Source organism: Streptomyces sp. ASQP_92 (genome assembly GCF_025399895.1).
Lineage (GTDB): Bacteria > Actinomycetota > Actinomycetes > Streptomycetales > Streptomycetaceae > Streptomyces.
Map to the genome: position 1 here is coordinate 230,687 of NZ_JAODUA010000010.1, position 42,827 is coordinate 273,513.

Consider the following 42,827-nt stretch of genomic DNA (forward strand, 5'->3'; position numbering starts at 1 on the left):
GCCCTCGGGATGGTCCGCCAGTGGCAGACCCTGTTCTACAACCAGCGCTACTCCAACACGGTCCTGCACTCCGGCCCGGAGGACGGCATCGCCGAGCAGGGCAGGCCCAGCGGCGGCACCCGCGTCCCGGACTTCGTCAAGCTGTCCGAGGCGATGGGCTGTTACGCGATCCGCTGCGAGCGCCCCGAGGACCTGGACAAGGCCATCCAGGAGGCCAACTCGATCAACGACCGCCCCGTCGTGATCGACTTCATCGTCCACGAGGACGCCCAGGTGTGGCCGATGGTCGCCGCCGGCACCTCCAACGACGAGGTCATGGCCGCCCGCGGAGTCCGTCCCGACTTCGGCGACAACGAAGACGACTGAGAGCTGTAGGAAGAGGTAAGAGGCTCATGTCCACCAAGCACACGCTCTCGGTCCTGGTCGAGAACACCCCCGGCATCCTGGCCCGGATCGCCGCCCTTTTCTCCCGCCGCGGCTTCAACATCGACTCGCTCGCGGTCGGTGTCACCGAACACCCCGACATTTCCCGCATCACCATCGTGGTCAATGTCGAGGACCTGCCCCTGGAGCAGGTGACCAAGCAGCTCAACAAGCTCGTCAACGTCCTGAAGATCGTCGAACTCGAGCCCGGCGCTGCGATCCAGCGCGAGCTCGTCCTGGTGAAGGTGCGTGCCGACAACGAAACGCGCTCCCAGATCGTCGAGATCGTCCAGCTGTTCCGCGCCAAGACCGTGGACGTCTCGCCCGAGGCCGTGACCATCGAGGCCACCGGCGGGGCCGACAAGCTGGAGGCGATGCTGAAGATGCTGGAGCAGTTCGGCATCAAGGAGCTCGTCCAGTCCGGCACGATCGCCATAGGGCGCGGCTCCCGGTCCATCACGGACCGTTCGCTGCGCGCCCTGGACCGCAGCGCCTGAGCCCCGCCGACCGGGCCCGACCCGCCCGCATCGCGAGACTCACCCATTCCTCACTCATCCCCACCGATACGGTGGACGCAACACCAGCACACCAAGGAGATATCCCAGTGGCCGAGCTGTTCTACGACGACGATGCCGACCTGTCCATCATCCAGGGCCGCAAGGTCGCGGTGATCGGTTACGGCAGCCAGGGCCACGCCCACGCGCTGTCGCTCCGTGACTCGGGTGTCGACGTCCGTGTCGGTCTGCACGAGGGCTCCAAGTCCAAGGCGAAGGCCGAGGAGCAGGGCCTGCGCGTGGTGACGCCGTCCGAGGCGGCCGCCGAGGCCGACGTCATCATGATCCTGGTTCCGGACCCGCTCCAGGCCCAGGTCTACGAGGAGTCCATCAAGGACAACCTGAAGGACGGCGACGCGCTGTTCTTCGGCCACGGCCTCAACATCCGCTTCGGCTTCATCAAGCCCCCGGCCGATGTGACCGTCGCGATGGTCGCGCCCAAGGGCCCCGGTCACCTGGTGCGCCGCCAGTACGAGGAGGGCCGCGGCGTTCCGTGCATCGTGGCCGTCGAGCAGGACCCGCAGGGCAACGGCCTGGAGCTGGCGCTCTCGTACGCCAAGGGCATCGGCGGCACCCGGGCGGGCGTCATCAAGACGACCTTCACCGAGGAGACCGAGACCGACCTGTTCGGTGAGCAGGCCGTGCTCTGCGGCGGCACCGCCGCGCTGGTCAAGGCGGGCTTCGAGACGCTGACCGAGGCCGGCTACCAGCCGGAGATCGCCTACTTCGAGTGCCTCCACGAGCTGAAGCTGATCGTGGACCTCATGTACGAGGGCGGCCTGGAGAAGATGCGCTGGTCGATCTCCGAGACGGCCGAGTGGGGCGACTACGTCACCGGCCCGCGGATCATCACCGCCGACACCAAGGCGGAGATGAAGAAGGTCCTCGCCGAGATCCAGGACGGCACGTTCGCCAAGAACTGGATGGAGGAGTACCACGGCGGTCTGAAGAAGTACAACGAGTACAAGACCCAGGACTCCGAGCACCTCCTGGAGACCACCGGCAAGGAGCTGCGCAAGCTCATGAGCTGGGTGCAGAACGACGAGGCGTAAGCCTGCCGTCAGCGGGGTCGGGCACGGTATCCGTGTCCGACCCCGCTGGTATCGCACGACCCTGGACACCACGTCCAACCCCCATCGGGTGATCCTGCCTTCACGGCGGAGAACCCTCGGGGGAGCGGCACTACACTGCTCGACAACACATATACGCGTCAGGCCCACAGCGTCGTGCGTCTTCCACGCGGTACAAGCGACCCCGAGGAATTGCAGGCACGCCCCCACGCCGCCCGGCACGCGCCCTCGCCGCACCGGCCCAAGGCCCAAGTAGCTCCGCTACGAGGACCTTCGTCCGGCACACCGAGAGCACGCACCGAACGACGCGGGAACGCACCCGAAATTCCCCGGCGCCGCTTCCCCCTCCACCGCCTGCGGCCGTCGGGACGGCCGTCCGCAAAGGATTCAGTGAGGACCCACGTGAGCTCGAAACCTGTCGTACTCATCGCTGAAGAGCTGTCGCCCGCCACCGTCGACGCCCTCGGGCCGGACTTCGAGATCCGGCACTGCAACGGAGCCGACCGCGCGGAACTGCTGCCCGCCATCGCCGGTGTCGACGCGATCCTGATCCGCTCGGCCACCAAGGTCGACGCGGAGGCCATCGCCGCCGCGAAGAAGCTGAAGGTCGTCGCCCGCGCGGGAGTTGGCCTCGACAACGTCGACGTCTCCGCCGCCACCAAGGCCGGCGTGATGGTCGTGAACGCCCCGACCTCCAACATCGTCACCGCCGCAGAGCTCGCCTGCGGCCTCCTGGTCGCCACCGCGCGCAACATCCCGCAGGCCAACACCGCGCTCAAGAACGGCGAGTGGAAGCGCAACAAGTACACCGGCGTCGAGCTCAGCGAGAAGACCCTCGGTGTCGTCGGCCTCGGCCGCATCGGCGTCCTGGTCGCGCAGCGCATGTCGGCCTTCGGCATGAAGATCGTCGCGTACGACCCCTATGTGCAGCCGGCCCGCGCCGCCCAGATGGGCGTCAAGCTGCTCTCCCTCGACGAGCTGCTCGCCGTGGCCGACTTCATCACCGTGCACCTGCCCAAGACCCCCGAGACGCTCGGCCTGATCGGCGACGAGGCGCTGCACAAGGTGCAGCCGCACGTGCGGATCGTGAACGCGGCGCGCGGCGGCATCGTGGACGAGGCCGCCCTGTACTCCGCCCTCAAGGAGGGCCGGGTCGCGGGCGCGGGCCTCGACGTCTACGCCAAGGAGCCCTGCACGGACTCCCCGCTCTTCGAGCTCGACCAGGTGGTGTGCACCCCGCACCTGGGCGCCTCCACCGACGAGGCCCAGGAGAAGGCAGGCATCGCCGTCGCCAAGTCCGTACGCCTGGCCCTCGCGGGCGAGTTGGTGCCGGACGCCGTCAACGTCCAGGGCGGCGTGATCGCCGAGGACGTCAAGCCGGGTCTGCCGCTGGCCGAGCGTCTGGGCCGGATCTTCACCGCCCTCGCGGGCGAGGTCGCGGTGCGGCTCGATGTCGAGGTGTACGGCGAGATCACCCAGCACGACGTCAAGGTGCTCGAACTCAGCGCGCTCAAGGGGGTGTTCGAGGACGTCGTCGACGAGACGGTCTCCTACGTCAACGCGCCGCTGTTCGCGCAGGAGCGCGGCGTCGAGGTCCGCCTGACCACCTCCAGCGAGTCGCCCGACCACCGCAATGTGGTGACCGTGCGCGGCACCCTCTCGGACGGCGAGGAGGTCTCGGTCTCCGGCACCCTGGCCGGCCCCAAGCACCTCCAGAAGGTCGTCGCGATCGGCGAGTTCGACGTGGACCTGGCGCTCGCCGACCACATGCTCGTGCTGCGCTACGAGGACCGTCCCGGCATCGTCGGCACCGTCGGCCGCGTGCTCGGCGAGGCCGGGCTCAACATCGCCGGCATGCAGGTCGCCCGTGCGGAGGAGGGCGGCGAGGCGCTCGCCGTGCTCACCGTGGACGACACCATCCCGCCGAACGTGCTGGCAGAGGTCGCCGAGGAGATCGGTGCCAACTCGGCCCGCTCGGTGAACCTGACCGACTGATTCCCCCGCTCACGCGGCCCGTACCCGGCCCGCGGACCTCCGTAGACGCTTGTCTTAGACGGATGTCTGTATGCCGGGTACGCTGCTGTCATGGGACACCGTGAGGATCTGCTCGAAGGCGCCAAGCGCTGCCTGCTGGACAAGGGGTTCGTGCGCACCACGTCCCGCGACATCGTCAAGGAGTCGGGGACCAACCTCGCCTCCATCGGCTATCACTACGGGTCGAAGGACGGGCTCCTCGCGGAGGCGTACATCGCGCTGGTCGAGGGCGTCTCGGACGCGTTCGACGCCACGCCCGCCTCGACCGAGACGGCCCCCGGCTCGCTCGAACGGTTCCAGGAGGTCTGGACGAACATCATCGCCACCATGGCCCAGCCGGGTTCGCTGTGGCGGCTCAGCATGGAGATCGTCGTCATGGGTGACCAACTCCCGGGCGTACGCGACCACTTGGCGCAGGCGCAGCGCGAGGGCGCGCGCGGCATCATCCCGATGCTCATGGGCGGCGAGGAGTCCGAGGTCGAGGAGAAGAGCGTCGACACCCTCGGCAAGTTCTATATGACGCTGATGATGGGGCTCATCGCCCAGTGGACCTTCGACCCGGCGACGGCCACTCGTGCAGAGGAACTCACCGAGGGTCTGCGCCAGGTGATGGCCGCCGCGCGCGGCGAGTCCTGAGGCCCGCACGGCCTGCGGTCCCTACAACCGCGCTGCCTTCAGGGCCATGTGCAGCAGCAGCCGGTCCTCGCCCCGGTCGAGGTCGAGGCCGGTGAGGTGCTCGATGCGCGACAGGCGGTAGTAGAGCGTCTGGCGGTGGATGCCGAGCGCCGCGGCCGCGCGTGCAGCCTGGCCCGCGTTGTCGAGGAACACCTCGGCGGTGCGGGCGAGTTCGGTGTGGCCCGGGCTCAACAGGCCGCGGACCGCGGGGTCTTGGGGGGCGCTGGTCGCCAGCGCGGTCAGGATCCGGTAGGGGCCGATCTCCGACCACAGTGCGACCGGGCCGAGCCGGGGCTCGGCAAGTGCCGCCCGGACGGCGGACGTTGCCTCCCGGTGGGCGAGGGCGAGGTCGGCCAGACCCCGGCGGGGCATCGCCACCCCGGCCGCCGCCGCGCCGCCCGCCTCCCCGCGCAGCCGCTGCGCCGCGGTCCTGGCCGGCGCGAGCGCGTCCGCCGACCGCAGCCGCACCAGCGCCGCCAGGGCGTGCCCGGCGCCCGCGCCGCCGGCCGGCCACGGCACCGTGCACACCGCCGCCGCCCCCGCCACCGTACGGACCGAAGGCGTGTCCTCGCCGGGCCAGGGGGCCACGCAGACCAGCACGTGCAGGCCCTCCGCGTCCGGGCCGAGCGCGCTCTGGAGGGCGGCCGTCGCCGTGTCGCGCTGCCAGCCCCCGTCCGCCGTGAGGACCGCCCGGAACTCGCGCGTGAGGTCCGCCCCGGCCTGCGCCTCGTCCGCGAGCAGCGCCCCGATCCTGGCGGCCACCTCCATCGCGGCGGTGAGCTTGTCCCCGGCCGGCCCCGGCTCGGCGTCGAGCAGCCAGACGTAGCCCAGAGCGATGCCCCGGTGGCGTACCGGAAGGCAGATCCGGCCGCGCAGAACACCCGCGTCGGGCGCGGCCGGGATGCGGACGGGGCCGGTGGCGCGGGTGATGCCGAAGCCCTCGAACCAGGTGCGCACGGCGGGGGTCGACTTCCTGGTCAGGATCGAACGGGTGCGGACCGGGTCCATGTCCAGGTCGTCGTCGGAGTCGTGCGCGCCGAAGGCGATCAGCCCGAAATCCCGGTTCTCCAGCGTTGCCGGGGCGCCGAGCAGCGCCGAGATCTCATCGACCAGGTCCTGGTAGTCGCCCTTCACACCCGCCATTCTCGCTCATCGCCCGGGCCGCTTCAGACATGTGTATGAGATCCGGGCCACGGATGCGTGACAGCTGTCGATGGCAGAGGATCGTGGAGATCCTTAGGTTTCACGGTGGTTCTCCGTGCCGTCGCCGGAACGCCGGGAGGACGTGCCGCGTCCCTCCGGTCCCGTCGGCGGCCCCGTCTAGTTCTTTCCGTGGAGGTGCCCCGTGCTGGGTCCCGTGATCCTCGCCGCGTCGCGCAGCGACAAGATGCGCAAGCTCGTTTCGGCCGCCCCGGTGACCAAGCCCGTGGTGAATCGGTTCATCCCCGGCGAGACCGTCGACCAGGTCGTCACCATCGTCGAGGAGATGGTCGGCAAGGGCCTGGAGCTCACCCTGGACGTGGTGGGCGAGGACATCACGACTCCCGAGCAGGCCGCCCACGCGCGCGACGCCTATCTGGAGCTCATCGAGCGTCTCAAGGAGCTCGGTCACGGCACCAAGGCCGAGATGTCGGTGAAGCTCTCGATGTTCGGCCAGGCGCTGGAAGGCGGCCACGAGCTGGCCCTCGCCAATGTGCGGCCGGTCGTCGAGGCCGCCGCCGCGATCGGCACCACGGTCACCCTGGACGCCGAGGACCACACCACCCTCGACTCGATGTTCGCCATCCACGAGGAGCTGCGGAAGGACTTCCCCGAGACGGGCTGCGTCATCCAGGCCTACCTCTTCCGCACCGAGGCCGACGCCCGCCGGCTGGCCGCCGCCGGCAGCCGGGTGCGCATCGTGAAGGGCGCCTACAAGGAGCCCGCCGAGGTCGCCTACCAGGACAAGGGCGAGATCGACAAGGCGTACGTCCGCGTCCTGAAGATCCTGATGGAGGGCGAGGGCTACCCGATGATCGGGTCCCACGACCCGCGCCTGATCGCCATCGGACAGGAGCTCGCGCGGCGCGCCGGGCGCAAGCTGGACGAGTACGAGTTCCAGATGCTGTACGGGATCCGCGGCGAGGAGCACCTGCGGCTCGCCGCCGAGGGCCACCGGATGCGTGTCTACACCGCGTACGGCACCGACTGGTACGGCTACTTCATGCGGCGCCTCGCGGAGAAGCCGGCCAACCTGCTCTTCTTCGTCCGCTCGATGATCACCAAGAACTAGATTTTCTGGACAGGCCCCGAGCCTCCGTCCCCCGAACACCCCTCAGGCTTCACGCCCCACGCCCCACGCCTCACGAAGGAGTCAAGGAATCATGGACGCTGTGACCCAGGTCCCCACCCCGGTCAACGAGCCGGTGCACGGTTACGCCCCTGGTTCCCCGGAGCGCGCCCGTCTGGAGGCCAAGCTCAAGGAGCTGGCCGAGAACCCCGTCGACCTGCCGATGACCATCAACGGTGAGAAGCGGATGGGCGGCGGCGAGCGCTTCGACGTCGTGCAGCCGCACAACCACCGGGCCGTCATCGGCACCTACGCCAACGCCACCGAGCAGGACGCCCAGGACGCGATCGACGCCGCGCTCGCCGCCGCCCCGGCCTGGCGCGCGATGTCCTTCGACGACCGCGCCGCGATCATCCTGCGCGCCGCCGAACTGCTGTCCGGCCCCTGGCGCGAGACGCTGGCCGCCTCCACGATGCTCGGCCAGTCCAAGACGGCTCAGCAGGCCGAGATCGACACGCCCTGTGAGCTCGTCGACTTCTGGCGCTTCAACGTCCACTACGCCCGCAACCTGCTCGCCGAGCAGCCCCCGGCGAACTCCCCGGGCGTGTGGAACCGCATGGACCACCGCCCGCTCGAAGGCTTCGTCTACGCGATCACGCCGTTCAACTTCACGGCCATCGCGGGCAACCTGCCGACCGCTCCGGCCCTGATGGGCAACGTCGTCGTGTGGAAGCCGTCCCCGACGCAGACCCACGCCGCCGTGCTGCTCATGCAGCTCCTGGAGGAGGCCGGTCTGCCCAAGGGCGTCATCAACCTCGTCACCGGTGACGGCCTGGCCGTCTCCGAGGTCGCCCTCAACCACCGCGACCTGGCGGGCATCCACTTCACGGGTTCGACCAAGACCTTCCAGCACCTGTGGAAGACGGTCGGCACCAACATCGAGAAGTACCGCACCTACCCGCGCCTGGTCGGCGAGACCGGCGGCAAGGACTTCGTCGTCGCGCACCCCAGCGCCGACCGCGCCGTCCTGAAGACCGCGCTGACCCGCGGCTCCTTCGAGTACCAGGGCCAGAAGTGCTCGGCGTCCTCGCGCGCCTACGTCCCGGCCTCGATCTGGAACGACGGCTTCAAGGAGGAGTTCGCGGCCGAGGTCGACGGCATCTCCATGGGTGACGTCACCGACCTGTCGAACTTCATCGGCGCGGTCATCGACGAGCGCTCCTTCGCCAAGAACAAGGCCGCGATCGACCGCGCGAAGGCCGACGACTCCTGCACGATCGTCGCGGGCGGCACCTACGACGACTCGGTCGGCTACTTCGTCCGCCCGACCGTCATCGAGTGCACCGACCCGGCCAACGAGGTCTTCACGACCGAGTACTTCGGCCCGATCCTCGCGGTCCACGTCTACGACGACGAGAACTACGACGAGATGCTGGAGCAGATGGAGTCGGCCTCCGACTACGCCCTGACCGGCGCCGTCATCTCCAACGACCGCGCCGCCGCCGCGTACACGATGGACAAGCTGCGCTACGCGGCCGGCAACTTCTACATCAACGACAAGTCGACCGGCGCCGTCGTCGGCCAGCAGCCCTTCGGCGGCGGCCGCGCCTCCGGCACCAACGACAAGGCGGGCGCCCCGCAGAACCTGATGCGCTGGACGCTGACCCGCGCCATCAAGGAGACCCTGGTCCCGCCGACCGACTACACCTACCCGCACATGGGCTGACCCGTAGTCGCACCGAAACCCCGCCCCCGTCCTTGGTCCCCCAACCGAGGACGGGGGCGGTTTCCATGCCGGGCCCGGCGGGGCTCACACCTCGACGAGCACCTGGTCGAGCGATTTGCGGACCAGATCGGGGACTTCGCAGTCGTCGGCCGGATAACCGACCGGGATCACCGCGAACGCCTTCTCGTTGGCGGGCCGGTCGAGGACCTCGGACAGGAAGCGCATCGGGCTCGGCGTGTGCACGAGCGCGGCGAGGCCCGACTGGTGCAGCGCCGACAGCAGCAGGCCCACCGCTATGCCGACCGACTCGTCCACGTAGTAGTGCTTGTGCTTGGTGCCGTCCTCGGCGAGCCAGTAGCGCTGCTGGAAGACGACGAGCAGCACCGGGGCGTCGGTGAGATGGGTCTTCACCGCGTCCGTGCCGATCGGCCGCAGCGCCGCGAGCCACTCCTCGCCGAGCCGCCCGTCGTAGGAGATCCGCTCCTCCTCCTCGGCCGCCTCACGGATTCTGCGCCGTACCTCGGGGTCCTTGACCAGGACGAACGTCCACGGCTGCTGGTGGGCGCCGGACGGCGCGGTCGCCGCGCAGGCGACCGCGTCACGGACGGCCTGCTCGGGGACCGCGTCGGGCGAGAAACTGCGCACGGTGCGGCGCTCGTCCATGCGCTCACGCAGCTCGGCGGCGCGCGCCAGGCTCTCGGCGCTCGCCATCCGGGCCGGTCGGTAGGGGACGGGCCGGTACGGCTCGCCGTGGACAGGGGTCCAGTGCTGTTCCGTGGGAGTGGGCATGGAGGCAGTCTGGCGCCCGGACCTGGTCCAGTCCAAGCCCCTGGGGGTACGTGACTTGAAGGCGCCGGGCAGCCCGCCGCCGCGACCGGGCGGCCCGGAGCCGAAGCCCTCCTCAGCCGCTGACCGACGCCGCGCCGGTCTCGATGTGGCCCGTGTAGCGGCGCGACCACGTCGCGTCCGAGTCCGCGGTGATGGTGAAGTCGTACCAGCCGTTCTGGTACGCCACCGCGTTGAAGAAGTCCTCGGTGGAGCCGCCCGCCGGGACCGTGTAGGTCCAGGTGCCGGTGCGGTACTGGTTGGAAATGATGCTGAACTTCACGGCGGAGGAAGAGGAGTTGGTCATCTTGAACCACACCGCCTGCTTGCCGGTGCCGGGCTCCACCGCGTAGCGCGCCGCCACCTCGATGGCCTTGCCCGCCTTCGTCGCGTCGCCCACGAAGCGGCGCTGGAAGCGGTTCGGGCCGATCAGGGTGAAGTCGTACTTGCCCGCGCCGGCGCCGGTACCGATCTGGAAGAAGTCGGTGGCCGTGGCGCCCGCGTCGACCGTGTACTGCCAGGGCGTGGTGTCCCGGTAGGCGTTGGGGTGGAGGGAGAAGTGGGCGGCGCTGGTGGCGGGGGAGCCCTGGTTGGCCATGCCGAACCAGGCCAGGATCTGCCCGCCGGCCTTGAACTCGAACCGGTCGAGGTTGCCGTTGGGCTGGTACGGCAGCGGGCGGGCCGGACGGGTGCCGGACTCCTGGGCGGGCAGCGCGTTGGTGGTCGGCACGGGGTTGGGCAGCGGGCCGCAGGTGGCGATGCCGATGACCTTGGTGGCGGGGAGCCCGGACGGCATGCCGTACACCGGCGCGGTGAAGTCGAAGACGCCCGTCAGATCGCCGGTCACCCTGCGGCGCCAGGCGCTGATGTTGGGGCAGTTCGCCGGGGTGCCGAGCGCCGCCGTCCACTTCTCCATGAAGCGCAGCACCGAGGTGTGGTCGAAGACCTCGGAGGAGACCCAACCGCCGCGCGTCCAGGGCGAGATGGCGATCATCGGCACCCGGAAGCCCAGTCCGTACGGGACGCCGTTCAGGAACTCGCCGGCGGTGCCGGCGGGCGGCGAGGGGGGAGGCACGTGGTCGAAGAAGCCGTCGTTCTCGTCGTAGTTGAGGAACAGGACGGTCGAGTCGAAGACGTCGGGGGCGGCGGCCAGCGCCCGGTACACCAGGTCGACGAAGTGCGCCCCGTCGCCGGGCGGGGCGTACGGGTGCTCGGAGAAGGCCTGGTTGGCGACCACCCAGGACACCTGGGGAAGCGTCCCGGCCAGCGCGTCCGCCCTGATCGCGGCCGCGATGTCGTCCGGGGTGGAGCCGGTGGCCGCCGGAACGGAACCCATGCCGCGGTCGTGCAGCGGGTCGCCGGGTCTTGCGCCGGTGAACTTCGCGAAGTAGGCGAGGCCGTTGTCGCCGTAGTTGTCGTTCGCGTTCTGGTAGACCTTCCAGCTCACCCCGGCACGTTGCAGGGCCTCGGCGTAGGTCTCCCAGGTCAGGCCCGACTCGTCGCCGCCGTCATAGCTGGAGCCGTCGACCCTGCCGCTCCACAGATAGGTGCGGTTGGGCCCGGTGGCGCTGAGCGTGGCGCTGAAGTAGGCGTCACAGATGGTGTAGTTGTCCGCCAGCGCGTAGTGGAACGGGATGTCGCCGCGGTCGAGGTGGCCGAGCGAGCGCACATTGCCCACGCCCGTGACCCAGCTGTCCATGCGGCCCTTGTTCCAGGCCGCGTGCTGCGAGGTCCAGCTGTGCGGCAGATCGCCGTCGCACTGGGCGAGGGTCTCGCCGTCGGCGCCGCCCGAGGGCGGGGTCGAGCTGAGCTTCCACGGGTACTGGCGGCCCGCGCCGTTGGGCTGGTTGAAGACGGACTGGCCGCCCGGCAGGAGGATGCCGCTCCTGTCGCCGAAGCCCCGGACGCCCTTGAGGTGGCCGAAGTAGTGGTCGAAGCTGCGGTTCTCCTGCATCAGGATCACCACGTGCTTGACGTCCTTGATGGTGCCGGTCGCCGTCGCGGCCGCGGCGCTCGTGGCCGCCCGCCCCACGGCCCCGGCGGCCCCCGGTGACAGCACGGCGCCGGCTGCCATGCCCGCCCCGAGTGCCACGAACCCTCTTCGACTGATCGGAGTCATCCGCCCGCCTCTTCGGTCGCCTGTGCCCCGGTGGGGCATCGAGCGCAAGAGTGGCGCCGGGCAATGGTCTGAAGCTAGACCTCTACGGCGATGGATATGTGAACAGAGGGGCAACGGTAGGGTTTTTGATGGTTCGTCAGGGGAGTAAGTGACGGCAGGGGCCCCGGAGTCCCCTGAACTCCCGGGATCGTCAGGGCCGGGCGGCCCCCGCCTCGAACCCCGCCACGATGTCCGCGAGCGCGCCGCGCAGCCAGCGGTGGGCCGGGTCCGCGTCCACCCGGTTGTGCCAGGCCTGGGCGTAGGGGTCGGCCGGCAGATCCAGCGGGATGTCGAGGACCGCGAGCGGCATCGCCCGTGCCGCCTCGACCGCGAACTGCCTCGGCACCAGGGCCAGCGCGTCCGAGCGCAGCGCGAAGAAGCAGGCCGCCGTGTAGGTCGGCGCGGTGGCCAGCACATCGCGGACCAGGCCCAGTTCGGCGAGACGGTCGTCGACCACGCTGCGCACCCGGCCGCGCCGGGTCACCGTGATGTGGGGGAGCGCGGCGAAGCGCTCGGGGGTGAGCCGCTCGGTGGCGTACGGTCCGTCGGCGCGCGCCACGGCCGCATAGCCGTACACGCCGAGCGGCGCCGTGTGGACATCGTGCGGCAGCTCTCCCATCTGGCCCACCTCCAGATCGATCAGCTCCCTCAGGTCCGCCGGGTTCTCATCGCCCTCGGGCAGGATCCGCAGCCGCACCCGGGGTGCTTCGCGCGCGACCCGCGCGGTCAGCGCCGGGCCGAAGATGACGGCCACCGCGTCGTTGGCCCGGATGGTGAACTCCCTTTCCAGGGTGGCGAGTTCCAGCTCCTGCGGCGGTCGCAGCGCCGCCAGCGCGGCCGCGAGCGCCGCCTCCACGCGCGGCCGGAGCTCCCGTGCGCGCGGCGTCAGCGCCAGGCCCCGCCCGGAGGGAACGAGCAGTTCGTCGCCCACCACCCGGCGCAGCCGCCCCAGCGTCCTGCTCATCGCGGACGGTGAGATCCGCATCTCGGCGGCGGCCCCCGCCACGCTCCCGGCCCGCAGCAGGGCGTCGAGCGAGGGCAGCAGATTCATGTCCGGCAGAGGTGGCATGCCCCCGAGTGTGCCCGACTGATGCACCGCACGCATACCTCACCTGCGAAATCGGACCTTGTGTGCAGCAATGGCCGGCCTCAGGCTGAATCCCATGCTCGACACCCGACAGCGCGCCACCGCCCTGCTCGTCGCCGGCTGCTTCTTCATGGAGATGCTCGACGGCACCATCGTGGCCACCGCCGCCCCTCAGATGGCGGCCTCCCTCGACACCACCCCCGCCTCCGTGGGCCTGGTGATCACCGTCTATCTGCTGACCCTCGCCGTGCTCATACCGCTCAGCGGCTGGCTCACCGCCCGCTTCGGCGCCCGGCGGATCTTCCTCGCCGCCATCGCGGTGTTCACCCTCGCCTCGGCGGGCTGCGCGGCGAGCGACGGCCTCACCACGCTCGTCGTGATGCGCGTCCTGCAAGGAGCGGGCGGCGCCATGATGGTGCCGGTCGGCCGCCTCCTCGTCCTCGACGGGGCCGCCAGGACCGACATACCGAAGATCATGGCGTACATCGTGTGGCCGGGCCTGCTGGCCCCTGTGTTCGCCCCGCTGCTCGGCGGAGTGCTCACCACCTGGGCGAGCTGGCACTGGATGTTCCTGGTCAACATCCCGCTCGGGGCCCTCGCGTTCACCGTCGCCCGCCGACTGGTGGCGGCCGGGCCCACCGCGAGCCCGCCACCGCTCGACGTGCCCGGTGTACTGCTCGGCTGCACCGGACTCGGCGCCCTCACCTGGGCGGCCCACCTGGTCGCGGACACCGACACCGGCTGGGCTCCGGTCGCCGCCGTCGCCGTGCTCGCCGTCCTCGCGCTCGGCGCGGCCGGGCGTCATCTGCTGCGCACCGCACACCCGTTGGTGAATCTGCGCACCCTGGAGGTCGCGTCGTTCCGGGCCGCCGTGACGGGCGGCTCGCTGTTCTGGATCGTGGTCGGCGCCATGCCGTTCCTGCTGCCCCTGCTCTTCCAGGAGGTGTTCGGCTGGAGCGCGGTCGAGTCCGGCGCGGTGGTGCTCTTCGTCTTCGTCGGCAACATCGGGATCAAGCCCGCGACCACGAGCCTGCTCAACCGCTTCGGGTTCCGCCCGCTGCTGCTCGTCTCCACGGTCGGCCTCGCCCTCGCGGTCGCCGGCTGCGCCCTGCTCACGCCGTCCACGCCCGTGACCGTGACCGCAGCCCTGGTACTGCTCGGAGGCGCGGCCCGCTCGCTCGGCCTCACCTGCTACTCGACGATCGCGTTCAGCGAGGTGCCCGCCGACCGGCTGCGTGACGCCAACGCGCTGTCCGCCACCGCCAACCAGCTCGCGGCCGGGCTCGGGGTGGCCGTCGCCACGGTCGCGCTGCGCCTGGGCGGCGCCTTCACCGACACCGCGGCCGGTCCCTACGCGGTGGCGTTCTGCCTGCTCGGCGCGGTCTGCCTGGTGCCCGCGGCCGGTGCGCTACGGCTGCGCAGGGGAGTGGGTGACGCGGTGCGCACCGGCCGCGCGCGGCCCGCCGTCGCCCCCGCGCAGGGGCCCGCCGTCTCAGATAGTAGGAAGTCCGAGTAATTGTGGAGACAGACTCCAGTGGAGCGCTTAGCTTTGTAGGAGCCGAACGTCTCGCTGATCCAGCGAAGGGCGGTCGTGAGCGCAGTGCCCCTTGGCAGGCAACCCCTGCGGCAGCGCTCCCCGCCCCTTCCGGCACCTCACTGCATCCGCCGGGGCCCGCCCCCGGACCTCCCAGCAGAGGAGTCGAATCCCCATGGTCAAGCAGCCCGCCCGCCGAGTCCGTCACTCTTCGCGCAGCAGCGAGTCCGACCGCAAGAACGCCGCCGCCGCCCTCCAGCGCGCGCTGGACCGCAGGGACAACGGCGGCTCCACCGGGCACTGAGCCCGGCCGCCCCGGCTAACGCCCGCGCTGTATCTCGAAGTGGTCGATGCGCTCGCCGGTCTCGGCGAGCGCGCTGACCTTCATCTTCGGCCGGTGCCCTGCCTCGACCTCCACCGCGAGGAACGAGTAGTTGGTGTAGCGGACGCGTGACCACTCCACGGTCTCGGTGACCTTCGCGCCGCCCTTGGCCCAGTGGTAGGTGTTCACGCTGTCGCGGTCCGCCTCGTGGCCCTCGTAGGAGTCGGGCACCGGGAAGCTGTAGAGCGAGCGGCCCGCCGCGCCGGCCGTGACGTACACGATGCCGTCGCGCGTCGGATCGGTACGCTCGCCGATGGCGACCTTGCGGCCGACCCTGTTGCCCTTGATGGCGTCCGTGCGCTCGTACACGTGGTTGTGGCCGTTGATCACCAGGTCGACCTGGTGCTTCTCGAACAGGGGCACCCAGGCATCGCGCACGCCCCCCTCCGAGGCGTGCGAGCTCGTCGTCGAGAAGGCGCAGTGGTGGAAGAAGACCACGATGAAGTCGACCGCGCGGTCGGCGCGCAGCTCGGCGAGACGGTTGTCCAGCCAGGTGGTCTGCCGACCGCCGCTGATGCCGAAGTTGGCCGGGATCTCGTACGAGACGTCGTTGGCGTCCAGCGCCACGACGCCCACGTTGCCGTGCACGAAGGAGTAGACACCGGGCTGGTTCACCGGGTCGGGGCCGTTGGCCGGCAGCGACCAGCGGGCGTTCTGGCCGCCGTAGCCCTGCGGCGAGTACCAGGCCTCCATGTCGTGGTTGCCGGTGGTCACCATCCACGGCACCGTCTTGGCCACCGACTCGGTCTGCGCCAGGAACTGGTCCCAGGTGCGCGCGTCGTACTGGTCCGAGGACTGGCCCGAACCCGACGGGTCCGCGTAGCAGATGTCGCCCGCGTGCAGATGGAAGGCCGGGTTCTGGCCGAGGATCACCTGGTCGTTGCCGAGCGCGTGGTAGCTGACGCCCTGGTCGCCGAAGGCCGTGAAGGTGAAGTTCTCGGCGTGCCCGGGAGCCGTGGTGAAGGTGCCGAGCGTGCCCAGGTTGCGGCGGTCCGCCGGGTCGAAGCCGTCGTGGCCGACCCCGTAGTAGTACGTCTGGCCCGGCCGCAGCCGGTCCAGGCCCGCGTGCACATAGAACTGCTCGGCCGCCGCGATCTTGCCGCCGTTCAGGGCGGGCGTGGTCAGATGGCGCACCTCGGCGTCGATCTTCCGGCTCAGCGACCAGGGGCTCGTGCCGATGCGGATGTACGGCTTCCTGACCGCGAACGGGACCTGCCAGGAGACCCGCATCTGGGTCTTGGGATCGGCCCCGTACGCGAGGTGGCGGCCGAACGGCGCGGCCAGCGAACCGTCCACACCGTGCCGGGAGGTGGAGGTGAGCGCGGTGGGCGCGGCGTAGGCGGGCGAGGCCGCCCCGGTCGTCGCGAGGCCGGCCCCGGCGACGGCGGCCGTGGCGGCGCCGGTGCGCAGCAGGCCCCGCCGGCTCAGCCTGCTTCTCAGGTACTCGTGCTGCTCGGCCATGCTCATGCGCGCGGCGAGCCGGTCGGGGATGCCGAATCGGGGGATGTCCATGGCCGAAAACGTCCTCCTCCGAGGCGACGTGATCATCACCGCCCGGTGAACTCCGGGCGTACAAACGGCTACACGATGCGGCGCGAGACGGGTCGGCGCTGAGGCCTCGGGTGCCCTTTCAATCGCCGGACGGGCTGAGGATGCCGCTACGGGCCGGCACCAGTGCCGCTAGGGGCGCGGGGAACTGCGCGACCAGCCACGCACGGTCCGCAGCCGAAAGCGGGGTTTCCTGGGGCTCCGCCCCAGACCCCGTAGCGCGTTTTAAGGGCGCTTGTCCTCTATCTCCCCCAAGGCCTTAAGGGCCAGGGGGGACCCCCATGACGGGCTGAGGTCGCCCGCGTTGGCCCACCCTGCCAAGGGCAGCCCGCCCAGGGGCGCGGGGAACTGCGCGGGTGACCCGGCACGGTCTGCGGGCGAACGCGGCCGGGCGCGAGGTGTCCGCCCTGTCGGGCAGGGTTCGGGCCCCGGCTGTCCACAGTGTGGACATCGGGTGTCAGGGCTTGGGACGACCAGTAGGGTTCCCCCATGTCGGTAAGTTCTCGCAGCATCAATCTCGCAGTGATCCCCGGTGACGGCATCGGCCAGGAGGTCGTGGCCCAGGGCCTGAAGGTTCTCAGCGCCGTCCTTCCGCAGGATGTGAAGCTGGAGACCCGGGAGTTCGATTTCGGCGCGCGGCGCTACCACGCCACCGGTGAGACCCTCACCGACGCCGATGTCGCCGAGCTCAAGCAGCACGACGCGATCCTGCTCGGCGCGATCGGAGACCCCTCGGTCCCGTCCGGCGTCCTGGAGCGCGGCTTCCTGCTGAAGCTCCGCTTCCTCTTCGACCACTACGTCAACCTCCGCCCCAGCAGGCTGCTCCCCGGCGTCGCCACCCCGCTCGCCGGCCAGCCCGAGATCGACTTCATCGTCGTACGCGAAGGCACCGAGGGGCCGTACACCGGCAACGGCGGCTCCATCCGCACCGGTACGCCGCACGAGGTCGCCACCGAGGTCTCGGTCAACACCGCCTTCGGTGTGGAGCGCGTGGTCCGGGACGCCTTCGCCCGCGCCCAGGCCCGCCCGCGCAAGAAGCTGACGCTGGTCCACAAGAACAACGTCCTGGCCTACGCCGGACACCTGTGGACCAACATCTTCAACGCGGTGGCCGCGGAGTTCCCCGACGTCACCACCGACTATCTGCACGTGGACGCGGCGACGATCTTCCTCGTCACCGACCCGGCGCGCTTCGACGTGATCGTCACCGACAACCTCTTCGGCGACATCATCACCGACCTCGCCGCGGCCGTCTCCGGCGGCATCGGCGTTGCTGCCTCGGGCAACATCAACCCGAGCGGCACCTTCCCCTCGATGTTCGAGCCGGTCCACGGCTCCGCCCCGGACATCGCGGGCCAGGGCAAGGCCGACCCGTCGGCCACCGTCCTCTCCGTCGCGCTGCTCCTTCGCCACCTCGGCTACGAGCCCGAGGCGGCCCGCATCGAGAGCGCCGTCTCCGCCGATCTGGCGGCCCGCGGCGAGTCGGTCCGCACCACGGACGAGATCGGCGACGCGCTCGCCGCGCGAGTAGCGGGCTGACCCGCGCGCACCGTACGGAACAGCCGCCGGGTCGTCTTTCGCACCCGGCGGCTTTTCGCATGCGGCCACCGGGTGACACCATCAAACCCGGACCGCACATCACACCGTTATGTCCATGGCCCACCACGAGCGATAATCGAACGTGGGCCGCGGCAAGCGGAGCAGCTCGGACGTCCAGGCACAGGCAGCGGCGTGAGCGCGGTCCGTCACTATCCACCGGTGAAGGACACAGCACTCATGACGACGCCCACGATCGAGCTCAAGCCCACCTCGCACCCGCTGTCCGACGCGGAGCGCGAGGCGATTCTGGCCAGCCCCGGTTTCGGCCGCCACTTCACCGACAACATGGTGACGGTCCGCTGGACCGAAGGGCGCGGCTGGCACGACGCCCAGCTCGTGCCGTACGCGCCGCTGTCCATGGACCCGGCGAACATGACGCTGCACTACGCGCAGACCATCTTCGAGGGCCTCAAGGCCTACCGCCAGGCGGACGGCACGGTCGCCACGTTCCGGCCCGAGGCCAACGCCGAGCGCTTCCAGAACTCCGCCCGCCGCATCGCGATGCCCGAGGTCCCCGTCGACCTGTTCATCGCGGCGTGTGACGCGCTGGTCCAGCAGGACAAGGCGTGGGTCCCCTCCATCGGTGAGGCCTCCCTCTACCTGCGCCCCTTCATGATCGCGGCCGAGGTCGGCCTCGGCGTGAAGCCCGCCAACGAATACCTCTTCATCGTGATCGCCTCCCCGGCCGGCGCCTACTTCCCCGGCGGCGTCAAGCCCGTCTCGGTCTGGCTCTCCGAGGAGTACGTGCGCGCCGTCAAGGGCGGCACCGGCGCGGCCAAGACCGGCGGCAACTACGCGGCCTCCCTCGTCGCCCAGGCCGAGGCGGCCCAGCACGGCTGCGACCAGGTGGTCTGGCTGGACGCCGTCGAGCACCGCTGGATCGAGGAAATGGGCGGCATGAACCTGTACTTCGTGTACGGGCAGGAAGACGGCTCGCGGAAGATCGTCACGCCCGAGCTGACCGGCTCGCTGCTTCCCGGCATCACCCGCGACTCCCTCCTGAAGATCGCCCGCGACCTCGGGTACGAGGCCGTCGAGGGCCGGATCTCCACGGAGGACTGGAAGCGCGACAACGAGAACGGCACCCTGCTCGAGGTCTTCGCCTGCGGCACCGCGGCGGTCATCACCCCGGTCGGCTCGGTGAAGTCGGCCCGTCACAACTGGACCCAGGGCGACGGGCAGCCGGGCGAGGTCACGATGGAGCTCCGCAAGGCGCTGCTCGACCTTCAGACCGGGCACGCCCCGGACCCGCACGGCTGGATGCACCCGCTGGGCTAGGCGGTACCCGGGGGGCTCCGCCCCGGACCCCGCTCCTCGAACGCCGGAGGGGAGGGATGTGCTCCGGCCGCGGTCCGCCCCGGCGTTGCCGCGCGGTTCCCCGCGCCCCAGGGGGCGTTGGCGCCGCGCGGTGCTCAGCTCTCGGCCAGGGCCGCCTCGGACTCCAGGTCCGGGGCGGCCTTCTCGTTGGCCCGGAGGCGGGTGGACAGGGCCAGATACACCACGCCGCCCACCACCCCCGACAGCAGGAAGCTGCAATCCACCCCGCCGGTCCAACTCAGCAGCGGGCCCTGGTGGTTGGGGAGTGAGACCCCCAGCAGGCCGACGCCCGCGCCCAGCGCCCAGGAGATCACCGCACGCGGGTTCCAGCCCGCCCGGTACCAGTAGATCCCGCCCCGCGCACGGCGGTTGAAGACCTGGAGGGCGTCGGCGTCGTACACGCCGCGACAGCGGACGAAGCCGATCAGGGTGATCACCGCCCACGGGGTGCCGATCGCGGTGAGCAGCAGGACGAACGAGGTCATCGCGGCCTGTGCGTCCCAGGCGAAGTGACCCGCGAAGACGCACAGCGTGGCGACGCCCGCCACCGCGAACGTGGCCTGGGTGCGCGAGGCGCGCGGCAGGATCGCGTCGAGGTCCAGGCCCATCGAGTAGAGCATCAGACCCGCGTTGCCCACCGAGCCGGCGGAGGCCGAGAGCAGCAGCGGCACCAGGTACCAGCTGGGGGCGGCCGAGACCAGCGGGCCCGCGTAGTCGGTGGCCGCGCGGGCCGCGTACGCGGTGAACGTGCCGAAGAGCTGCGGAACGAGGAGGCCCGCCGTCAGGCCGAGCCAGGTCGCGTGCAGCACCCGGCGCGGGCGGTGGCGGGTCGGTGAGATGTAGCGGGTGTAGTCGCCGAGCAGGGTGATGAAGGCGATCGGCCCGCTGAGCCCGGCCGCCACCAGCGCGAGCAGCCAGGTCGGCCAGAACGAGCCGAGCAGATAGCCCCCGGCCTCCGGCAGCGCGGAGGTGGTGAAGTGCGGCGCGTAGGCGAAGACTCCGAGGAGCAGCAGCGCCGTCATGCCCACGGCGAGGATGCGTGAGAGGCGCAGCAGCACCCGGTAGCCGTAGACCGCGCCGACGACGGTGGCCGCGGCGAGCAGCGCGTACACGACCGCGTACGAGGCGCCCCCGGTCGGCAGCCCGAACAGGCGGTGCAGGACGCCCGTCATCGCGTCGCCGCCGATCCACACGGTCAGCGCGGTGTAGCCGAGCGAGAGCAGCAGACCCACCACCGAGCCCACCAGCCGTCCCCGTACGCCGAATTGGGCGCCCGAGGAGGTCGACAGATTGGTGGCGGTGCGCAGGGACACCAGGGCGAGCGGCGCGGTGAGCAGGGTGCCGACCACGGTTCCGGCGGTCACCGCGCCGACCGAGGCCCACCAGCCCAGGCCGAAGGAGACCGGCAGCCAGCCGAAGATGATCACTCCGAGGCAGAGGTTCGAGCCGAGCAGGATCGAGACGAGGTCGCGTGGCCCGCTGGTGCGTTCCGCCTCCGGGACCGTATCGACTCCGCGCTGTTCCATGAGCATGCCGGTGCCTCTCACTCTTCGGGGATTTGAGTGGCGCTCAATGTGACCCATGCCAAGCAGTGCCGTCAATGCTTCCCGTCTGAGAAATCTCTGGTTAGAGTGGCGTTCAAACAGGAGGTGTGGTGGCGTGCGACTGACCCCGACGGAGCGTGACCGGCTGCTTTTGTTCGGCGCGGCGGAACTGGCCAGGGCCCGCAGGGCCCGGGGGCTGCGGCTGAACGTGCCGGAGGCGACCGCGTTGATCGCGGACACCGTCTGCGAGGCGGCCCGGGACGGCAGGCGGCTGTCCGAGGCCATCGAGGCGGCCCGGTCCGTACTCGGCCCCGACGACGTGCTGCCCGGTGTGTCCGACGTCGTCACCGAGGTGCATGTGGAGGCCGTCTTCGACGACGGCTCGCGGCTCGCCGTGGTCTCCGACCCCATCGGCGGCACCGCGGGCAAGGACGCCCCCGGCGCGCTGCTGCCCGGCGACGGCTACCCGGAGGCCGACCCCGAGGTGCGGCTCACCGTGACCAACACCGCCACCGTGCCCATCTCGGTCACCTCCCACTTCCACTTCTTCGAGGCCAACCCCCGGCTCGCCTTCGACCGCGCGTCCGCCTACGGCATGCGGCTGTGCGTGCCCGCCGGGTCCTCGGTCAGATTCGGGCCCGGCGAGAGCGCCGAGGTCGGGCTCGTCCCCATCGGCGGTGATCGGATCGCGATCGGTTTCGCCGGCCTGGTGGACGGCCCCCTCGACGCGCCCGGCGCGAAGGACGAGGCCCTGCGCAGGGCCGCCGCCTGCGGCTATCTGGGAACGGGTGCGCCCGGCCCGCGAGAGGGAGAGCAGTGATGGACCCGTACGAGTACGCCTCCGTGCACGGCCCCCGCACCGGGGACCGGATCCGGCTCGGGGACTCGGGCCTGACCGTCCGGGTCGAGTCCGACTCCCAGCGGCCGGGCGAGGAGTTCCTGGCCGGCTTCGGCAAGACGGCCCGCGACGGGCTGCATCTGAGGGCCGCCGCCGTCCGCGACACCTGTGACGTCGTCATCAGCAACGTGGTCGTGATCGACGCCGTGCAGGGCATCCGCAAGGTGTCCATCGGCATCCGCGAGGGGCGGATCTGCGCCATCGGGCGGGCCGGCAACCCCGACACCCTGGACGGGGTCGACGTGGTCGTCGGCACCGGCACCTCGATCGTCTCCGGCGAGGGGCTCATCGCCACCGCCGGGGCCGTCGACACCCATGTCCATCTGCTGTCCCCGCGCATCATGGAGGCATCCCTCGCCTCCGGCGTCACCACGATCATCGGCCAGGAGTTCGGCCCGGTCTGGGGCGTCGGCGTCAACTCGCCCTGGGCGCTGCGGAACGCCTTCGCCGCCTTCGACGCGTGGCCCGTCAACATCGGCTTCCTCGGCCGGGGTTCGTCCTCCGACGGCGCCCCGCTGGTGGAGGCGCTCGCCGAGGGCGGGGCCTGCGGATTCAAGGTGCACGAGGACATGGGCGCACACACCCGCGCGCTCGACACCGCGCTGCGCGTAGCGGAGGACCACGACGTCCAAGTCGCCCTGCACAGTGACGGGTTGAACGAATGCCTCACCGTCGAGGACACCCTGAAGGTCCTCGAAGGCCGCACCATCCACGCCTTTCACATCGAGGGTTGCGGCGGCGGCCACGTTCCCAACGTCCTGAAGATGGCGGGCGTCCCGAACGTCATCGGCTCCTCCACCAACCCCACCTTGCCCTTCGGCCGGGACGCGGTCGCCGAGCACTACGGCATGATCGTCTCGGTCCACGACCTCAAGACCGACCTGCCGGGCGACGCGGCGATGGCCCGCGACCGCATCCGCGCCGGGACGATGGGCGCCGAGGACGTGCTCCACGACCTGGGCGCGATCGGCATCACCTCCTCCGACGCGCAGGGCATGGGCCGCGCCGGCGAGACCGTACGCCGCACCTTCGCGATGGCCGGGAAGATGAAGGCCGAGCTGGGCCCCCTGGAGGGCGACGGATCCGAGGACGACAACGCGCGCGTGCTGCGCTACATGGCCAAGCTCACCATCAACCCGGCCATCGCCCACGGGCTCTCGCACGAGATCGGCTCCATCGAGGTCGGCAAGATGGCCGACATCGTGCTGTGGCGCCCGGCCTACTTCGGCGCCAAGCCGCAGATGGTCCTCAAGTCCGGCTTCCCCGCCTGGGGCGTCACCGGCGACCCCAACGCGGCCACCGACACCTGCGAACCTCTCGTCCTCGGCCCGCTGTTCGGCGCGCACGGCGGTACGGCCGCCGAGCTGTCCGTCGCCTTCGTGGCGAAGGCCGCCCTCGACCAGGGCGGCGACCAGCTGCCCACCCGCCGCCGCCGGGTCGCGGTGCGCGGCACCCGCGGCATCGGCCCGGCCGACCTGCTGCTCAACTCCCGTACCGGAGCCGTCGGCGTGGACGACCGCACCGGGCTCGTCACCCTCGACGGCGACCCGCTGCGCTCCGAACCGGCCGACTCCGTCTCCCTCAACCGCCTCTACTTCCTGTAAGGACCCCTGATGTCTGCTGCCGCCGACGGCTTCCGCATGCCCGCCGAGTGGGCCCCGCACGAGCGGACCTGGATGGCGTGGCCGGGCCCCAACGTCACCTTCCCCAACGACGCCGAGCTCGCCGAGTCCCGCGCCGCCTGGGCGTCGGTGGCCCGCGCGGTACGCCGCTTCGAGCCGGTCACCATGGTCGTCGGGCCCGGCCAGGCGGAGGGCGCCCGCGCGCTGCTCGGCCCCGACATCGAGCTCGTCGAGCGCGAACTCGACGACGCCTGGATGCGGGACATCGGCCCCACCTTCCTCACCGACGGCAAGGGCCAACTGGCCGCCGTGGACTGGACGTTCAACGGCTGGGGCGCGCAGGACTGGGCGACCTGGGAGCACGACGCGAAGATCGGCGCGCACGTCTCCGACCTCGCGGGAGCCCGCACCTACACCTCGCGCCTGGTCAACGAGGGCGGCGCCATCCACGTCGACGGCGAGGGCACGGTGCTGCTCACCGAGACCGTCCAGCTCGGCCCCGAGCGCAACCCCGACTGGACCCGCGAGGAGGTCGAGACGGAGATCCACGCCATGCTCGGCACCCGCAAGGCGATCTGGCTGCGGCGCGGCCTGACCGCCGACTACCCCCCGCACGGCTACGGCACCCTCGGCCACGTCGACATCGTCGCCGCCTTCGCCCGCCCGGGCGTCGTGGTCGCCCACACCCAGCCGGACCCCACCCACCCCGACCACGAGCTGTGCAAGGAGAACGTGGCACTGCTCCGCGCCCAGAAGGACGCGCGGGGCCGCTCGCTGGAGGTCGTCGAAATCCCCGCCCCGACCGTCGTCCAGGACGACCACGGCTGGGTCGACTACTCCTACATCAACCACTACCTCTGCAACGGCGGCGTCGTCCTGTGCGCCTTCGACGACCCCCGCGACGAGAACGCGGCGGGCATCTTCCGCCGCCTGTTCCCCGAGCGCACGGTGACCCTCGTGGATGCCCGCACGATCTTCGCGGGTGGGGGCGGGATCCATTGCATTACGCAGCAGCAGCCGAGGGTGTGACCGCGCCCGGCGGAGCGGCGCTCGTCCACGCGTGGGGCGTGCGCCCGTGCCCGCCCGTGAACCGGTGTTCCGATCCGGGGCTCAGAACCCCCGGCGACCGTGGGGTCAACGGGCCCGGGGCCGACAGGCCGGGTCGCCTTTGACATGGCGCCAGTTGTCCGGGCGGGCCCCATTCGCCGAGGCGTGCGCCCCGGCCTGCCCGACCGGCAGGGCGACGCCTTCGATGGGCTTGTCGCAGTAGAGGCAGATCTTGACGCTGCTCAGGGCAGCCATGACTCTCCCGTCGTCCTGGGTCCGAGCTGGTGAGCAACAGCCCCAGCAAGGGCCGTGCGAAGTTGTTCGGTGCGCGTGATGATGCGGCTCTCTGCCGGAGATCGTTGCCAGTGCAGTTGCGGGTCGCGCCCGTCGAGCGGCGGCACGGTCACGTAGGTCGCCGTGCTGCCGGCGAAAGTCCTCGGCACCTGCCAGCCTGCGGTGCTGCAAGGGTCGACCAGGAAGTAGAGGGTGCGGGCCCACGGATCGCAGATCACGGCCCCGCAGTCTTCGCCCAGACGTTCCACCGCGACGAGGCCAAGGGTGAGCGGCGCACGGACGACGTCCCAGTGCACCCCTCCGGCGATGTGCCAGACGGTGCCTTCAGGCGGCAGCCACGAGGCGGTGCTTCTGGCGGCGGCCTTCATGATGACCCCCTGCCTCCGCACGTGGTGATCGGCCAGATCTTGCTGTTGCTGATGAGGATGATGTGGCCGTCGGCGTACACCGTTCTGGCGACGACTCCACGGTGGAAGCCCGCCTGTCCGTGTAGGCGGGCGGCGCCGAGGGCCCCGTCAACTGAGGCCAGCGCGACGTCTCTGTCAGTTATGACCGCTCCCATCTGCCTGTTCGGCGGAGACGGAGAGATCATGCGCTTCGGGAACGCCCGCAAGTGACACACCCTGTGTCACCCGGTGTAGCTCAGACGGCGCCGATCCACTCGGCGAAGTGGGTCAACGATGCGAAGTCCGCGCGCTTCAACCGGCGTAGGGTCGCGGTGTCTTGACGTGCCCAAGGGTGTTCGCGGGTGTGCTGGGGAGCGATGCGACGGGCGGTCTTCAGCGACTCGAAGGAGTCGTCCATCAGCCCGGCCCAGAGTTGGATCCGGGCCAGGTCGATGTAGAAGCCGGAGCGTCGCTCTGCCGGCATCGTGGCGGGCGGCATCCACGAGCGGCCCATGTCCAGAGCGCGGCCGACCCAGTCGCTGCCGAGGCTGACGGCCACGGCTACCGCATGGATGCGCACGCTGTCCGGTCCGAACGCGGTGCCGTGATAGACGGCTTCGGTCACGCTGTCGCCCAGGGCTCTGGCCTCAGCGAGATGCGTGTCGGCGGCGTCCAGGGCGCCGGCGCGGCCCGCGATGACGGCGGCCCTCATGTGGAGGGCGCCACGCGCTGCTGTCCGCTGAGCATCGGTGGCGGCTGGGGCGCGATCGATGGCCTTTTCAAGGTGGCGCAGGCCGCTGGTGTGGGCGCGGGCCGCGAAGAACGTCTCGGTGCGGACGTAGGCGACGGACGCGTGGACGAGGTCGTTCTCGGCGTGCGTGGCCGCCCAGCGCATGAGGTCGATCAGACGGGCGGAAAGGTCACGGGCGCCGTATTTGTAGGCGACTGCGTCGGCTGCGCGGTAGGCGGCGACGAGCAGTTCGGCAATCCGAGGACGCTCGGCCGCGGAAGCCTCCGACAAAGCGCGGGCGAGGTCATCCAGGAGTGAAGGGAGGTGTTGGACGATGCGCAGGTACTGGGCGCCGAGCCGCCACTGGGCGGCTGCCCTGACCTGTGTGGCCAACTCGTCGGTCGGGCGGACGGGGCCGTCGCTCGGCATGTCGTAGGTTGCGATGACCGCCGACAGGGCCGGCAGCTCGCTGCGGACCCGATTGTCGTGGTGCGCGTCGCCGGTGAGGAGTCGTGAGGGGTCTGTCCTGAGGGCGTCAGCGATGGCATCGAGAGTGTCTGTACTGGGCACTCGACTGCCTTGCTCGATCTTTCTGAGCATACTGAGGGAGAGGTGGGCGGCGTCGGCCAACTGTGACTGGGTGAGGCGTCTGGCGCGGCGGGTCGCGGCGATGCGCAGGCCTGCGTTGTGCGTGGGGCCGACGGGCATACTGAACTCCGTTCGGGGCTGCACTGCGAACCGTACCTGCGCGGGCATGCTGCGGTTGCCCAGTCACTCCGCCTGTAACGAGTACGCAGGCATGCTCCGTTGAGTATCAGCCGCTGACGATCGTCGCCAGCTGGGTGAGCGAGTCGATGCGCCAGTCCGCCGCCGCGACAACGTCCGGCTGGTCCGCCCACCAGTGGCCCCAAGGCCCGCGCCGCAAGTGCGCTGTCAGCAGGCCCGCGTCTTTCGCGGGGAAGAGGTCGTTCTGCGGATGGTCGCCGACATACAGAGTGGCGTGTGGGCCGGCCTGCGCCACCTCAAGAACCCTTGTGAAGAAGGCTGGTTGGGGCTTCGCGGCGCCCCATTCGCCGGAGGTGACGACGAGGTCGGCGGGCAGGTCGAGACCGCGCAGGAGTTCGCCGGCCCGGGCCGTCTGGTTCCCGGCGATGACGACACGGACGCCGAGTTCACGAAGGGCGCCGAGAGCGGGCCGGACGTCGTCGTACAGATCCGTCTCGTCGAGGTATTCGCCGCGGCCGGCGGCCTCTCTCGCCGCGTAGGCGGCACGTAGGTCGATGCCGGGCTTGAGCAGGCGTAGGGCGTCGGCGTTGTCGCACCCGCGGGTGACCACGGCGCCGACCAGCGCGGAGATCGTGTGCCGGGGAAAGCCGAGCCAGTCGGCCCAAGCTGCCCAGTACCGGTCGTCGCGGACGAGGGTTTCGCCAACATCGAAGACGATGGTCTCAATCATCACGGCCACGATACGGGGCCGACCATGTCCGAGTGTCAGTGCTCGTCGCTACGCTTTGCTCATGCCTCCTACACCTGCCACTCCTCGCCCTGTCCGCCCCGCGGCGGTGATCAATGAGCGGATGCGGGAGCTGGCCGGGCACGGCTGGTGGTCGGATGCGGAACGTGCCGAGTACGACCTCCTGCTGGTGGAGTGGGCCGCCGCTCAGCACAGCGAGACAACGCGGGCCGACGTCGGGCCTGCCGCTTAGAACCCCGGTCTCGGGTGGCAACGCTGACGGGCCATCCAGTGCGGCTCGGGGTACCGGCGGCCGGGCGACCCGGACGTGTGGCCGCCCGAGGATGCGAGCCTGTTCGCACCGGCCGCGTCGACGTAGCAACATCGGGTCCCTGACTACGGCGGGGCCAACGTCGCGTCGGTGAACGGCCGAGCGCCGCTGGGTCCCCGTCGCGCCAGGCCCTCCCACCGGGACGGGGCGCATGCCCGGGACGCCCGCGTGGCCGAGGCGGCCCGAGCCATCAGGTAGAACATACGGGTGAACGCACCCCGCCGCCGCAACACCGCCCCGCCCCGCGAGGAGCTGCTCGCCGCCGCCATGGACACCATCGCCGAGCGCGGGCTCGACGGGCTCACCATGGCCGGGCTCGGGCGGGAGGTGGGGATGTCCAGTGGGCACCTGCTCTACTACTTCCGCAGCAAGGACGAGCTGCTGCTCCAGACCCTGGAGTGGAGCGAGGGGCGGCTCGGTGAGGAGCGGCGCGGGCTGCTGGTGCGGCCGGGTACGGCACGGGAGCGGCTCGACGCCTACGTCGATCTGTATGTGCCGGACGGGCCCCGCGACCCGCACTGGACCCTGTGGCTGGAGGTGTGGAACCGCTCGCAGAACGCCGACGACGCGGCCCGCGCGCGCCAGGCAGCCATCGAGGGGGCCTGGCACCGCGACCTGGTCGCGATAGTCGCCGAGGGCGTCTCGCGCGGCGAGTTCCGCCCGGTGGACGCCGACCGCTTCGCCGCCCGGCTGCGCGCCCTGCTCGACGGGTTCAGCGTGCATGTGGCGGTCGGTCTGCCGGGGACCGGGAGGCCTCAAGTCCTCGACCACGTAAGGGAGTTCGTGGACCAGGATCTGATGCGGGAGACGCGGGGCGGCGAACGCCGGGAACGCAACGCACGTAAGTAGGCCCGATCGTTGCGGCCGTACGACTTGTCGGCCGGGCGGCCCTGCGCCAACGTGAGCGTTCATGGGACGAGAGCACTGGAAGAAGATCTGGGTCGGCTCGGCCGGCAACATGGTCGAGTGGTTCGACTGGTTCGTGTACGCCACGTTCGCCGTGTACTTCGCGGACGCGTTCTTCCCGAAGGGCAACGAGACCGCCAACCTCATGAACACCATGGGGATCTTCGCGGTCGGCTTCTTCATGCGCCCGGTCGGCGGCTGGCTGCTCGGCCGGATCGGCGACCGCAAGGGCCGCAAGGCCGCGCTCACCATGACCGTCACCCTGATGTCCGCCTCCGCGATCCTGATCGCGATCGCACCGACGTACGCCGTCGCCGGATACGGGGGAGTGGCCGTCCTCCTGGTCGCCCGGCTCCTCCAGGGGCTCTCGGTCGGCGGCGAGTACGCGGCCAGCGCCACCTACCTCACCGAGGCGTCCGACCCGGGCAAGCGCGGCTTCGCCTCCAGCTTCCAGTACGTGTCGATGACCGCGGGCCAGCTCGTCGGGCTCGGCCTCCAGATCGTCATGCAGCGCAACCTCTCCGACGCGGCCCTGCACAGCTGGGGCTGGCGCATCCCGTTCATCGTCGGCGCGCTGGGCGCGGGCGTCGTCTTCTATCTGCGCCGCTCCATGCTGGAGACCGAGGTGTACGCGGAGTCGGGCGCGGCCCACGACGAGGACCGGGGCACCCTCAAGGCGCTGTGGGCGCACCGGCGCGAGGCGTTCCTGGTCATGGCGCTCACCATGGGCGGCACCGTCGCCTACTACACGTACACGACGTATCTGACGAAGTTCCTGTCCAAGAGCGCGGGCATGGAGAAGTCCACCGCCTCGCTCGTCAGCTTCTGCGCCCTGTTCGTCTTCATGTGCCTCCAGCCGCTGGCGGGCGCGCTCTCCGACCGGATCGGGCGGCGGCCGCTTCTGATCACCTTCGCGATCGGATCCACCTTCCTGACCGTGCCGATCATGACCATGCTCAAGCACGCGGGCACCTTCTGGCCGGCCTTAGGCCTGGCCCTGCTCGCCCTGGTGGTGGTCACCGGCTACACCTCGATCAACGCCTGCGTGAAGGCCGAGCTCTTCCCCACCGGCATCCGCGCCCTGGGCGTCGCCCTGCCGTACGCCCTCGCCAACGCCCTCTTCGGCGGGACGGCCGAATACGTGGCGCTGTGGTTCAAGAAGGCGGGCATCGAGTCCGGCTTCTACTGGTACGTGGCCGGCTGCGCCGCCGTGTCCCTGGTGGTCTACCTGACCATGCGGGAGACGCGCGACATCGATCTCAACCGGACCGAGAACGCACCCCGGCGAACCGAAGCGGAACCGGTTCCCTCGAATTAGCGCAGGTCGGGAGCCGCCCGGATGGTGAGACCCCCCATCCGGGTCCCGGACTCGTATGGCAGACTGCGAGCGTGCTCGCTTCCCACATGATTATGGACAGCAGCGCGCCGGTCCGCAGTGATCGCTGAACCGTGGCACCACCCGCGGCAGCGGCCATCGTGCCCCAGACCCGCGCGCAGACCTCTCGCACCCGCGAGGGGTCTTTTCGTTTACCGGCCCCACCACGGCCGGGGCGAGGAGCGCGGCGACGGGGGCAAGTGGAGCCCTCAGTTCGGAGCCACTCACCCGACAGGAGTCAGATCAGCATGACGAGCAACGAGGCGAACGAACCCGCCGAGGAGAGTCTCCTCGACGGCCTTCGGGTCGACGACAGCTTCCACGTCTTCGACACGACGCTGCGCGACGGAGCGCAGCGCGAGGGCATCAACCTCACCGTCGCGGACAAGCTGACGATCGCCCGGCACCTGGACGAGTTCGGGGTGGGCTTCATCGAAGGCGGCTGGCCCGGCGCCAACCCCCGCGACACCGAGTTCTTCGCCCGTGCGCGGCAGGAGATCAGCTTCCACCACGCGCAGCTCGTCGCGTTCGGCGCGACCCGCCGCGCGGGCGGCAAGGCCGCCGAGGACCCGCAGGTGCGCGCCCTGGTCGAGTCCGGCGCGCCGGTGATCACGCTGGTCGCCAAGTCGCACGACCGCCATGTCGAGCTGGCCCTGCGCACCACCCTGGACGAGAACCTGGAGATGATCCGCGACACCGTGTCGTACCTGCGCGAGCAGGGCCGGCGGGTCTTCCTCGACTGCGAGCACTTCTTCGACGGCTACAAGGCGAACCCCGAGTACGCCAAGGCCGTCGTGCGGGCCGCCAGTGACGCCGGCGCGGACGTCGTCATCCTGTGCGACACCAACGGCGGCATGCTCCCCGCCCAGGTCCAGGCCGTCGTCGCCACCGTGCTCGCCGACACCGGCGCCCGGCTCGGCATCCACGCCCAGGACGACACCGGCTGCGCGGTCGCCAACACGCTGGCCGCCGTCGACGCGGGCGCCACCCACGTCCAGTGCACGGCCAACGGATACGGCGAGCGGGTCGGCAACGCCAACCTGTTCCCGGTCGTCGCCGCCCTGGAACTCAAGTACGGCAAGAGGGTGCTGCCCAAGGGCGCGCTCGCCGAGATGACCCGTATCTCGCACGCCATCGCCGAGGTGGTCAACCTCGCGCCCTCCACGCACCAGCCGTACGTCGGTGTCTCCGCCTTCGCCCACAAGGCCGGGCTGCACGCCTCCGCGATCAAGGTCGACCCGGATCTGTACCAGCACATCGACCCGGGGCTCGTCGGCAACCACATCAGGATGCTGGTCTCCGACATGGCGGGCCGCGCCTCCATCGAGCTCAAGGGCCAGGAACTCGGCATCGACCTCGGCGACGACCGCGAGGTCGTGGCCCGTGTCGTGGAACGGGTCAAGGCGCGCGAACTCCAGGGGTACACCTACGAGGCCGCCGACGCCTCCTTCGAGCTGCTGCTGCGCGACGAGGTCGAGGGCGGCCCGCGCGACTACTTCCGCATCGAGTCCTACCGGGCGATCATCGAAACCCTCAAGGACGGCACCCACGCCAACGGCGCCACCGTGAAGTTCTGGGTCGGCGAGGAGCGCATCATCGTCTCCGCCGAGGGCAACGGTCCGGTCAACGCCCTCGACTCGGCACTCCTCGAAGGCCTGGAGCGGTTCTACCCGCAGGTCGCCAAGTTCGAGCTGGTCGACTACAAGGTCCGCACCCTGGAGGGCAAGCACGGCACCGCCTCCACCACCCGCGTGCTGATCACCACCACGGACGGCACGGGCGAGTGGACGACGGTCGGCGCCGCCCCCAACGTGATCGAGGCGTCCTGGGAGGCGCTCCAGGACGCGTACACCTACGGTCTGCTCCGCACCGGCACCCAGCCGCGGCGCTAGCCGCGCGACGCCGTGGGGCGGGCCTCCACCCCGCGGCGTTCCGCCCCGCGTCCCGGGCCGGGGGCGGGGCGGGCCGCCTGACCACCCCCGGCCGCCGCACCCCCGACCCGGCCCACCGCACCCCCGGCCGCCGTACCCCGTATGTCCGTTTCCGAGTGGCCTCGGGTAGCGTCGGCATCATGAGGCTCAGGGTTTTCTCCGCACTCTCCGCCGTAGCGCTCGCCGCGCTGGCCACGGCGGGCCCCGCCATGGCGGCAACCGGCGCGTCCGACGTGGCCGACCACCTCAAGAAGAGTCCGGTGTACGTGGACCCCGGAGCCGCGAACCAGCTCAGCGCGGCCCAGGCCGACGCCCTGGCCAAGAAGATCAAGGACGCGGACAAGCCGCTGTTCGTGGCCGTGCTGCCGAACAGCGCCGCGTTCCCCAAGGCCTCGATCCTCGGGTACCTGCGGACCGACACCGGCGTCACCGGCCTCTACGCGATCCGGCTCGGCGACGCCTTCACCTCCGGCGCCGACAGCAAGGTCATGCCGAAGCAGGCCGTGCAGAACCTGAACAGCGCCGTCCGCGCGCCCGGCACCGGCGAGGACGCCGCCACCCAGTTGAACGCGTTCGTCGACAAGGCGCTCCCGCAGATGAAGGGCCACGCGCCCGCTTCCTGGGGCGGCGGCTCGGGCTCCGACGACGGGGTGAACACCGGCGCACTCGTCGGCGTGGGCGCGGTGGTCGTCGCGGGCGGCGCCGGCGCGTACGCCCTGGTCCGCCGCAACCGCAAGAAGAAGGCCGAGGAGGAGCGGGCCGCGCTCCAGCGCCTCCAGGTCGTCGTGGACGAGGACATCACCGCGTTCGGCGAGGAGCTCGACCGGCTCGACTTCCACCCCGCCGAGGCCGGCGCCGACGACGCGATGCGCGCCGACTACGAGCGCGCCCTCGACGCGTACGAGACCGCCAAGTCCCTGATGGCGAAGGCCGAGCGCCCCGCCGATGTGACGGGCGTGACCCAGGCCCTGGAGGACGGCCGGTTCTCGCTCGCCACCCTCGCCGCCCGCCGCGAGCACCGCCCGCTGCCCGAACGGCGCGCCCCCTGCTTCTTCGACCCGCGCCACGGCCCCTCCGTCGAGGACGCCACCTGGACCCCGGCCGGCGGCGCCCCGCGCCAGGTCCCGGTCTGCCAGGCGGACGCGACCCGGCTGCGCGACGGCCAGGACCCGATGGTCCGCGAGGTCGACACCGACCAGGGCCGCCGCCCCTACTACGACGCGGGCCCGGCCTACGGACCCTGGGCGGGCGGCTACTTCGGCGGCGGCATGCTGCCCGGCCTCCTGATGGGCACGATGCTCGGCTCCATGCTGTCGACACCCGCCTACGCGTCCGACTACGGCGGCGGCTCCTACGACGCGGGCTCCGGCTTCGACGGCGGCGACGTGTCGGGCTCCAACTTCGACCCGTCCGACTTCGGCGGCGGCTGGGGCGACGGTGGCGGGGGCGGCGACGGCGGAGGCTTCGGCGGCGGGGACTGGTAGGGGGACCAGTAGCGGGACCAGTAGCCCCCTGACCTGCCAAGCCGTTGTTGACCCACCCCGCCGCAGCGGGCGATAGTGGCGAGCCGCACAACCAGGGTTGGGGAGACATTGCAAGCCGGGCACAAAGACGTCATGGCGGCCTGCGCCGACGCGGAGGCACTGCTGCGGGCGGGCCGCACCAGCGCGGCCCGCAAGGCAGCACGCGCCGCGCTCTACACGGACGGGCCCGACCCCTGCCTGTACGCCCTGCTCGGGCGCGCGCACGCCGCCGAGGGCGACGCCGACCACGCCGACCGGGCCGAGGCGGTCTTCCGCGAAGGCCTGGCCGCCTTCCCCGACGACCTCGGCCTCCTCACCGCGTACACCGCCCTGTGCCACACCGCCCCCGACCCCGCCCGCACGAGCCGCGCCGCGGAACTCGCGGCGCGGCTGGGGGAGTTGGGGGCGGGGGCGCTCGCCGGTCCGGCCCGGGGCTCGGCGTCTCCGGAGGCGGGGCGGCGGCCCTCCGCGAGCCGGGTGCAGCGGCACGACGCGCGACTGGTGCTGACGGTCATCGGGCATCCGGCCGGCGCCGCTCAGCGCGCATGGGACCGGGCCCGCGCGACGCCCGACGACGACCGCACCGCGGTACTCGCCGAAACCCTCACCGCGCTGGCCCGCCGTGGCCGGGCGCCCTTGAGGCTCCTGGTCAGGGCCCCGCTCACGGGCGTCCTCGGGTGCTGGGCCTGGTTCGTGGCGACGCTGCTGGTGGTGGCCGCGCTGCACCTGCCGGTATGGACGGGCCTGGCCGCGCTGCTCGGCCCGGCGCTGTTCCCGCTCCTGTACGGGGTGCTGCGGGCCGCTCGCCGCAGGGCCGCGCGGCGCGATCCGGCTGCGCCCGCGGTCGGGGCGGCGGGGGTTGACGCGTTTCCGGCGCTGCCGGCGGTTCCGCGGTACACCGCCCGGGAGAGGGTGACGGCGGGGTTGGTGGTGCTGGCGGTGGCCCTGACGCTCGGGGTGGTCGCGGCCCGCTTCCCCGGCCGCTAGCGGTCCGCCCGGCGCCGCGCGCCTAAGCCGTTGCGGTTCTGCGGGCCGTGGTCGCTTTTCGCGCAGTTCCCCGCGCCCCTGAACCCGCTCCCGCCTGCGGACCGTGCCCGCTTCTCGCGCAGTTCCCCGCGCCCCCAAAACCATCGGTCGCGTGCGGATCGTGGTCGCTTCTCGCGCAGTTCCCCGCGCCCCTTAGCGGTACTGGTGCTGGCCCGCATCGGGCATTTCAGCCCGTCCGGCGTTTGAGGACGAGCGCCGTTCAGGCGCGAACGGGGTCTGGGGCGGAGCCCCAGAGGTCCCGGAACCTTCCAACCCTGGGCCTACGGGCGGGTGGGTGGGCGAGGTGCCTCGGGGTCTGGGGCGGAGCCCCAGGGGGCCCGGGGCCGGCCAACCCCGCCGCAAGGGGGGTCGGTGGGAAACGGCCTCAGGCCGCCGCCCGAATCGCCGAGATGTCGAACGTCAGCTTCACCCTGTCACTCACCATCACCCCACCCGTCTCCAACGCCGCGTTCCACGTCAGCCCCCACTCCGACCGCAGAATCTCGGCCCCGCCCTCGAACCCCACCCGCTGGTTGCCGTAGGGGTCCGTCGCCGTGCCGTTGAACTCCAGGTCGATGGCGAGCGGCCGCGTCACGCCCTTGATCGTCAGATCGCCGATCATCCGGTACTTGTCCCCGCCGAGCGCCCGCGCCTCGGTCGAGCGGAAGCTCATCAGGGGGAACTGCTCGGCGTCGAAGAAGTCGCCACTGCGCAGGTGCCCGTCCCGGTCGGCGATGCCGGTGTCGACACTGGCGATCTTGACGTCGATGGACGCGGCGGAGGCGGCCGGGTTCGCGCCGTCCAGGGTCAGCGTGCCCTCGTGCTCGGTGAACGAGCCGCGGACGTTGGTGACCATGGCGTGCCGCACGGTGAAGCCGATGCTGCTGTGCGCCGGGTCGATCGTGTACGTACCGCTCAGCTCGGCGAGCGCCGGGTCGACCGCGACGGGCGCGGAGACGGACCCGGGGGAGTCCGCGGTGGCGGTGGCGGTGCTGCTGTTCTTGCGGCCGAAGAGACCCATGACTGCTCCTTGGGGACGCGCCGCGGCCTTGCGCCGAAGCGGTTTAACTTTCAACGAGAGCCACGGTAGAACCATTCCGTTCAGGTTTCAACTACTTCAACGCGGGCCCGGAAAGAAGGGCCGGCCGGTGCCCTCAGATGCGGGGGAGCAGCGGGGCCGGCCCCAGGGTGGTCGTGCCGGGGGCGGCGCGATGGCCGAGCCCGGTGCGGTACGCGTCCATGGCCGCCTCGACGCGACCGGCCCGCCGCAGCAGGTCGCCGAGCAGTCGGCACAGATCCGCGAGGTCACCGCTCGCCCCACTGCGTTCGAGGAGCCCGAGCGCGGTGACGTAATGCTCCTCCGCCGCCTCGATCTCGCCCCGTTCCTCGCGGATCAGTCCGAGCAGCCGGTGCGCCCCGCCCGCGTGCACCGCGCCGTGCTGGTCGCCGAGTTCGGTGAGCGGGGCGAGCAGGGTCATCGCTTCCGCGTGCCGCCCGAGGCGTCGCAGTACGTCCGCGAGCTCGACCTCGACCTGGGCGGTGAACAGGACGGCCCGCTTGGCGGCGAGCATGTCCCGGGCGGTCCGCAACTCCCGCTCCGCGGCGTCGAGTTGGTCCTCCTGGGCATACACGTAACCGCGCATCCAGTGGCAGTGCGCCAGATCGGTGCGCAGTCGCAGCTGGCGGTAGATCGACTGGGCCTTGGCGAGCGAGGCGTCCGCGTCCGTCAGGCGCCCTTCGGCCAGGAAGGTGCGCGCGACCTGCCGGTGCATCCCGGCGACCAGGGCCGGGTCCGAGACCTGCGGGGCCAGGGCGAGGGCCAGCTCGGCGGCGCGCGCGGCCCGCGCCTGCGCGCCCATGTCCAGATACGGGCCGATGATCGCCGCGTACAGGAGGACCAGCGCCTCGGGGTCGGCGAGCCCGCTGGTGCCGAGCTCGTCGATGGCCGACTCCAGGACGTAGCAGGCGTACCGCAGCTCGCCCGCCAGGATGTTGGCGACGGCCCGGCCCCGGATCGCCCGCGCCCGGCGGGGCAGCGGCTCGGCCGCGAGGAGCTGCTCGCTCGCCTCGAAGTGGCGTATGGCGTCGGTCAGTTCACCGGTTTCCAGCGCGCAGTCGCCGAGCCCGAGCAGTGCCTCGGCGCGTTCCTCGTCGAGGTGGTGCAGCTCCGCCTCGGTGAGCAGCCGGCGGTAGCGTACGGCAGCCTCGTCGGCCTCGCCGGTGGCGAGTGCGCGCTGGGCGTCGGTGAGCCCGAGCCGCAACTCGGTGACCAGCCGGGCCGGGCGCCCCGTGGCCAGCTCCTCGGCCGTGGTGCCGAGCCGCTCCGCGAGATGGCGCAGGGCCGCTTCCGAGGGGCGCACCTTGCCGGACTCCAGGGTGGAGACATAGGCGGGCGTATAGGCGGGCTCCGCCAACTGACGTTGCGTCAGGCCCAGTTGGGCGCGCAGCCGCTGAACTCGGCGGCCGATCACGGCAGGTTCATCCATGGCGTCCCCTTGGCCCCAGGGCATTGCGCACACCCCGTGCGCCCCCTAATTTAAGCAGGCCGTTCAACGCATTTACCCGACTGCTTAACTTCCGTTACGGGGAGAGGACTTCATGCGTCCACGTCCGCCCATGCGCCGATCCATCGCGACGGCCGCGCTCGCCGGCGCCACCCTCCTGGCCACCCTCGCCACCGGCCCCGGTACCGCGGCCGCCGCCGACCCACCGCCGCCGCGCCCGAAGGTCCAGGTCGAGATACCCGGGCCGGAGGCCGCCTCGGGGCAGACCCTCGCGGGCTCCGGCCACACCCTGGTCCCGGTGAACGGACGGGGCGGGCCCGCGCCGCACCTCTCGGCGCCCTCGGCGATGGCCGCCGACGGCAGGGTGACCAAGGTGGTCGACAACGGCACCACCGCGGACCGCCTGGACATCGTCATCGTCGGCGACGGCTACACCGCCGACCAGCTCGACCGCTTCCACGCCGACGCCAAGGAGAAGTGGGGCGAGATCACCGGCGTCGAGCCGTACACCACCTACCAGAACCTCTTCAACGTGTGGACCGTGGACGCGGTCTCCGCGCAGAGCGGCGTCTCCGGCGACCCGGCGCAGGGCGACGTCAAGAACACCGCGCTCGGCTCGTACTTCTGGTGCGACGGCGTCGAGCGGCTGCTCTGCGTCGACCAGGACAAGGTCGACTCGTACGTGGCGAAGGCGCCCCAGGCCGACCTGGTCGTGGTCCTCGCCAACAGCTCCAAGTACGGCGGCGCGGGGTACAACGAGCCGTCCGCGAAGCTCGGTTACGAGGGCATCTCCACGGCGTCGGCCGGGAACGCCAAGTCGGGCCAGGTGGCCATCCACGAGACCGGGCACTCCCTCGGCAAGCTCGCCGACGAGTACTTCTATCCCGGCACCCCGGGCTATGAGCACTACGAGGGGCCCGAGGCCGACCAGTCCAACATCTCGATCCTGACGGCGGATCGGATGGCCGCCTCCCGCACCAAGTGGTACCGCTGGCTCGGCGAGGTCTCGCCGGACGGCGGGACGGTGGGTGCGTACGAGGGCGGCGGCTACTACGTCACCGGTCTGAACCGGCCCACGGACGGCTCCATCATGCGGATCCTGGGCAAGCCGTTCAACCTGCCGGGGGTGGAGGCGATGATCGCGGGCTTCTACCGCCACGCGTCCATCGCGACGCCGGGCGTCTCGACCTCCCGTACGTTGCGGTCGTACGACGTCGCGCGGGTGACGGTTCCCCGGCTTGCCGGGGCGCGGCAGTTGACGGTGCGGTGGTACTTGGACGGGCGGGAGTTGCGGCGGTACGCGGGGGCGGGGGCGGTGCCCGTGCGGGGGCTCGGGCTGGGGCGGGGGTTCCACGACCTGACGGTCCGGGTCACCGACTCGACGGCCTCCGTCCGTGACCCCGGGGTCGCGGCGGCCCTGCGCGCGACGCTGACCTGGCAGACCCACCGCTGACCCCCCGGCCGGGGCTCCGGGGGCCCGATCCCCTGGGGCTCCGCCCCAGACCCCGTTCGCGCCTGAACGGCGCTCGTCCTCAATCGCCGGACGGGCTGAGGTGTCCGCACTGGCCAGCGCCGAGTAGTTAAGGGGCGCGGGGAACTGCGCGAGAAGCGATCACGGTCCGCAGGATCGAGAGGGGTTAGGGGCGCGGGGAACTGCGCGAAAAGCGAGCACGGCCCGCAGAATCGAGAGGGGTTAGGGGCGCGGGGAACTGCGCGAAAAGCGTCCACGGTCCGCAGGATCGAGAGGGGTTAGGGGCGCGGGGAACTGCGCGAGACGCGGGCACGGTCCGTAGAGCGTGGAGGGGGTTGGGGGCCAGGGACCCTTACGTGCTGGAGGCGCGGAGGGTCAGGGCCGGCAGGATCGAGAGGTGGTGCCGGGCCCGCGCCGGCTCGGCGATCCGCTGGGCCAGCATGTCCACCGCCGCAACCCCCACCGCCCGCTTCGGCGGAGCCACCGCCGTGAGGGGAATGTCGGCCAGCGCCGCCACCTCGTCGTCGTACGCCACGATCGCCAGATCCCCCGGCACGGACAGCCCGCGCGCCCGGAGCCGGGGGAGCAGCACGATCGCGTCGTGGTCGTTGTGGACCAGGACCGCGTCGAGCAGCCCGCCCCCCACCGCCCCGGTGAACGCGTCGAGTTGGGCGTCGCGCCGCACCGGGTCGGTCTCGGGCGCCGTGAGGGTGAAGCGCAGGGACTCCGGCGCGGGCAGGCCGAGCGAGGCGAGCCCGCCGAGGTAGCCCTCCTGGACCAGCGCGCCGTGCGGGCTGTCCGCGCGCAGCAGAAGGCCGATGCGGGTACGGCCGGACTCGGCGAGGTGGCGGACGGCGAGCCGGGCCCCGTAGGCGTGGTCGGTCACCACGCGCTCCGCGCCCGGCACGTCGTCCCCCGAGCGCCGCTCCACCAGGGTGAAGGGCACGCCGAGCGCCGTCAGCCAGTCCTGGTCGCCGACCGGGCCGCACGGGGCGATGAGCAGCCCGTCGATCCCGTGGGCGAGCAACTGCCGCACCTGCGCCCGCTCCTCCTCGGGGCGGTACTGCGAGATGCCGAGCACGAGCCGGATGCCCCGCGCGGCGGCGGCTTCTCTGGCCCCTTTGATCACCTCGGGGTAGTAGTAGTCGGCCGTTGGCACGACGAGGCCGAAGACCAGGGACGGGCCGGCCGGGCGAACGACAGGCGCCGCCGGGTCCGACGCGCTGTCGGGGAGCAGCGCCCCGCCGTGCACCCGGGCCACGAGACCCCGTTCGGCCAGCGCCTCCACATCCCGGCGCACGGTGACCGCCGACACCTTCAACTCCTCGGCGAAGTCCGTCACCCGCAGCGAGCCGCGCTCGCGCAGCCGCCGCAGTATCGCCTGGTGCCTGTCCTCGGCATGCACGTGGTGTCGCCCCTCCCGGTCGGCCTCGGCCGAACGCCGTCAACCGCTGACCAGGAGCGTAACCCTCGGCGGATCGTTCGTGCACGATTCTGTGCGAACGATCAATTCTCCTGATGAATGTGCGAAGTATTGCGCGTTCTTTCGATGTCATGAGAGAAACCGCTCAAACGCGCGTCGCTCGCCCCGGGCCCCGCGGCCCACCCCGTGCCCCTCCCCCTTCGCATGCGCTCCGGAGGTTCCGCCACCATGCCATCCCCGCAGGGCAGTTCACGCCGTACCTTCCTCACCGCGTCCGGCACCGGCGCCGCCGCCGTCTCGCTCGGTCTGGCCCTGCCCGCCGCGCGGGCCGCGGCCTCCCAACTCGCCCCGGAAGGCGATGAGTTCGACACCCTGAGGCTGAGCTGGCGCGAGCTGACCCTCGGCACCGGCTTCGACGCGGGGGCCGAGCCCTACGCCACCAAACTGGCCGCGCTCGGCACCGCCGCCCGCACCGCGCTGGCCACCATGGCCCCCGCCACCGGATCCCTCTGGCCCGACCAGCCGCTGACCGCTCCCGCCACCGGCTCCGCCAACATGAGCGCGAGCTACGGCCGGCTCAACACCATGGCGCAGGCCTGGGCGCAGCCCGGCACCGGATCCACCGGCGACACCGCACTGATCGCGGCCGTCGGCCGGGGCCTCGATCACCTCCACGCACAGATCTACAACGAGCACACCAAGCCCTTCGGGAACTGGTGGGACTGGCAGATCGGCAGCTCCCGCCTTCTGCTCGACACCGCCGTCATCGCCCACGAGGCCCTCACCGCCGAACAGATCGCCCACTGCACCGCCGCGGTCGATCACTTCGTGCCGGACAGCGCGGTCGCGGTCTACGCCGGCACCTCCACCGGCGCCAACCGCACCGACCTGTGCCGGGTGCTCGCCACCCGGGGTGTCCTCGGCAGGAACGCGGCGAAGATCGCCCTGGCCCGCGACGCGCTCTCACCCGTCTTCCCGTACGTCACCGCCGGGGACGGCCTCTACGCCGACGGCTCGTTCGTCCAGCACACCTGGATCGCCTACACCGGCTCCTATGGAGAGGTGCAGATCGACGGCCTGTCCCGGCTGTTCGCGCTGCTCGCCGGATCCACCTGGGCGGTCACCGACCCGAACCGCCGCATCATCCTCGACTCCGTCGAGCGCAGCTACGCGCCCTTCATCCACGACGGCCTGATGATGGACTGCGTCAACGGCCGCGCGATCTCCCGCCAGACCACCGACGACCAGCTGATGGGCCGCACGATCATGGCGCACATCGCCATGCTGGCCCTCGGGGCACCGGCCGCCGAACGCGACCGCTGGCGCTCGCTGATCAAGGGCTGGGTCGACCGCGCGCAGAGCGTCCCGGTCCTCACCGACCAGCGCCTCTCCGTCGCCAACCTCGCCCTGCTGCGCGCCGCCGTGGACGCGGCCCCCTCGGCGGCGCCCGCCCCCAAGGGCCCCCGGCTCTTCCCCGCGATGGACCGCGCGGTGCACCGCGGCACCCGGTTCGCCGCTTCCCTCAGCATGTCCTCGAACCGGATCGCGTACTACGAGAACGGCAACGGCGAGAACCTGCGCGGCTGGCACACCGGCTCCGGCATGCTCGCCTGGTGGGGAGAGGGCTTCGCGGGCGATCAGTACAGCGACGCCTTCTGGCCCACCGCCGATCCGTACCGGATGCCCGGCACCACCGTCTCGCGCAAGCCGCTCGCGGACGGCGAGGGCGGCGCGTGGGGCGCGGCCAGGCCCGCCGCGACCTGGGTCGGCGGTGCCGAGGACGGTACGTACGCGGCGGTCGGCCAGCACCTCAGGGGGCTGTCCTCCACCCTCACCGCCCGCACGTCCTGGTTCTTCGTGGGGGACGAGATCGTCTGCCTCGGGGCGGGCATCACGGCGAGCGACGGAACGCCCGTCGAGACCGTCGTCGACCACCGCAACCTCGGCGCCGCCGGCACCAACGCCCTCACCGTGGACGGCCGCCGACTGCCCGCGACGCTCGGCCGGCGCGACACCTTCCGGCGGGCCCGCTGGGCGCACATCGCGGGCCACGGCGGGTATGTCTTCCCCGACGGCGCCGCCGTCCAGGCCCTGCGCGAGGAGCGCACCGGCACCTGGAAGGCGATCAACACCGGCGGCACCGCGGACCCGGTCACCCGCCGCTACCTCACCCTCTGGCACGACCACGGCACCGATCCCGCCGACGCCTCGTACGCCCACATCCTGCTGCCCGGCGCCCGGCAACTGGAGACCGCCGTGCGCGCCGCCGACCGCGACAAGGTGCGCGTCCTCGCCAACTCGGCCTCTGCACAAGCGATTTCGGCCCACCGGCTCGGGCTGCTCGCCGCCAACTTCTGGACGGCGGGGACGGTCGGGGGCCTCACCGTGGACGGCCCCGCGAGCGTCCTGGTCCACACGGCGCACCGCACGGCGACCCTCTCGCTGGCCGCCCCCGAACGCACCGGAGCACCCGTGGAGCTGATCTGGGACCGGCCGGTACGGTCGGTGACCTCGCGGGACCCGCGGGTCGAGGTGCTCGGCACCGGCCGCGCGCTGCGGCTCCGTATCGCCCCGGGCACCGCCTGCGGCACGGTGCGTACGAACGTCGTACTGCGCTGACACGGGCCTGACACCCGGCTGACGCGAGGCGGGCGGGGCGCTGACACGCCGCTGACGTGACGCTGACGCCGGGTCGTCCGGCGTTGTCGGCACCCAACAAACCTCGGGGCCCCTGCGCTGTTGAGTCGGCTGTCTGGTGCAGGTCTACTGTCAGGCCCCACTAGGAAAGCGGTCGTGAGACTGTTCGGAGTCGACGGAGGAAATCCTTGACCCCTTTCGTAGGGTCGATACATGACCGTTGTGGACCAGACCCCGGGTGAGCCGAGCGATACGCGTGGACGCGTGGCGGAACTCCTTGCCCTGCGTGAGGAAGCCCGCCGTGGGCCCAGTGAGCGCGCGACCGAGGCGCAGCACGCCAAGGGCAAGCTGACCGCCCGCGAGCGCATCGACCTGCTGCTCGACCCGGACTCCTTCCACGAGGTGGAGCAGTTGCGGCGCCACCGGGCGGTGGGGTTCGGCCTGGAGGCGAAGAAGCCGTACACCGACGGTGTGATCACCGGGTGGGGCACGGTGGAGGGCCGCACGGTCTTCGTGTACGCCCAT

General features: G+C 71.3%; 36 protein-coding genes (1 of these 36 cut by a window edge). 23 read left to right on the forward strand and 13 right to left on the reverse strand.

Going from position 1 to position 42,827, the window contains the following annotated elements; all coding sequences use genetic code 11:
• The 5 genes from N4G70_RS22170 to N4G70_RS22190 all read left to right on the forward strand — a co-directional run.
• Positions 1 to 366: the final stretch of an acetolactate synthase large subunit gene (locus N4G70_RS22170; RefSeq protein WP_261714470.1), read on the forward strand. The gene continues 1,503 nt to the left of window position 1, outside the view; 366 of the gene's 1,869 nt are visible here — the last part of the coding sequence; the start codon falls outside the window, past its left edge; the stop codon is at positions 364 to 366.
• A 26-nt stretch (positions 367 to 392) separates the two neighbouring features.
• A complete protein-coding gene (ilvN, locus tag N4G70_RS22175; protein WP_120721229.1) occupies positions 393 to 920 on the forward strand; it encodes an acetolactate synthase small subunit in 528 nt (175 codons plus the stop codon).
• Positions 921 to 1,027: 107 nt separating this feature from the next.
• Positions 1,028 to 2,029: a ketol-acid reductoisomerase gene (ilvC, locus tag N4G70_RS22180; RefSeq protein ID WP_261714423.1), complete on the forward strand. Its 1,002-nt coding sequence runs from the start codon at positions 1,028 to 1,030 to the stop codon at positions 2,027 to 2,029.
• A gap of 420 nt (positions 2,030 to 2,449) precedes the next feature.
• Positions 2,450 to 4,042 carry a phosphoglycerate dehydrogenase gene (gene serA, locus N4G70_RS22185; protein WP_261714424.1) on the forward strand — a complete coding sequence of 531 codons (1,593 nt, stop codon included), beginning with the start codon at positions 2,450 to 2,452 and terminating at the stop codon, positions 4,040 to 4,042.
• Between the two features lie 90 nt (positions 4,043 to 4,132).
• Complete coding sequence (locus N4G70_RS22190) at positions 4,133 to 4,717, forward strand: TetR/AcrR family transcriptional regulator (protein ID WP_261714425.1); 585 nt, start codon at positions 4,133 to 4,135, stop codon at positions 4,715 to 4,717.
• Between the two features lie 21 nt (positions 4,718 to 4,738).
• On the opposite strand, the gene N4G70_RS22195 is transcribed toward N4G70_RS22190, so the two are convergent.
• The gene (locus N4G70_RS22195) at positions 4,739 to 5,899 is read right to left on the reverse strand and encodes a CdaR family transcriptional regulator (RefSeq protein ID WP_261714426.1); all 1,161 of its coding nucleotides are present in this window, start codon (positions 5,897 to 5,899) and stop codon (positions 4,739 to 4,741) included.
• A gap of 202 nt (positions 5,900 to 6,101) precedes the next feature.
• On the opposite strand from N4G70_RS22195, the gene N4G70_RS22200 reads away from it, so the two are divergent.
• Both N4G70_RS22200 and pruA read left to right on the forward strand, forming a co-directional pair.
• A complete protein-coding gene (locus tag N4G70_RS22200) occupies positions 6,102 to 7,028 on the forward strand; it encodes a proline dehydrogenase family protein (protein ID WP_261714427.1) in 927 nt (308 codons plus the stop codon).
• 91 nt (positions 7,029 to 7,119) lie between these two features.
• On the forward strand, positions 7,120 to 8,751 hold the full coding sequence (gene pruA, locus N4G70_RS22205; RefSeq protein WP_261714428.1) for an L-glutamate gamma-semialdehyde dehydrogenase: 1,632 nt from the start codon (positions 7,120 to 7,122) through the stop codon (positions 8,749 to 8,751).
• 84 nt (positions 8,752 to 8,835) lie between these two features.
• On the opposite strand, the gene N4G70_RS22210 is transcribed toward pruA, so the two are convergent.
• From N4G70_RS22210 to N4G70_RS22220, 3 genes are all read right to left on the reverse strand, one after another.
• Positions 8,836 to 9,540, reverse strand: coding sequence for a nitroreductase family protein (locus N4G70_RS22210; protein ID WP_261714429.1), 705 nt, complete (start codon positions 9,538 to 9,540; stop codon positions 8,836 to 8,838).
• A gap of 112 nt (positions 9,541 to 9,652) precedes the next feature.
• Complete coding sequence (locus N4G70_RS22215) at positions 9,653 to 11,695, reverse strand: phosphocholine-specific phospholipase C (RefSeq protein WP_261714430.1); 2,043 nt, start codon at positions 11,693 to 11,695, stop codon at positions 9,653 to 9,655.
• Between the two features lie 190 nt (positions 11,696 to 11,885).
• A complete protein-coding gene (locus N4G70_RS22220) occupies positions 11,886 to 12,803 on the reverse strand; it encodes a LysR family transcriptional regulator (RefSeq protein ID WP_261714431.1) in 918 nt (305 codons plus the stop codon).
• A gap of 94 nt (positions 12,804 to 12,897) precedes the next feature.
• On the opposite strand from N4G70_RS22220, the gene N4G70_RS22225 reads away from it, so the two are divergent.
• Positions 12,898 to 14,337 (forward strand): MFS transporter, encoded by a 1,440-nt coding sequence (locus N4G70_RS22225; protein ID WP_261714432.1) that lies wholly within the window; start codon positions 12,898 to 12,900, stop codon positions 14,335 to 14,337.
• 193 nt (positions 14,338 to 14,530) lie between these two features.
• Entirely contained in the window at positions 14,531 to 14,659 is a 129-nt protein-coding gene (locus tag N4G70_RS22230) for a hypothetical protein (RefSeq protein WP_261714433.1), read from the forward strand.
• 15 nt (positions 14,660 to 14,674) lie between these two features.
• On the opposite strand, the gene N4G70_RS22235 is transcribed toward N4G70_RS22230, so the two are convergent.
• Positions 14,675 to 16,249: a metallophosphoesterase family protein gene (locus tag N4G70_RS22235; RefSeq protein ID WP_261714434.1), complete on the reverse strand. Its 1,575-nt coding sequence runs from the start codon at positions 16,247 to 16,249 to the stop codon at positions 14,675 to 14,677.
• Positions 16,250 to 16,774: 525 nt separating this feature from the next.
• On the opposite strand from N4G70_RS22235, the gene N4G70_RS22240 reads away from it, so the two are divergent.
• Both N4G70_RS22240 and N4G70_RS22245 read left to right on the forward strand, forming a co-directional pair.
• Positions 16,775 to 17,824 carry a 3-isopropylmalate dehydrogenase gene (locus N4G70_RS22240; protein WP_261714435.1) on the forward strand — a complete coding sequence of 350 codons (1,050 nt, stop codon included), beginning with the start codon at positions 16,775 to 16,777 and terminating at the stop codon, positions 17,822 to 17,824.
• A gap of 237 nt (positions 17,825 to 18,061) precedes the next feature.
• The gene (locus N4G70_RS22245) at positions 18,062 to 19,162 is read left to right on the forward strand and encodes a branched-chain amino acid aminotransferase (RefSeq protein ID WP_261714436.1); all 1,101 of its coding nucleotides are present in this window, start codon (positions 18,062 to 18,064) and stop codon (positions 19,160 to 19,162) included.
• Between the two features lie 134 nt (positions 19,163 to 19,296).
• Here the strand turns inward: N4G70_RS22245 and N4G70_RS22250 are convergent, their stop codons facing one another.
• Positions 19,297 to 20,733 (reverse strand): cytosine permease, encoded by a 1,437-nt coding sequence (locus N4G70_RS22250; protein ID WP_261714437.1) that lies wholly within the window; start codon positions 20,731 to 20,733, stop codon positions 19,297 to 19,299.
• Positions 20,734 to 20,860: 127 nt separating this feature from the next.
• On the opposite strand from N4G70_RS22250, the gene ureA reads away from it, so the two are divergent.
• From ureA to N4G70_RS22265, 3 genes are read left to right on the forward strand one after another with little or no spacing between them, the layout of a single operon-like run.
• Positions 20,861 to 21,565 (forward strand): urease subunit gamma, encoded by a 705-nt coding sequence (ureA, locus tag N4G70_RS22255; RefSeq protein WP_261714438.1) that lies wholly within the window; start codon positions 20,861 to 20,863, stop codon positions 21,563 to 21,565.
• On the forward strand, positions 21,565 to 23,247 hold the full coding sequence (locus tag N4G70_RS22260) for an urease subunit alpha (protein ID WP_261714439.1): 1,683 nt from the start codon (positions 21,565 to 21,567) through the stop codon (positions 23,245 to 23,247). The genes ureA and N4G70_RS22260 overlap by 1 nt, the downstream gene beginning before the upstream one ends.
• Before the next feature lie 9 nt (positions 23,248 to 23,256).
• Positions 23,257 to 24,294 carry an agmatine/peptidylarginine deiminase gene (locus tag N4G70_RS22265; RefSeq protein ID WP_261714440.1) on the forward strand — a complete coding sequence of 346 codons (1,038 nt, stop codon included), beginning with the start codon at positions 23,257 to 23,259 and terminating at the stop codon, positions 24,292 to 24,294.
• 105 nt (positions 24,295 to 24,399) lie between these two features.
• On the opposite strand, the gene N4G70_RS22270 is transcribed toward N4G70_RS22265, so the two are convergent.
• The 4 genes from N4G70_RS22270 to N4G70_RS22285 all read right to left on the reverse strand — a co-directional run bounded on the left by N4G70_RS22270 (position 24,400) and on the right by N4G70_RS22285 (position 27,178).
• The gene (locus tag N4G70_RS22270) at positions 24,400 to 24,567 is read right to left on the reverse strand and encodes a hypothetical protein (RefSeq protein WP_261714441.1); all 168 of its coding nucleotides are present in this window, start codon (positions 24,565 to 24,567) and stop codon (positions 24,400 to 24,402) included.
• Positions 24,555 to 24,974 (reverse strand): hypothetical protein, encoded by a 420-nt coding sequence (locus N4G70_RS22275; RefSeq protein ID WP_261714442.1) that lies wholly within the window; start codon positions 24,972 to 24,974, stop codon positions 24,555 to 24,557. Before N4G70_RS22275 ends, N4G70_RS22270 begins: the two co-directional genes overlap by 13 nt.
• 274 nt (positions 24,975 to 25,248) lie before the next feature.
• Positions 25,249 to 26,430: a helix-turn-helix domain-containing protein gene (locus N4G70_RS22280; protein ID WP_261714443.1), complete on the reverse strand. Its 1,182-nt coding sequence runs from the start codon at positions 26,428 to 26,430 to the stop codon at positions 25,249 to 25,251.
• Positions 26,431 to 26,536: 106 nt separating this feature from the next.
• On the reverse strand, positions 26,537 to 27,178 hold the full coding sequence (locus N4G70_RS22285) for an HAD family hydrolase (RefSeq protein ID WP_261714444.1): 642 nt from the start codon (positions 27,176 to 27,178) through the stop codon (positions 26,537 to 26,539).
• Positions 27,179 to 27,239: 61 nt separating this feature from the next.
• Between N4G70_RS22285 and N4G70_RS22290 the strand changes: the two genes are divergently transcribed.
• The 6 genes from N4G70_RS22290 to N4G70_RS22315 all read left to right on the forward strand — a co-directional run bounded on the left by N4G70_RS22290 (position 27,240) and on the right by N4G70_RS22315 (position 34,228).
• A complete protein-coding gene (locus N4G70_RS22290; RefSeq protein ID WP_261714445.1) occupies positions 27,240 to 27,428 on the forward strand; it encodes a hypothetical protein in 189 nt (62 codons plus the stop codon).
• A gap of 285 nt (positions 27,429 to 27,713) precedes the next feature.
• Positions 27,714 to 28,355: a TetR/AcrR family transcriptional regulator gene (locus tag N4G70_RS22295; RefSeq protein ID WP_261714446.1), complete on the forward strand. Its 642-nt coding sequence runs from the start codon at positions 27,714 to 27,716 to the stop codon at positions 28,353 to 28,355.
• Positions 28,356 to 28,416: 61 nt separating this feature from the next.
• Positions 28,417 to 29,730 carry an MFS transporter gene (locus tag N4G70_RS22300; protein WP_261714447.1) on the forward strand — a complete coding sequence of 438 codons (1,314 nt, stop codon included), beginning with the start codon at positions 28,417 to 28,419 and terminating at the stop codon, positions 29,728 to 29,730.
• 305 nt (positions 29,731 to 30,035) lie between these two features.
• Positions 30,036 to 31,679 carry a citramalate synthase gene (gene cimA, locus N4G70_RS22305; RefSeq protein WP_261714448.1) on the forward strand — a complete coding sequence of 548 codons (1,644 nt, stop codon included), beginning with the start codon at positions 30,036 to 30,038 and terminating at the stop codon, positions 31,677 to 31,679.
• A gap of 179 nt (positions 31,680 to 31,858) precedes the next feature.
• Positions 31,859 to 33,202: a hypothetical protein gene (locus tag N4G70_RS22310; RefSeq protein ID WP_261714449.1), complete on the forward strand. Its 1,344-nt coding sequence runs from the start codon at positions 31,859 to 31,861 to the stop codon at positions 33,200 to 33,202.
• Between the two features lie 132 nt (positions 33,203 to 33,334).
• Entirely contained in the window at positions 33,335 to 34,228 is an 894-nt protein-coding gene (locus tag N4G70_RS22315; RefSeq protein WP_261714450.1) for a hypothetical protein, read from the forward strand.
• Between the two features lie 424 nt (positions 34,229 to 34,652).
• Here N4G70_RS22315 and N4G70_RS22320 read toward each other — a convergent pair whose 3' ends face one another.
• The gene (locus tag N4G70_RS22320) at positions 34,653 to 35,288 is read right to left on the reverse strand and encodes a YceI family protein (RefSeq protein ID WP_261714451.1); all 636 of its coding nucleotides are present in this window, start codon (positions 35,286 to 35,288) and stop codon (positions 34,653 to 34,655) included.
• A 133-nt stretch (positions 35,289 to 35,421) separates the two neighbouring features.
• Complete coding sequence (locus tag N4G70_RS22325) at positions 35,422 to 36,753, reverse strand: helix-turn-helix domain-containing protein (protein WP_261714452.1); 1,332 nt, start codon at positions 36,751 to 36,753, stop codon at positions 35,422 to 35,424.
• Positions 36,754 to 36,865: 112 nt separating this feature from the next.
• Between N4G70_RS22325 and N4G70_RS22330 the strand changes: the two genes are divergently transcribed.
• A complete protein-coding gene (locus tag N4G70_RS22330; RefSeq protein ID WP_261714453.1) occupies positions 36,866 to 38,224 on the forward strand; it encodes a M64 family metallopeptidase in 1,359 nt (452 codons plus the stop codon).
• A gap of 370 nt (positions 38,225 to 38,594) precedes the next feature.
• Here the strand turns inward: N4G70_RS22330 and N4G70_RS22335 are convergent, their stop codons facing one another.
• A complete protein-coding gene (locus tag N4G70_RS22335) occupies positions 38,595 to 39,647 on the reverse strand; it encodes a substrate-binding domain-containing protein (protein ID WP_261714454.1) in 1,053 nt (350 codons plus the stop codon).
• A gap of 246 nt (positions 39,648 to 39,893) precedes the next feature.
• On the opposite strand from N4G70_RS22335, the gene N4G70_RS22340 reads away from it, so the two are divergent.
• Both N4G70_RS22340 and N4G70_RS22345 read left to right on the forward strand, forming a co-directional pair.
• On the forward strand, positions 39,894 to 42,284 hold the full coding sequence (locus N4G70_RS22340; RefSeq protein ID WP_261714455.1) for a polysaccharide lyase 8 family protein: 2,391 nt from the start codon (positions 39,894 to 39,896) through the stop codon (positions 42,282 to 42,284).
• A 231-nt stretch (positions 42,285 to 42,515) separates the two neighbouring features.
• A partial coding sequence (locus N4G70_RS22345; RefSeq protein WP_315904280.1) for a carboxyl transferase domain-containing protein occupies positions 42,516 to 42,827 on the forward strand: 312 nt, incomplete at its 3' end.

Bases quoted from the DNA above. Each gene is read 5' to 3' on its own strand.
- N4G70_RS22250 (WP_261714437.1), bottom strand. From the start codon at position 20,733: ATGCTCATGGAACAGCGCGGAGTCGATACGGTCCCGGAGGCGGAACGC.
- N4G70_RS22315 (WP_261714450.1), top strand. From the start codon at position 33,335: ATGGCGGCCTGCGCCGACGCGGAGGCACTGCTGCGGGCGGGCCGCACC.
- N4G70_RS22290 (WP_261714445.1), top strand. From the start codon at position 27,240: ATGCCTCCTACACCTGCCACTCCTCGCCCTGTCCGCCCCGCGGCGGTG.
- N4G70_RS22215 (WP_261714430.1), bottom strand. From the start codon at position 11,695: ATGACTCCGATCAGTCGAAGAGGGTTCGTGGCACTCGGGGCGGGCATG.
- N4G70_RS22225 (WP_261714432.1), top strand. From the start codon at position 12,898: ATGCTCGACACCCGACAGCGCGCCACCGCCCTGCTCGTCGCCGGCTGC.
- N4G70_RS22310 (WP_261714449.1), top strand. From the start codon at position 31,859: ATGAGGCTCAGGGTTTTCTCCGCACTCTCCGCCGTAGCGCTCGCCGCG.
- N4G70_RS22270 (WP_261714441.1), bottom strand. From the start codon at position 24,567: ATGGCTGCCCTGAGCAGCGTCAAGATCTGCCTCTACTGCGACAAGCCC.
- N4G70_RS22220 (WP_261714431.1), bottom strand. From the start codon at position 12,803: ATGCCACCTCTGCCGGACATGAATCTGCTGCCCTCGCTCGACGCCCTG.
- N4G70_RS22275 (WP_261714442.1), bottom strand. From the start codon at position 24,974: ATGAAGGCCGCCGCCAGAAGCACCGCCTCGTGGCTGCCGCCTGAAGGC.
- N4G70_RS22340 (WP_261714455.1), top strand. From the start codon at position 39,894: ATGCCATCCCCGCAGGGCAGTTCACGCCGTACCTTCCTCACCGCGTCC.
- N4G70_RS22300 (WP_261714447.1), top strand. From the start codon at position 28,417: ATGGGACGAGAGCACTGGAAGAAGATCTGGGTCGGCTCGGCCGGCAAC.
- N4G70_RS22190 (WP_261714425.1), top strand. From the start codon at position 4,133: ATGGGACACCGTGAGGATCTGCTCGAAGGCGCCAAGCGCTGCCTGCTG.
- N4G70_RS22260 (WP_261714439.1), top strand. From the start codon at position 21,565: ATGGACCCGTACGAGTACGCCTCCGTGCACGGCCCCCGCACCGGGGAC.
- N4G70_RS22245 (WP_261714436.1), top strand. From the start codon at position 18,062: ATGACGACGCCCACGATCGAGCTCAAGCCCACCTCGCACCCGCTGTCC.
- pruA (WP_261714428.1), top strand. From the start codon at position 7,120: ATGGACGCTGTGACCCAGGTCCCCACCCCGGTCAACGAGCCGGTGCAC.
- N4G70_RS22330 (WP_261714453.1), top strand. From the start codon at position 36,866: ATGCGTCCACGTCCGCCCATGCGCCGATCCATCGCGACGGCCGCGCTC.
- N4G70_RS22240 (WP_261714435.1), top strand. From the start codon at position 16,775: ATGTCGGTAAGTTCTCGCAGCATCAATCTCGCAGTGATCCCCGGTGAC.
- N4G70_RS22325 (WP_261714452.1), bottom strand. From the start codon at position 36,753: ATGGATGAACCTGCCGTGATCGGCCGCCGAGTTCAGCGGCTGCGCGCC.
- cimA (WP_261714448.1), top strand. From the start codon at position 30,036: ATGACGAGCAACGAGGCGAACGAACCCGCCGAGGAGAGTCTCCTCGAC.
- ilvN (WP_120721229.1), top strand. From the start codon at position 393: ATGTCCACCAAGCACACGCTCTCGGTCCTGGTCGAGAACACCCCCGGC.
- N4G70_RS22210 (WP_261714429.1), bottom strand. From the start codon at position 9,540: ATGCCCACTCCCACGGAACAGCACTGGACCCCTGTCCACGGCGAGCCG.
- N4G70_RS22285 (WP_261714444.1), bottom strand. From the start codon at position 27,178: ATGATTGAGACCATCGTCTTCGATGTTGGCGAAACCCTCGTCCGCGAC.
- N4G70_RS22265 (WP_261714440.1), top strand. From the start codon at position 23,257: ATGTCTGCTGCCGCCGACGGCTTCCGCATGCCCGCCGAGTGGGCCCCG.
- N4G70_RS22320 (WP_261714451.1), bottom strand. From the start codon at position 35,288: ATGGGTCTCTTCGGCCGCAAGAACAGCAGCACCGCCACCGCCACCGCG.
- N4G70_RS22235 (WP_261714434.1), bottom strand. From the start codon at position 16,249: ATGGACATCCCCCGATTCGGCATCCCCGACCGGCTCGCCGCGCGCATG.
- N4G70_RS22230 (WP_261714433.1), top strand. From the start codon at position 14,531: ATGGTCAAGCAGCCCGCCCGCCGAGTCCGTCACTCTTCGCGCAGCAGC.
- N4G70_RS22280 (WP_261714443.1), bottom strand. From the start codon at position 26,430: ATGCCCGTCGGCCCCACGCACAACGCAGGCCTGCGCATCGCCGCGACC.
- N4G70_RS22195 (WP_261714426.1), bottom strand. From the start codon at position 5,899: ATGGCGGGTGTGAAGGGCGACTACCAGGACCTGGTCGATGAGATCTCG.